This window comes from Nonomuraea turkmeniaca (assembly GCF_005889735.1).
Taxonomy (GTDB): Bacteria; Actinomycetota; Actinomycetes; order Streptosporangiales; family Streptosporangiaceae; genus Nonomuraea; species Nonomuraea turkmeniaca.
In genome coordinates, this window is the sequence record NZ_VCKY01000025.1 from 1 (window position 1) to 57237 (window position 57237).

Annotated in this window: 53 protein-coding genes, 2 tRNA genes and 1 riboswitch (1 of these 56 only partly in view); of the genes, 27 read left to right on the forward strand and 28 right to left on the reverse strand. The window is 69.2% G+C overall.

Annotated elements, in window-relative coordinates; translation table 11 throughout:
* Positions 1–482: 482 nt before the first annotated feature.
* From ETD86_RS10140 to ETD86_RS10165, 6 genes are all read right to left on the reverse strand, one after another.
* Complete coding sequence (locus ETD86_RS10140) at positions 483–3056, reverse strand: valine--tRNA ligase (protein ID WP_138665866.1); 2574 nt, start codon at positions 3054–3056, stop codon at positions 483–485.
* A gap of 456 nt (positions 3057–3512) precedes the next feature.
* Positions 3513–4796, reverse strand: coding sequence for an ATP-dependent Clp protease ATP-binding subunit ClpX (gene clpX / locus ETD86_RS10145; protein ID WP_043640058.1), 1284 nt, complete (start codon positions 4794–4796; stop codon positions 3513–3515).
* Between the two features lie 184 nt (positions 4797–4980).
* Complete coding sequence (locus ETD86_RS10150) at positions 4981–5604, reverse strand: ATP-dependent Clp protease proteolytic subunit (protein WP_127935479.1); 624 nt, start codon at positions 5602–5604, stop codon at positions 4981–4983.
* Between the two features lie 11 nt (positions 5605–5615).
* Positions 5616–6248 (reverse strand): ATP-dependent Clp protease proteolytic subunit, encoded by a 633-nt coding sequence (locus tag ETD86_RS10155; protein WP_138665867.1) that lies wholly within the window; start codon positions 6246–6248, stop codon positions 5616–5618.
* Between the two features lie 432 nt (positions 6249–6680).
* Positions 6681–8057 carry a trigger factor gene (gene tig, locus ETD86_RS10160; RefSeq protein WP_138665868.1) on the reverse strand — a complete coding sequence of 459 codons (1377 nt, stop codon included), beginning with the start codon at positions 8055–8057 and terminating at the stop codon, positions 6681–6683.
* 167 nt (positions 8058–8224) lie between these two features.
* Positions 8225–9091, reverse strand: a complete 867-nt coding sequence (locus ETD86_RS10165) for a helix-turn-helix domain-containing protein (RefSeq protein ID WP_138665869.1) — start codon at positions 9089–9091, stop codon at positions 8225–8227.
* 234 nt (positions 9092–9325) lie between these two features.
* Between ETD86_RS10165 and ETD86_RS10170 the strand changes: the two genes are divergently transcribed.
* The 3 genes from ETD86_RS10170 to ETD86_RS10180 all read left to right on the forward strand — a co-directional run bounded on the left by ETD86_RS10170 (position 9326) and on the right by ETD86_RS10180 (position 11572).
* The gene (locus tag ETD86_RS10170) at positions 9326–9805 is read left to right on the forward strand and encodes an ATP-binding protein (RefSeq protein ID WP_138665870.1); all 480 of its coding nucleotides are present in this window, start codon (positions 9326–9328) and stop codon (positions 9803–9805) included.
* A gap of 137 nt (positions 9806–9942) precedes the next feature.
* Positions 9943–10638, forward strand: a complete 696-nt coding sequence (locus ETD86_RS10175) for a TetR/AcrR family transcriptional regulator (RefSeq protein ID WP_246147826.1) — start codon at positions 9943–9945, stop codon at positions 10636–10638.
* Complete coding sequence (locus ETD86_RS10180; protein WP_138665871.1) at positions 10628–11572, forward strand: VOC family protein; 945 nt, start codon at positions 10628–10630, stop codon at positions 11570–11572. The genes ETD86_RS10175 and ETD86_RS10180 overlap by 11 nt, the downstream gene beginning before the upstream one ends.
* A gap of 19 nt (positions 11573–11591) precedes the next feature.
* Here the strand turns inward: ETD86_RS10180 and ETD86_RS10185 are convergent, their stop codons facing one another.
* From ETD86_RS10185 to ETD86_RS10205, 5 genes are all read right to left on the reverse strand, one after another.
* Positions 11592–12092: a DinB family protein gene (locus tag ETD86_RS10185; RefSeq protein WP_138665872.1), complete on the reverse strand. Its 501-nt coding sequence runs from the start codon at positions 12090–12092 to the stop codon at positions 11592–11594.
* 81 nt (positions 12093–12173) lie between these two features.
* Positions 12174–12821 carry a hypothetical protein gene (locus tag ETD86_RS10190; RefSeq protein WP_138665873.1) on the reverse strand — a complete coding sequence of 216 codons (648 nt, stop codon included), beginning with the start codon at positions 12819–12821 and terminating at the stop codon, positions 12174–12176.
* Positions 12822–12846: 25 nt separating this feature from the next.
* Entirely contained in the window at positions 12847–13803 is a 957-nt protein-coding gene (locus tag ETD86_RS10195) for a coiled-coil domain-containing protein (protein WP_138665874.1), read from the reverse strand.
* A gap of 6 nt (positions 13804–13809) precedes the next feature.
* Positions 13810–13945: riboswitch (cyclic di-AMP (ydaO/yuaA leader) on the reverse strand.
* Between the two features lie 69 nt (positions 13946–14014).
* Positions 14015–15088 carry a galactose-1-phosphate uridylyltransferase gene (gene galT, locus ETD86_RS10200; RefSeq protein WP_138665875.1) on the reverse strand — a complete coding sequence of 358 codons (1074 nt, stop codon included), beginning with the start codon at positions 15086–15088 and terminating at the stop codon, positions 14015–14017.
* Entirely contained in the window at positions 15085–15864 is a 780-nt protein-coding gene (locus tag ETD86_RS10205) for a DeoR/GlpR family DNA-binding transcription regulator (protein WP_138665876.1), read from the reverse strand. Before ETD86_RS10205 ends, galT begins: the two co-directional genes overlap by 4 nt.
* 146 nt (positions 15865–16010) lie before the next feature.
* Here ETD86_RS10205 and ETD86_RS59990 point away from each other — a divergent pair, with 146 nt between their 5' ends.
* Positions 16011–16088 carry a 50S ribosomal protein bL37 gene (locus ETD86_RS59990; protein ID WP_371252575.1) on the forward strand — a complete coding sequence of 26 codons (78 nt, stop codon included), beginning with the start codon at positions 16011–16013 and terminating at the stop codon, positions 16086–16088.
* 36 nt (positions 16089–16124) lie between these two features.
* On the opposite strand, the gene ETD86_RS10210 is transcribed toward ETD86_RS59990, so the two are convergent.
* Together ETD86_RS10210 and ETD86_RS10215 are read right to left on the reverse strand one after the other, a co-directional pair.
* Positions 16125–17435, reverse strand: a complete 1311-nt coding sequence (locus tag ETD86_RS10210; RefSeq protein WP_138665877.1) for a TrpB-like pyridoxal phosphate-dependent enzyme — start codon at positions 17433–17435, stop codon at positions 16125–16127.
* Between the two features lie 147 nt (positions 17436–17582).
* A complete protein-coding gene (locus ETD86_RS10215; protein WP_138665878.1) occupies positions 17583–18218 on the reverse strand; it encodes a nucleoside/nucleotide kinase family protein in 636 nt (211 codons plus the stop codon).
* Positions 18219–18291: 73 nt separating this feature from the next.
* On the opposite strand from ETD86_RS10215, the gene ETD86_RS10220 reads away from it, so the two are divergent.
* Positions 18292–18639, forward strand: a complete 348-nt coding sequence (locus ETD86_RS10220; protein ID WP_138665879.1) for a GRAM domain-containing protein — start codon at positions 18292–18294, stop codon at positions 18637–18639.
* A gap of 17 nt (positions 18640–18656) precedes the next feature.
* Here the strand turns inward: ETD86_RS10220 and ETD86_RS10225 are convergent, their stop codons facing one another.
* Both ETD86_RS10225 and ETD86_RS10230 read right to left on the reverse strand, forming a co-directional pair.
* The gene (locus ETD86_RS10225) at positions 18657–19235 is read right to left on the reverse strand and encodes a chloramphenicol phosphotransferase CPT family protein (protein WP_211369950.1); all 579 of its coding nucleotides are present in this window, start codon (positions 19233–19235) and stop codon (positions 18657–18659) included.
* Between the two features lie 120 nt (positions 19236–19355).
* Positions 19356–19426: transfer RNA gene (locus ETD86_RS10230), tRNA-Gly, on the reverse strand.
* Positions 19427–19515: 89 nt separating this feature from the next.
* Between ETD86_RS10230 and ETD86_RS10235 the strand changes: the two genes are divergently transcribed.
* Positions 19516–19592 (forward strand) — tRNA-Pro (locus tag ETD86_RS10235).
* A gap of 76 nt (positions 19593–19668) precedes the next feature.
* On the opposite strand, the gene ETD86_RS10240 is transcribed toward ETD86_RS10235, so the two are convergent.
* The 4 genes from ETD86_RS10240 to ETD86_RS10255 form a co-directional block, all read right to left on the reverse strand.
* Positions 19669–20340 carry a TRADD-N-associated membrane domain-containing protein gene (locus tag ETD86_RS10240; protein ID WP_138665880.1) on the reverse strand — a complete coding sequence of 224 codons (672 nt, stop codon included), beginning with the start codon at positions 20338–20340 and terminating at the stop codon, positions 19669–19671.
* Between the two features lie 449 nt (positions 20341–20789).
* Positions 20790–21149: an MmcQ/YjbR family DNA-binding protein gene (locus ETD86_RS10245; protein ID WP_211369951.1), complete on the reverse strand. Its 360-nt coding sequence runs from the start codon at positions 21147–21149 to the stop codon at positions 20790–20792.
* Between the two features lie 6 nt (positions 21150–21155).
* The gene (locus ETD86_RS10250) at positions 21156–22460 is read right to left on the reverse strand and encodes a M50 family metallopeptidase (protein WP_138665881.1); all 1305 of its coding nucleotides are present in this window, start codon (positions 22458–22460) and stop codon (positions 21156–21158) included.
* A gap of 94 nt (positions 22461–22554) precedes the next feature.
* On the reverse strand, positions 22555–23670 hold the full coding sequence (locus ETD86_RS10255) for a PP2C family protein-serine/threonine phosphatase (RefSeq protein WP_138665882.1): 1116 nt from the start codon (positions 23668–23670) through the stop codon (positions 22555–22557).
* Positions 23671–23788: 118 nt separating this feature from the next.
* On the opposite strand from ETD86_RS10255, the gene ETD86_RS10260 reads away from it, so the two are divergent.
* Entirely contained in the window at positions 23789–25015 is a 1227-nt protein-coding gene (locus ETD86_RS10260; protein ID WP_138665883.1) for a GNAT family N-acetyltransferase, read from the forward strand.
* Between the two features lie 100 nt (positions 25016–25115).
* A complete protein-coding gene (locus tag ETD86_RS54975) occupies positions 25116–25268 on the forward strand; it encodes a hypothetical protein (protein WP_170222982.1) in 153 nt (50 codons plus the stop codon).
* Here ETD86_RS54975 and ETD86_RS10265 read toward each other — a convergent pair whose 3' ends face one another.
* Positions 25269–25736, reverse strand: a complete 468-nt coding sequence (locus ETD86_RS10265) for a ribose-5-phosphate isomerase (RefSeq protein WP_138665884.1) — start codon at positions 25734–25736, stop codon at positions 25269–25271. It abuts the gene before it with no gap.
* Positions 25737–25826: 90 nt separating this feature from the next.
* On the opposite strand from ETD86_RS10265, the gene def reads away from it, so the two are divergent.
* Complete coding sequence (gene def, locus ETD86_RS10270; protein WP_138665885.1) at positions 25827–26312, forward strand: peptide deformylase; 486 nt, start codon at positions 25827–25829, stop codon at positions 26310–26312.
* 9 nt (positions 26313–26321) lie between these two features.
* On the forward strand, positions 26322–27053 hold the full coding sequence (locus ETD86_RS10275; protein ID WP_138665886.1) for an SDR family oxidoreductase: 732 nt from the start codon (positions 26322–26324) through the stop codon (positions 27051–27053).
* Here the strand turns inward: ETD86_RS10275 and ETD86_RS10280 are convergent.
* Together ETD86_RS10280 and ETD86_RS10285 are read right to left on the reverse strand one after the other, a co-directional pair.
* A complete protein-coding gene (locus tag ETD86_RS10280) occupies positions 27050–28453 on the reverse strand; it encodes an aldehyde dehydrogenase family protein (protein ID WP_138665887.1) in 1404 nt (467 codons plus the stop codon). The genes ETD86_RS10275 and ETD86_RS10280 overlap by 4 nt on opposite strands.
* Before the next feature lie 130 nt (positions 28454–28583).
* Complete coding sequence (locus tag ETD86_RS10285) at positions 28584–29204, reverse strand: mycothiol-dependent nitroreductase Rv2466c family protein (RefSeq protein ID WP_138665888.1); 621 nt, start codon at positions 29202–29204, stop codon at positions 28584–28586.
* Positions 29205–29294: 90 nt separating this feature from the next.
* On the opposite strand from ETD86_RS10285, the gene pepN reads away from it, so the two are divergent.
* The 11 genes from pepN to ETD86_RS10340 all read left to right on the forward strand — a co-directional run bounded on the left by pepN (position 29295) and on the right by ETD86_RS10340 (position 48125).
* Entirely contained in the window at positions 29295–31859 is a 2565-nt protein-coding gene (gene pepN / locus ETD86_RS10290) for an aminopeptidase N (RefSeq protein ID WP_138665889.1), read from the forward strand.
* A gap of 137 nt (positions 31860–31996) precedes the next feature.
* The gene (locus tag ETD86_RS10295; RefSeq protein ID WP_138665890.1) at positions 31997–33181 is read left to right on the forward strand and encodes an ROK family transcriptional regulator; all 1185 of its coding nucleotides are present in this window, start codon (positions 31997–31999) and stop codon (positions 33179–33181) included.
* Positions 33182–33218: 37 nt separating this feature from the next.
* Positions 33219–34160, forward strand: a complete 942-nt coding sequence (locus ETD86_RS10300; protein WP_138665891.1) for a carbohydrate ABC transporter permease — start codon at positions 33219–33221, stop codon at positions 34158–34160.
* A gap of 55 nt (positions 34161–34215) precedes the next feature.
* The gene (locus tag ETD86_RS10305; RefSeq protein ID WP_211369952.1) at positions 34216–35025 is read left to right on the forward strand and encodes a carbohydrate ABC transporter permease; all 810 of its coding nucleotides are present in this window, start codon (positions 34216–34218) and stop codon (positions 35023–35025) included.
* Positions 35026–35037: 12 nt separating this feature from the next.
* Positions 35038–36312: an ABC transporter substrate-binding protein gene (locus ETD86_RS10310; RefSeq protein ID WP_138665892.1), complete on the forward strand. Its 1275-nt coding sequence runs from the start codon at positions 35038–35040 to the stop codon at positions 36310–36312.
* A gap of 20 nt (positions 36313–36332) precedes the next feature.
* Positions 36333–37415, forward strand: a complete 1083-nt coding sequence (locus ETD86_RS10315; RefSeq protein WP_211369953.1) for a glycoside hydrolase family 15 protein — start codon at positions 36333–36335, stop codon at positions 37413–37415.
* A complete protein-coding gene (locus ETD86_RS10320; protein WP_138665893.1) occupies positions 37412–39685 on the forward strand; it encodes a glycoside hydrolase family 31 protein in 2274 nt (757 codons plus the stop codon). The genes ETD86_RS10315 and ETD86_RS10320 overlap by 4 nt, the downstream gene beginning before the upstream one ends.
* The gene (locus tag ETD86_RS10325) at positions 39682–42954 is read left to right on the forward strand and encodes a TIM-barrel domain-containing protein (protein WP_138665894.1); all 3273 of its coding nucleotides are present in this window, start codon (positions 39682–39684) and stop codon (positions 42952–42954) included. The genes ETD86_RS10320 and ETD86_RS10325 overlap by 4 nt, the downstream gene beginning before the upstream one ends.
* Entirely contained in the window at positions 42951–45794 is a 2844-nt protein-coding gene (locus ETD86_RS10330) for a TIM-barrel domain-containing protein (RefSeq protein WP_138665895.1), read from the forward strand. The genes ETD86_RS10325 and ETD86_RS10330 overlap by 4 nt, the downstream gene beginning before the upstream one ends.
* Before the next feature lie 76 nt (positions 45795–45870).
* The gene (locus ETD86_RS10335; RefSeq protein ID WP_138665896.1) at positions 45871–47145 is read left to right on the forward strand and encodes a serine/threonine-protein kinase; all 1275 of its coding nucleotides are present in this window, start codon (positions 45871–45873) and stop codon (positions 47143–47145) included.
* 29 nt (positions 47146–47174) lie between these two features.
* Positions 47175–48125, forward strand: coding sequence for a hypothetical protein (locus tag ETD86_RS10340; RefSeq protein WP_138665897.1), 951 nt, complete (start codon positions 47175–47177; stop codon positions 48123–48125).
* 129 nt (positions 48126–48254) lie between these two features.
* On the opposite strand, the gene ETD86_RS10345 is transcribed toward ETD86_RS10340, so the two are convergent.
* Positions 48255–48620, reverse strand: coding sequence for a TPM domain-containing protein (locus ETD86_RS10345; protein ID WP_138665898.1), 366 nt, complete (start codon positions 48618–48620; stop codon positions 48255–48257).
* Between the two features lie 9 nt (positions 48621–48629).
* Positions 48630–48920 (reverse strand): hypothetical protein, encoded by a 291-nt coding sequence (locus ETD86_RS10350; protein ID WP_138665899.1) that lies wholly within the window; start codon positions 48918–48920, stop codon positions 48630–48632.
* Positions 48921–49260: 340 nt separating this feature from the next.
* Here ETD86_RS10350 and ETD86_RS10355 point away from each other — a divergent pair, with 340 nt between their 5' ends.
* A complete protein-coding gene (locus tag ETD86_RS10355) occupies positions 49261–49950 on the forward strand; it encodes a nuclease-related domain-containing protein (RefSeq protein WP_246147827.1) in 690 nt (229 codons plus the stop codon).
* A 7-nt stretch (positions 49951–49957) separates the two neighbouring features.
* Here the strand turns inward: ETD86_RS10355 and ETD86_RS10360 are convergent, their stop codons facing one another.
* A complete protein-coding gene (locus ETD86_RS10360; protein WP_138665901.1) occupies positions 49958–50635 on the reverse strand; it encodes a TetR/AcrR family transcriptional regulator in 678 nt (225 codons plus the stop codon).
* A 47-nt stretch (positions 50636–50682) separates the two neighbouring features.
* Between ETD86_RS10360 and ETD86_RS10365 the strand changes: the two genes are divergently transcribed.
* The 4 genes from ETD86_RS10365 to ETD86_RS10380 all read left to right on the forward strand — a co-directional run bounded on the left by ETD86_RS10365 (position 50683) and on the right by ETD86_RS10380 (position 54961).
* A complete protein-coding gene (locus tag ETD86_RS10365; protein ID WP_138665902.1) occupies positions 50683–51492 on the forward strand; it encodes a thioesterase family protein in 810 nt (269 codons plus the stop codon).
* Positions 51493–51608: 116 nt separating this feature from the next.
* On the forward strand, positions 51609–53447 hold the full coding sequence (ilvD, locus tag ETD86_RS10370) for a dihydroxy-acid dehydratase (RefSeq protein WP_138665903.1): 1839 nt from the start codon (positions 51609–51611) through the stop codon (positions 53445–53447).
* Positions 53448–53528: 81 nt separating this feature from the next.
* Positions 53529–54023 carry a helix-turn-helix transcriptional regulator gene (locus tag ETD86_RS10375; protein ID WP_170222983.1) on the forward strand — a complete coding sequence of 165 codons (495 nt, stop codon included), beginning with the start codon at positions 53529–53531 and terminating at the stop codon, positions 54021–54023.
* A gap of 68 nt (positions 54024–54091) precedes the next feature.
* Positions 54092–54961 carry a serine hydrolase gene (locus ETD86_RS10380; protein ID WP_138665904.1) on the forward strand — a complete coding sequence of 290 codons (870 nt, stop codon included), beginning with the start codon at positions 54092–54094 and terminating at the stop codon, positions 54959–54961.
* Here the strand turns inward: ETD86_RS10380 and ETD86_RS56830 are convergent.
* Genes ETD86_RS56830 through ETD86_RS10390 form a run of 3 tightly spaced genes read right to left on the reverse strand, consistent with a single transcriptional unit; the run spans position 54958 to position 56529 of the window.
* Positions 54958–55161: an FmdB family zinc ribbon protein gene (locus ETD86_RS56830; RefSeq protein WP_211369954.1), complete on the reverse strand. Its 204-nt coding sequence runs from the start codon at positions 55159–55161 to the stop codon at positions 54958–54960. The two genes, ETD86_RS10380 and ETD86_RS56830, sit on opposite strands and share 4 nt — an antisense overlap.
* 3 nt (positions 55162–55164) lie before the next feature.
* Positions 55165–55962 (reverse strand): GNAT family N-acetyltransferase, encoded by a 798-nt coding sequence (locus tag ETD86_RS10385; RefSeq protein WP_211369955.1) that lies wholly within the window; start codon positions 55960–55962, stop codon positions 55165–55167.
* A 57-nt stretch (positions 55963–56019) separates the two neighbouring features.
* Entirely contained in the window at positions 56020–56529 is a 510-nt protein-coding gene (locus tag ETD86_RS10390) for an HNH endonuclease (protein ID WP_138665905.1), read from the reverse strand.
* Positions 56530–56809: 280 nt separating this feature from the next.
* Between ETD86_RS10390 and ETD86_RS10395 the strand changes: the two genes are divergently transcribed.
* A protein-coding gene (locus tag ETD86_RS10395; RefSeq protein ID WP_138665906.1) for a prolyl oligopeptidase family serine peptidase crosses the window boundary here: on the forward strand, positions 56810–57237 show its beginning. It continues 1630 nt past the right edge of the window; 428 of the gene's 2058 nt are visible here — the first part of the coding sequence; its start codon is at positions 56810–56812; its stop codon lies off the right edge, out of view.

Genomic DNA, 57237 nt, shown 5'->3' on the forward strand with positions numbered 1-57237 from the left:
CCGCCAGCGTTCGTCCTGAGCCAGGATCAAACTCTCCAAACAATGAACATGTCCGGACAGATCTGTCCAAGCAAAACCGTCAAAAATGACGGGGTCATACATGTGATGATGCACATGCACTGGCTTTTAACACACTGTTGAGTTCTCAAGAAACGGACGCGTACATCCCCACCAGAATCTCTTCCGAGATGCCGATGTGGAGGCTCCACATACTTCGTTTCTTCTACACTACCAGATCAGGACGATTCTTGTCAAACCGCTCGTTCCGGGAGCTTTAGGACCTGCCTCTCTTCGAGGCAACCCTGCTAACTTACCCTGACTTTGGGCTCTTGTCCAACCGCGTGGTGGACACGACCCGAAGCCTGGGCTTGATCAGAGGGATGTCAGGGCTAACCAGCCCCGCGTTGAAAACTGTAGCAGCCTCTGCGGGTGCGGATGGTCCATCTTCGGTAACGAATGGACCTTCCCATCGTACGTACGGTTCAAACCCCGAGCCCGGCGAGCTGTGCCTCCAGCCGCGCGATGTCGGCGGACGCCTGGTCGGCACGGGTCCGCACCTTGGCCACCACGTCGTCCGGCGCCTTGGCCATGAACTGCTCGTTGCCCAGCTTGGCCGCCGCCTGTGCGGCCTCCTTGCGCGCGGCGGCCAGGTCCTTCTCCAGCCGCTTGCGCTCGGCCACGACGTCGATGGCGCCCGCGGTGTCGATCTCCACGGTCACATCGCCCACCGAGAGTTGTGCTGTGGCGTTGAACGACTCCGCCGGCTCCGTCAGGCGCAGCAATGCCCGGACGGCCGTCTCCTGACCCGCCAGCGGCGTGCCGACGAGACCGAGGCGGGCGGCCACCTTCTGGCCGGGCTTGAGCCCTTGGTCCGAGCGGAACCTGCGGACCTCGGTCACCAGCTCCTGCAGTGCGCCGATCTCCGCCTCGGCGGCCGCGTCCGCGTAACGAGCATCCGCGACCGGCCACGGCGCCACGACGATCGACTCGCCGCCGGTGACGGCCCGCCACAACTCCTCGGTCACGAACGGCACCAGCGGATGCAGCAGGCGCAGCAGGGCGTCGAACACATGGCCCAGCACCAGCCGCGTGTGGTCCAGCCCCTCGCCGAGCTGGATCTTGGCCAGCTCCAGGTACCAGTCGCAGACCTCGTCCCACGCGAAGTGGTAGAGCATGTCGGCCGCCTTGGCGAACTCGAACTCCTCGAAGGCCTCGTTCGCGGCCGTCACCACGGTCTGCAGACGCGACAGGATCCACCGGTCGGCTGCTGTCAGATCGGCGCCGTCAAGTGACCCGACGGTGGCACCGTTCATGAGCGCGAATCTGGTGGCGTTCCAGATCTTGTTGCAGAAGTTGCGTGAGCCCGCCGCCCATTCCTCGCTCACCGCGACGTCGGCGCCGGGGTTGGCGCCGCGCAGCAGGGTGAAGCGGGTGGCGTCAGCGCCGAAGCGCTCGATCCAGTCGAGCGGGTCGACCACGTTGCCGAACGACTTGGACATCTTCTTGCCGTATTGGTCGCGCACCATGCCGTGCAGCGCCACGACGCGGAACGGCGGCTCGCCGTCCATGGCGTACAGCCCGAACATCATCATCCGGGCGACCCAGAAGAACAGGATGTCGTAGCCGGTGACGAGCACGGACGTCGGGTAGAAACGGGCCAGCTCCGGCGTGGTGTCCGGCCAGCCCATCGTCGAGAACGGCCACAGCGCGGACGAGAACCAGGTGTCGAGGACGTCGGAGTCCTGCGTGTAGCCGGCGGGCGGTTCCTCGTCGGGGCCCACGCACACGACCTCACCGTCCGGCCCGTACCAGACCGGGATGCGATGCCCCCACCACAGCTGGCGGGAGATGCACCAGTCGTGCATGTCGTCGACCCAGTCGAAGTAACGCTTGGCCAACTCCGGCGGGTGGATGCGGGTGCGCCCGTCGCGAACGGCGTCACCGGCCGTCTTCGCCAGCGGTCCGACGTTCACGAACCACTGCAGCGACAGCCGCGGCTCGACGACGGTCTTGCAGCGCGAGCAGTGACCGACCGAGTGCAGGTAGGGGCGCTTCTCGGCGACGATCATGCCTTCGGCGCGGAGCGCGGCGACGACGGCGGGCCGGGCCTCGAAGCGGTCGAGCCCCTGGAACGGCCCGTGCGCGGTGATCACGCCGCGCTCGTCCATGACCGTCAGCGACGGCAGGGAATGACGCCGCCCGATCTCGAAGTCGTTGGGGTCGTGGGCCGGCGTGACCTTGACCGCCCCCGTGCCGAAGGCGGGATCGACGTGCTCGTCGCCGACCACAGGGATCCGCCGGCCGGTGAGCGGCAGCTCGACCGTCGTGCCGATCAGGTGGGCGTAACGCTCGTCCGAGGGGTGGACGGCCACGGCCGTGTCGCCGAGCATGGTCTCGGCTCGCGTGGTGGCCACGACGATCTCGTCGGAGTAGCGGATCGAGACCAGCTCGCCCTCGTCCTCACTGTGCTCCACCTCGATGTCGGAGAGCGCGGTGAGGCAACGCGGGCACCAGTTGATGATGCGCTCGGCGCGGTAGATCAACCCGTCGTCGAACAGGCGCTTGAAGATCGTCTGCACGGCCCGCGACAGGCCTGTGTCCATGGTGAAGCGCTCGCGCGACCAGTCGACGCCGTCGCCCAGCTTGCGCATCTGGCCGAGGATGCGGCCGCCCGACTCCTCCTTCCACCGCCAGACCCGCTCGACGAACGCCTCACGTCCCAGGTCGTGCCGCGACAGACCCTCCTTGGCCAGCTCGCGCTCGACGACGTTCTGCGTCGCGATGCCGGCATGGTCCATGCCGGGCAGCCACAGCGTCTCGCGCCCCTGCATACGGGCCCGGCGCGTGAGCGCGTCCTGGATGGAGTGGTCGAGCGCGTGCCCGATGTGCAGGACGCCTGTCACGTTGGGCGGAGGAAGGACGATGCTGTACGGCTCGCGCGAGCTGCCCGGGTCGGCGCCGAAGTGGCCTTCGGATACCCAGCGGTCGTAATTGCGGGTCTCGACGTCGGCCGGTGTGTATTGCGTAGGCAGCTCTGGCGTTGTCACAGTGACCAATTCTAGGGAGGCGAGCGAGCGGATAATGCCCCGAGCCCCGAAGCCGCTCCATGCCCCGGTCCACGCCCCGGTCCACGTCAGGTCTCCCGGCCGTCACGCTCCCGCTCGCCACGGCCCCATACGGCCCAGTGGCAAGGGAGCGCGCTGTCCGTGGCTTCAGCACCACGCTGTCGAGCTCCATGCCGCGGCGAGTGCAGCCCCCACGGCAACAAGCCCTCGCGGCTCTGACCACGCCATCTATGGGCAGCACCACCGGCGGCGGCCCACGTTACGACACGACCAGCGTGATCGTGCGCGCGCCCAGGTCGCGTCGGAAGCCGGCGACCAGAGCGACGGCCGCCCAAGACCTTGAAGGCTCAGGACGCGGATGGCGCCCGCGTGGCGTGAAGGCTCAGGACGCCGAAAGCGCCCGCGTGGCGGGCTGCCACGGGGCGCTCGGTGTGCGGGAAAGGCGGGTCAGGCCGACTTCTCGCGAGGCGTGCGCTGCTGCTTGGCGGCCAGCTGGTCGCGAGGTACGAGCGTCGGGATCGCGTGCTCGATCACCGACTCGCGGGTGATGACCACCCGGGCGACGTCTTGCCTGGACGGCACCTCGTACATGACCGACTGGAGCACCTCCTCCAGGATCGCGCGCAGGCCGCGGGCGCCGGTGCCGCGCAGGATGGCCTGGTCCGCGATGGCCTCGAGCGCGCCGTCGGTGAACTCCAGCTCCACGCCGTCGAGCTCCAGCAGCTTGCGGTATTGCTTGACCAGCGCGTTGCGCGGCTCGGTGAGGATCTGGATGAGGGCCTCGCGGTCGAGGTTGTGCACAGAGGTGATGACCGGCAGGCGCCCGACGAACTCGGGGATCATGCCGAACTTCAGCAGGTCCTCAGGCATCACGTCGCCGAAGATGTCGGCCGTGTCGACCTCTTCCTTCGACCGGATGATGGCGTTGAAGCCGATGCCCTTCTTGCCGATGCGCGACTCGATGATCTTTTCCAGACCCGCGAACGCGCCGCCGCAGATGAACAGCACGTTGGTCGTGTCGATCTGGATGAACTCCTGGTGCGGGTGCTTGCGGCCGCCCTGCGGAGGCACCGAGGCCGTGGTGCCCTCCAGTATCTTCAGCAGCGCCTGCTGGACACCCTCGCCTGAGACGTCACGCGTGATCGACGGGTTTTCGCTCTTGCGGGCGATCTTGTCGACCTCGTCGATGTAGATGATGCCGGTCTCGGCCTTCTTGACGTCGTAGTCGGCGGCCTGGATGAGCTTGAGGAGGATGTTCTCCACGTCCTCGCCGACATAGCCCGCCTCTGTGAGCGCGGTGGCGTCGGCGATGGCGAAGGGCACGTTGAGCATCTTCGCCAGGGTCTGCGCCAGCAGTGTCTTGCCAGATCCTGTCGGCCCGAGCAACAGAATGTTGCTCTTGGCCAGCTCCAGGCCGTCGTCCCTGCCCCGGTCGCCGGACTGCACCCGCTTGTAGTGGTTGTAGACCGCCACCGAGAGGGCCTTCTTCGCCTTGTCCTGACCGATGACATAGGCGTCGAGGAACTCGTAGATCTCTCTCGGCTTGGGCAGGTTGTCCCACTTGAGCTCGGAGGACTCGGACAGCTCCTCCTCGATGATCTCGTTGCAGAGATCAATGCACTCATCGCAGATGTAGACGCCTGGACCGGCAATGAGCTTCTTGACTTGCTTCTGGCTCTTTCCACAGAAAGAGCACTTCAGCAGGTCTCCCCCGTCGCCGATGCGTGCCACCCCAGATACTCCTTTGCGTGGGACCGCCCTGCTCTCGCGAGCAGTGTCTCCGGACATCCTCCGGACTTGGCCGAACCGCTCAGGTTTCGACGTTACCGTCTTCTGGGCCCTCAGTGAGCCCCCTAGCGGCGAGTCGCACCGGAACGTGCCCTATTGGGCAGCGCCCCGGTGCGTCACATCCCGCCTAGGAAGCCACGGCCTGAGCTCGTTTCTTCCTGGACGGAATGATGTCGTCGATCAGACCATACGCCTTTGCCTCGTCCGCGTTGAGAATTTTGTCGCGTTCGATGTCCTTGCGGACCTCAGCGGAGGACTTGCCCGTGTGCCGGGCCACGATGTCCTCCAGCAGAGTCCGCATGCGCAGGATCTCTCTAGCCTGGATCTCGATGTCGCTGCCCTGGCCGCCGCCCTCGGTGGACGGCTGGTGGATCAGCACCCGGGCGTTGGGCAGCGCGAACCGCTTGCCCGGGGTGCCGCCGGACAGCAGCACGGCCGCGGCGGACGCGGCCTGGCCGAGGCAGACGGTCTGAATCTCCGGCCGGACGAACTGCATCGTGTCGTAGATCGCCGTCATGGCCGTGAAGGAGCCGCCGGGCGAGTTGATGTAGATGCTGATGTCACGGTCGGGATCGAGCGACTCCAGCGTCAGCAGCTGGGCCATCACGTCGTTGGCCGACGCGTCGTCGATCTGCACTCCGAGGAAGATGATGCGGTCCTCGAAGAGCTTGTTGTACGGGTTCATCTCCTTCACGCCGTAGGACGTGCGCTCGACGAAGGAGGGGAGAACGTAACGGCTCTGGATATTCATGTCAGCTCCCCCTAGGAGACCGGGCCCTGTGAGGGCACCTGACGCGCGCTCCGGACGACGTGGTCGATGAAGCCGTAGTCCTTGGCTTCCTCGGCCGTGAACCAGCGGTCGCGGTCGGAATCGGCCTCGATCTGGTCCAGCGGCTGCCCCGTGTGGAAGGCGATCCGCTCGGCCAGTGTCTTCTTCACGTAGAGCATCTGCTCGGCCTGGATGGCGATGTCGGCAGCGGTGCCGCCGATGCCGCCAGACGGCTGGTGCATCATGACGCGGGCGTGCGGCAGGCCGAAGCGCTTGCCCCTGGCCCCGGCGGTGAGCAGGAACTGCCCCATCGAGGCCGCCATGCCCATCACAACCGTCGATACGTCGTTCGGCACGTATTCCATCATGTCGTAAATCGCCATACCTGCACTCACCGAGCCCCCCGGCGAGTTGATGTAGAGCGAGATGTCGCGGTCGGGGTCGTCGGCCGCGAGGAGCAGCAGCTCGGCGCAGATGCGGTTGGCGATCTCGTCGTTGACCTCCTGCCCGAGCACGATGATGCGTTCCCTGAGCAGGCGCTGGTAAAGCTGGTCTTCAAGCCGGAAGGCGGAGCCGTTCTCACGGCCTCGAGACTCAGGCTGATAGAAGGTCGGCGGGCTGGTCACAGCGTCACCTTCCGATGCGTCGTAATCGATTGGCTTTGCTTGTGACCTTAACGCGCGCCGCCCACAGGTCATGCCCGGTCCCCGTACTGTTCGCTGACGGCGCATGTTCGGGCCTTGTACGCGTCCGCCGGGTTCGTACGGGAAGTCGACGACGCCCCTGGCGCGCCCTGAGACGGCGGTCTACGGCCGGCGGGCGGCGAGTCGGCGGTCGGGAGCGGCCTCGCCCCTTCAGCGCTCCTCCTGAGCCGCCTGAGCGCCCCAGCGCCATCCGGATGGCCCAGACGCCCCGCGGCACGATGGCAGTCGGCATGCCGGGCGACGGCTGCGCGCATCTCGGCACACCGGACGACAGGAGGGGCCGCTGCGCCACTGGCACGTCGAAGCCCCCGGACCGTTTCGGCGCGGGGGCTTCGCGTTGGAGGGCGGGAGGGCTTACGCCTCGGGCTTCTCCTCGGCCTCTGCCTCTTCCTGAACGGCCTCTTCACCGCTGATCTCGGTGTAGATCGCCTTGAGGTCGACCTCGTTGCCCTCGGAGTCCACGATCTTGGCGGAGTCGCCGATCACGGACTTGGCCTTGTCGCGGACGATCTCGACCATGGCCATCGTGAGCTGGTCGTTGTCGGCCAGGTGCTTGGCCAGCTCGTTGGGCTGGACGCCCATGTCCATGGCGCGGCGCACCACGAAGTTGGTCAGCTCCTGCTCGGAGACGCCCAGATCCTCGGCCTTGACGATCTTGTCGAGCACGAAGCCGACCTTGAGCGCGCGGGCGGAGTTCGTCTCGAACTCGGCGAAGCGCTCCTCCTCCGTCGTCTGGTAGAGGCGGAAGAAGGCGTCGCGGCTCAGGCCGCTCTCGGCCACCTGGTGGTTCAGGTTGTGCTTACGGGCGTCGATCTCGGCCTTGAGCGCGCTCTCCGGCAGCGGGATGTCGATCTGCTCGAGCAGCGCGTCGAGCGACTTCTCGCGGGCCTGCACGACCTGGTCGATGAGCTTGTTGCGGCGGGCCTGCTCGCGGATGCTGGCCTTGAGCTCGTCGAGCGTGTCGAACTCGCTGGCCAGCTGGGCGAACTCGTCGTCCAGCTCCGGCAGGACCTTCTCCTTGACCGACTTGACGGTGATGATCACGTCGGCTTCCTCGCCGGCGTTCTCGCCGCCGACCAGCTCGGTCTTGAAGCTCTTCTCCTCGCCCGCGGACATGCCCTCGAGCGCGGCGTCGAGGCCCTGCAGCACGGAGCCGGCGCCGACCTCGTAGGACACCTCGCTGGCCTGCTGCTCCTCGATGTTCTTGCCGTCGATCTCGGCGCGCAGGTCCATGACGACGAAGTCGCCGTTGGCGGCCGCCCGCTCGACACCGGTCAGCGTGGCGAAGCGCTGGCGCAGCGCGTCGAGCTGCGCGTTCACGTCTTCGTCGGAGACCTCGGCGGAGTCGACGGTGACCTCGATGCCCGCGTAGTCGGGCACCTCGAAGTTGGGCCGGATGTCGACCTCGGCGGTGAACTCGATCTGCTCGCCGTCGTCGATCTTCGTGACCTCGATGTCCGGCTGGCTGACCGGGAACACGTCGACCTCGTCGACGGCCTGGCCGTACAGCTTGGGCACCGCGTCGTTGAGGGTCTCCTCCAGCACTACCGCCCGGCCGAAGCGCTGCTCGATGATGCGGGCCGGAACCTTGCCAGGTCGGAACCCGGGGACGCGCACCTGCTGCGCGACCTTCTTGTACGCCGCATCCATGCTCGGGCGCAGCTCGTCGAACGGCACCTCGACAGTGAGCTTGACCCGCGTGGGGCTGAGCTCCTCGACAGCGGTCTTCACGGAATGGTCTCCTTGATCAAGCTACGAGTGATCGCGGGCGCGTCCAATCGGTACGGCTCACGCGCCGCGCCCACATGTGCGGTGTTGGGCATGCTCCGCCAGGCGGCGTCCAACGCCGATGGTCCAGTCTAGGGCAGATGCACACCCAACAACGACGTCCGCCGCCGTCAGAACTCCTCCGAGATCGTCCGCAGTAGCTCGATCGTCTCATCCGGGGTGGTGCTCACCGCGCACAGCCGTTCCATCACCTCGGTGTATCGGTCCACGTCCTCACGCTTGTCCAGGTAGAGCGCGCTGGCGAGCTGCTCGACGTACACGACGTCGGGCAGGTCGGGATCGGGGAAGCGCAAGATGCTGAAAGCCCCGCCCTCGGCACTGTGCCCGCCGAAGCTGAACGGCATGATCTGGATCGTGATGTTCGGCTGGCGCATGAGGTCGATGAGGTGCTCCAGCTGAGCCCTCATCACCTCGGCTCCGCCGATCGGCCGCCGGAGCGCGGCCTCGTCGATCACCGCCCAGAAGACCGGCCCGTCCGGCTTGTCCAAGATCCTCTGGCGCTCCAGCCGGAGATCGACCCGCCTGGCGATCTCCTCGGCTCCGATGCCCGCCGCTCCGGCGGTCACCACAGCCCTGGCGTACTCCTTGGTCTGCAACAGTCCCGGCACGAACTGGACTTCATAGGTCCTGATCCTGGCGGCCGCCTCTTCGAGGCCGACGTACGCCTGGAACCACGTGGGCAGGACATCGTTGAACCGGTGCCACCAGCCCGGCTCGTTGGCGGTGGCGACCAGGTCGAGCACGGCGGAGCGGGCCTGCTGATCCACGACCCCGTACAGGGTCAACAGGTCTGCCACGTCGCGTTCTTTGAACCCCACTCGGCCCAGCTCCATGCGGCTGATCTTGGATTCCGAGCCCCGGATGAGGTGGCCCGCCTCCTCACGAGTGACGTTCTTCGCTTCCCTGAGCTTGCGCAGCTGGGAGCCCAGGAGGATGCGCAGCGCCGTCGGCCCGGAACCCGGCTGGTTCTGCGTCACTTTGCCTCCTATCAAGGTCCGCACACACAGTGACACCTCTCCGCCTTGAATGACAAGGTCTCAACCTGGTGTCCGGTTCTGGAGATCTGTGCCCAGAAACGCCGCTTGCTATTGCACATTGCAGCTGCACGTGCATTTGGGTCTTGCAGCGGCGGCGGTCGTGACCCATGATGGCTTAGTGCATATTGGGCCAAACATGCACTAACCAAGGCTGAACGGGGAGGTATCGGCGGCATGGTGGAGGATCCTCTGGCCACTGCCGATTGCCTGCAGATCACCCGCGAAGTGGGCTTCGACCACCTGCTCATGGGCGGTGGGAAGCCGTACACGACCGCGTGTCCGTTGCCTTTCCAGGCCGACTCGGTGAAGACCGCCAGGGACGTGACCCGCTCCACGCTGCGAGGCTGGGGGCTCCACGACCTGAGCGACGACGCCGCGCTCGTGGTGTCTGAGCTGGTGACCAACGCGGTCAGGTACGCGATGTACGCGGCCGGGCGCCGGGAGATCGAGTTACTGCTCATGCGGGTCGCTCCGCACGTGCTGCTGGCGGTGGCCGACCCGAGCGACGAGGTGCCGCGCCGCAAGGAGCCCGATTTCATCTCCGAGAACGGGCGTGGCCTTTACATCGTCGAAACGTACAGCCAGTGCTGGGGCTGGGACCCCCTGGCTCGCGGCGGCAAGGCCGTCTGGGCGCTCTTCCGCACCGAATCCTGAGCCTTCCTTTAGATCTGTTGCACTTCGCCGAAGTGGGCCACCACCCGCCGCACGTCGGTTGGTGGGCCTTCTCCATGGGCTCGTTCGTGACCAGGATGCTAGATTGGTCATCGGTCAACAGTCACGAGGAGGGCTTTGTGGGTGCCGATCATCGCGGGCGGGCCGATCGGATCCTGGACGCGGCCAAGGAGTTGTTGCTGCGCTGGGGGTACCGGCGGGTGACGATCGATGAGATCGCCAAGCTCGCCGGGGTCGGGAAAGGCACGGTCTACCTGCACTGGCGTACCCGCGAGCAGCTGTTCTTCGCGGTCGGCGCCAGAGAGGCGGCGGCCATGCTGGACGCGGTCGTCGCGGGCATGCGGGCCAATCCAGATGAGATCGCGCTGCATCGGTACATGCGCCGGTTCTTCCTGGAGGCGATGCGGCGGCCGGTGCTGCGGGCGATCTTCACTCGGGACGCGGAGACGCTCGACAAGTTCCTCGCCAGTCCCGCCAGGCAGCCGCTCGTGGGTGCCAAGTTGCTCGCCTCGCGCGAATACCTCGGTGTGCTGGAAGGGCATGGGTTGCTGCGGGACGGCCTGCGGCCCGAGGACCTGGACTATCCGCTGCCGACGATCGTGTTCGGGTTCTTCGGGATCGAGCCGCTGCTGCCGGCCGAGGTCACGCTCGGCCTGGAGGAGAAGGCCGATGTCCTCGCCGACACGCTGCGGAGGACGTTCGAGCCGGAGCGGCTGCCCGACTGCGCGCCGGCGGCCGAGCGGGCGATCGAGATCTTCGAGGGGCTCTCCCGTGACTTCCGCGACGCGGCTTATGGAGGCGGAAATGGGACATGACGTCAGCGGGCTGCACCACGTGGGGCACATCGTCCACGACATGGGGCAGGCGCTCGAGCGGTACCGGCGGATGGGGTTCGCGCTGCCGGGGCCCGCGTATCCGGTGGTGGGCGAGCCTCCCGAGCCGGTCGGGGTGGGCAACACGCACGCCTACTTCGCGGGAAACTTCGTCGAGCTGGTCGCCGTCGCGGGCGCGGGGCGGGTTCCCGCGGACGCGCGGCTGATCCCGCTGCGGGCGCCCGCTGAGCGGCTGCCCGCGCTCAAGGAGGCCGTGCGGGGCACGGCGGCGAACCTCGAGGCCTGCTTGCGGCGCTTCGAGGGCGTGCACATTCTCATGTTCGACTCCCCCGGCATCGACGGCGCCGCCGCGCGGCTGGCGGCGAGCGGTGTCGGGCACGGCGGGGTGCAGGCGGCCCAGCGGCCGGTCGAGACGGCTGACGGCGTGCGGATGGAGCCCGTGCGATGGTTGGAGATCGACGGCGTCGGGCCGGGCCTCGTGCCGGAGGGGCGGGTCGGGCTGGCGGAGAACACCTCCGCCCATGACACCGCCGGCCATCCCAACGGCGCGGTGGAGCTGGTCGAATGCGTGTTGTGCGTGGCCGACGACGAGCTTGACGCCGCCGAACAGCGTTATCAGCGTTATGTGGGGCGTACGGCGTCGCGGGACGGGGCCGTGCGGACGTTCACACTGGGCGAAGGGCGCGGTCGGATCACGCTGGTCGGCGCTTCGGGGCTGGACGGGCTGCTGCCGGGCGAGGGTGCCACGGCGTTGCCCGGGTTCGCGGCCTACGCGGTGGCGGTGCGGGACGTCGCGGCGACCGGGCGGTTCCTGCGCGAGGCCGGGGTGCCGGTCGCCAAGACCGACGCGGGCGAGATCTTCGTGCCCGCCCGCGAGGCGCTCGGCACCGCGATCCTCTTCCGCCAGGTGGGGTGACGACAGGACGCCGGGACCGTTATTCGCCGGTAACGCCGTCGATACGTTCACGTAGAAGATCGGCGTGACCGTTGTGGCGGGCGTACTCCTCGATCATGTGGACGAGGATCCAGCGGTGTGTGCAGTCCTGGCCGTTGCGGTCGCCGACGGCGTCCAGCGGGTTGGCGGCCGAGATCGCGCGGGCGCGCTCGATCTCGGCCTGCCATGTGGCGAACGCCTCCTCGACCGAGGCGGTGTCGACGTCGTTGAAGTCGGCGTCGTTGTCGCGGTCCTTGTCCCACAGCCGGGGGATGTCCTCGCCGTTCAGCACGCGGCGGAACCAGACGCGCTCGACGTGCGCCATGTGCCTGACCAGGCCGAGGAGGGACATGGTCGAGGGCGCCGCGGAGCGCAGCCGCAGCTGCTCGTCCGACAGGTCCGCGCACTTGACGGCCAGGGTGGCGCGGTGCCATTCGAGCCAGTTGTTGAGCACCGTCAACTCGTCGCCGGTGAGCGGTGGTGGGGTACGGGGGTCGATCACGAGGCCTGACCTTACCTTTCTTGGGGGGCGGTGCCGGCTCTTCCGCCGCCTGTTCAGGCGTGCGCCGGGACCTGCCGTTCGTCACGCCACCTTGGACGCCGACGCTTTCCAGGTGTTGCAGGCGCTCGGGCCACCCGCCTTGTAGCCCTGGTCGAACCAGTAGAGCTGGTTGCCCTTCAGCTTCCAGCCCTTGGCGGGGCGGCCGAGCGCCTTGGCGGCGGCGCCAGCCAGGCAGTCCTGCTGGTAGGAGTACCGTCTTTCTTGCTGCTCGAGCAGCTTCTCGTCGCCGCCGTAGTCCAGGGTCTTGGCGGCTGTGGCGATGCCGGTCTGGACCTGCACGACCTCGCCGTAGACGGAGGCCATCGCGTGGAAGACGGGCAACTCGTTCTTGGTCTTGACCCAGTCGTCGGCGAGGCCGACGTAGATGCCCTCGCCGGTGACGAAGGGCCAGGACTTGTACTTCTTCTTGCCGTCCTTGTGGTAGGAGATCTCGACCTTGACCGCGTCCTTGCGCCATGCCTTGCCGAGGCAGCCGACCAGGGTCCGGATGTACTTCTCCGTGGCGGCCTTCGTGGTGCCCTTCTTCGCGGTGCACGACGTCTTGGCGAGCTTGCCCGCCTTGTAGAGGTCGTTGGCGATGAGCTCGGCCGCGGTGATGGGGTCTGCCGCGGCCGTGCCGGAGAAGACGATGAACCCGGCGGCTGCGCCGGCTACTACGCGCATGATCATGGACGGGGATCCTAGCGGCGCGCGATCAGTTCATCGAGATGTGTACGTGGTCGAAATGGTTCTCGGTAATGCTGCCGCGGTCCGACATCGCGCTCCAGCCCGAGCCGTGGTTGATGCGCTGCTTCCAGATCACGTACTTGACGCCGAGCTTGTTCATGTTCTTGATCGTCCATTCCGCGATCCGGTCGCCGAGCGCGAGGTTCGCGGCCGTGGGCATCGAGCCGCCGGTGCTCATCATGAAGTCGCAGGCGCGCCCGAGCGGGTGCTCGCCGCTGGAGCCTGAGCGGAAGCAGCCTACTTCGTACGGCAGCGTGAAGTTCTTGCGCACCTGCTCCCGCATGATCCGGGTACGGGAGGTGATGTTGTCGGTGCCTGAGGGAAGTTCGGGGGCCCAGCTGCCGTCGGAGTTGCGGCCGGTGCCGAACGGCACGAGATCCTCGAGCTTCTCCTTGATGTCGTCGATGACGTCCTCGGCGTCGTCGCGCTGCCTGTCCACCTCGGCCGCGCTCTGGCGGATCTCGGCCGCCAGCGCGGCGGCCTCCTCGGCGGCCTTCTGCCTGTCGTCGCGGGCCTTGGCCACATCCAGCACGAACGCCTGCTGCTCGGTGGTCAGCTGGTTGAGGACGGCCGCGCTGCCGCCGTCCTCGGGCAGGACGAATCCTGGGACCGGGGGATTGCCGTTCTGGTAGCGCAGCATGGCGATCTCGGAGACCCGCTGCTGGGCCGTGGCCAGCCTCCGCTCGGCGGTGAACAGGCGCTTGTTGGTCGTCTTGACGGCCTGCTGGGCCTTGGCCAGTTCGACGCGCTTGAGGTTGTACTGCTCGATGAGCTTGTCGACCTTGCTGTTGAGCGTCTTGAGCTGAGTGCGGAGCTGGGACTCCGTCGGTTTCGGCGCCGCCGACGCCGCGGTCGCCGGGAAGAAGGCGACGGCAGCGGCGGCGATGAGGCCGATGGCAAAGCTCGCGGGGGACGAAGCCGCCACGTAGATGTTTCCTCTCCCTCTGCCGACCGGGTTAGCTGACGGGTTCGGGATGGGAGGTCCCTACCACCGAAGTGGATTCACCCCAAGTGCATTGGGTCCCCGGCTCCTGGGCAACACGCCCAGGATTAGGCGAGCAACAGCCGTTTACGGCCGGTGCTTATCGGGATATTAGTGGTAGATCACAAGTCATGCGAGCTTAAGGCGACATAAATTAGTGATCTACTTGTGATCGAAGCATGCGGGCGGCCTCCTCCGGCAGCACGTCGTTGACGAAGGCCCCCATCGCCGACTCCGACCCCGCCAGGTACTTCAGCTTCTCCGGCGCCCGCCTGATGCTGAACAGCTCCAGGTGCAGGTACGCCAGCTCACGACCGTCCCGCACGGGCGCCTGGTGCCAGGCCGCGATGTACGGCATCACGACGCCGAACAGGCCGTCGAACGCCCGGAGCACCGACGTGTAGAGCGGCGCGAACGCGGCGCGCTCCGCCTCCGTCAGGGCCGCCAGGTCGGGCACCTGCCGGTGCGGGTAGATGTGCACCTCGAACGGCCAGCGCGCGGCGGCCGGCACGAACGCGGTCCACAGCTCGTTGGCGGCCACCACCCGCGTGCCGGCGGTGCGCTCGGCTGCCAGCACGTCGGCGAACAGGTTCCCCTTGTAGCGGGAGGCGGCGCCCAACTGCAGCTTGGTCCGCGGGGTGACGTACGGGTAGGCGTAGATCTGGCCGTGCGGGTGCGCGAGCGTGATGCCGATCTCCGAGCCCCGGTTCTCGAAGCAGAACACCTGCTCCACGCCCTCGACGGCGGACAACTCGGCCGTGCGGTCGGCCCACGCCTCCATGACCAGCTCGACCTGGGCGTCGGACAGCCTTGAGAAGGACGAGGAGTGTTCGGAGGTGAAGCAGACCACCTCGCAGCGGCCCGCCGCCGAACGGACCTCACTCAGGCCCCCCACATCCTCATAAGTCCCAAAATTTCCGGAAAAAGAGGGGAAGCGGTTCTCGAACACCACCACGTCGTACTCGTGCGCCGGGATCTCCGTCGACCGCGTGTCCGACGAGGGGCACAACGGGCACTCGGCCGCCGTGCCGGTCGGCTGGTGCGTCCGCGTCTGCCGGTGCCCCGCGATCGCGATCCACTCCTCCGTCAGCGGGTCGTAACGCAGCTCGGAGGCCACCGGCCGGGGGTCGAGGGTCCGCCGGTCGATCGCGCTCCTGTCGGCGTCGTCCCGCCGGTCGAAGTAGATCAGCTCCCGGCCGTCGGCCAGATGGGTGATGGTGCGCTTCAAAACGAGCCCTCCGCGATGATCAGTTCTCCGGCCGCTTCGGCCAGGTGCGTACGTGCTTCCTCAGGCAACCCCGCGTCGCTGATGACCACGTCGGCCTCGGTCAACTCGGCGATGGTGCTGATGCCCACCGTGTTCCACTTGGTGTGGTCTGCGGGGACCACCAGGCGGTGCGCGGCCGTCACCAGCTCCCTGTCGGTCTCGGACTCGAGCAGGTTGGGGGTGGTGAACCCGGCCCGCACGCTCATCCCGTGCACGCCGAGGAAGAGCGTGTCCACGTGCAGGCGCCGGATCGCGGCCACGGCCACGGGCCCTACTAAGGCGTCCGACGGCGTGCGTACGCCGCCGGTCAGCACCACCGTGCGGTCGGCGCGCGGGTTGCGGTGGAAGACGTCGGCGACGGGGATGGAGTTCGTGATCACGGTGAGCTCGGGCACGCCGATCAGGTGGTGCGCCAGCGCCCAGGTGGTGGTGCCCGCGGACAGCGCCACGGCGGTGCCGGGGCGCACCAGCTGCGCCGCGGCGCGGCCGATGGCCTGCTTCTCCTGCTGCTGGCGGGCGGACTTGGCGGCGAAGCCCGGCTCCTCGGTCGATCCCGGGCCGAGGGCGGTCGCCCCGCCGTGCACCTTTTCCAGCAGGCCGCGCTCGGCCAGCACCTCGAGGTCGCGGCGGATGGTCATGTCAGAGACGCCGAGTTCGCGGACGAGGTCGGCCACCCGGACGCCGCCGTGGCTGCGGACACGTTCGAGGATGGTCTGCTGACGTTGCTGTGCTAGCACGCCCGCTCCTTCCAACAGATTCCACCAAATTATGACACGAATATGTTTGGGGATTGTTAGGTCAGGTGGTGTTGCTTGCCTGGTCGGCGCAGGCGCGAGACGGTGAGGGATCAATGCCGTAGCACCCGATCACCGGAGGCGAGCGTATGGCCAGGCGCGCACGCAAGGGCAAGGCACGCAAGAAGAAGAAGGCGAACCACGGCAAGCGGCCCACCGCACGCTGACCAGGGTGGCCGCCGACCGCCGGCGGCCACCCGATTTCATCCCGGCAGCTCGGTGAGCGCCTGGTCGATGCGGTCCTGCGGGAGCGTGTAGTCCTCCATCCGACCGGCCAGGTGGCGGTCATAGGCGGCCAGGTCGAAGTGGCCGTGGCCGCAGAGTGCGGTGAGGATGACCTTCTCCTCGCCGCTCTCCTTGCAGCGCAACGCCTCAGCGATGGTCTCCGCGAGCGCGTGCGTGGGCTCGGGGGCGGGCACGATGCCCTCCGTCCTGGCGAAACGCACGCCGGCCTCGAAGCATTCGCTCTGGGAGCGGGTGACGGCCTCGAACAGGCCGAGCTCGTACATGTGCGACAGCAGCGGCGACATGCCGTGGTACCGCAGGCCGCCCGCGTGGATCGGGTCCGGCACGAACGAGTGCCCCAGCGTGTGCATCTTGAGCAGCGGCGTGAGCCCGGCAGTGTCGCCGAAGTCGTAGGCGTAGACGCCGCGGGTGAACGACGGGCAGGCGGCCGGCTCGACCGCGCGGAACACGGTCTGGAGCCGTCCCGCCAGCTTCTCCCGCAGGAACGGGAACGTCAGCCCGGCGAAGTTGGAGCCGCCTCCCGTGCAACCGATGACGAGGTCGGGCATCTCGGGCAGCTGTTCGAGCGCCTCCTCGCCGATCACCGTCTGGTGCATGAGCACGTGGTTGAGCACCGAGCCGAGCGCGTAGCGGGCGTCGGAGGTGGCGGCGGCCACCTCGACTGCCTCGCTGATCGCGATGCCCAGGCTGCCGGGCGAGTCGGGGTGGTCGGCCAGCACCTTGCTGCCCGCGCCCGTCATGGTGGACGGGCTGGCGTGCACGGTGGCCCCGTACACCTGCATGAGGGAGCGGCGGTAGGGCTTCTGGTCGTAGGAGGCGCGTACCATCCAGATCTGGCATTCGACGTCGAACTGCGAGCAGGCGAAGGCCAGCGCCGATCCCCATTGCCCCGCGCCCGTCTCGGTGGTCAGCAGCCGCACACCCTCCTTGGCGTTGTAGTACGCCTGCGGCACGGCCGTGTTCGGCTTGTGGGAGCCCGCGGGCGAGACGCCCTCGTACTTGTAGTAGATCCTGGCCGGCGTGCCGAGCGCTTTCTCCAGCCGCCGCGCCCGGATCAGCGGCGTGGGCCGCCAGAGCCGGTAGACGTCGAGCACCTCCTGCGGGATCGGGACGAACCGCTCCCCACTGACCTCCTGCGCGATCAGCTCCATGGGAAAGAGCGGGGCAAGGTCGTCCGGTCCTACGGGCTGCCGCGTGCCGGGATGCAGCGGCGGAGGCGGCGGAGCGGGCAGGTCGGGAACGATGTTGTACCAGTTGCTGGGGATCATCGCCCCAGTTTGCGCCTGGAACGGGACGCATTCCAGCATCCCACGGTGTGTTGGTTGAATGACTTCACAACACACGTCCGGGTCATCCGTGCAGTCATCTTCGACCGTGGGTGGAGGGGCGCTGGGGGCGATCGCGGAGGGCCGGGATCAACCCGCCGCTCGGCCGCTGACGGCGAGTCGATGCGGATGATCGGACCGGACGACGACGTCGGCCGCCTCCTGGGGGCGGACGTCCCGCTCATACCGCTCGTACGCGGGGAGCCGCCACCGCTCGCCCCCGGGCGTACCGCGCTCGAGTGCCTTGGCCGACAGCCACAGGTGCACGCTCACCTCGAACGTCAGCCCTCGCCCCAGCAACAACGTCCCGTCGACGAGCACCACCCCGCCCCGGGGCAGCTCCTGGTACGGCAGCCGATACGCCCGATCCACCCGGCTGTCCCAGAGCGCCGGCAACACCCGCCCCGGCCCGCCCGCGTCCAGCGGCTCGCGCACCTCCCTCCGCAGGCCCTTCACATCGAGCCAGTCCTCGTAGAAGGCGTCGGGATCGGTCCTGCCGTGCTCCAGCCGCAACGACGCGGGCCGCAGGAAGTCGCCGGCGGACACGCGCATCACGGGCCGCCCGCGCAGCCGGAGCGGCGCGACGAGCTCGTCAGCGAGCGCCTCGGGCCGCGCGGCAGGCGCCCCGTCCACGGCCACCCGCACCCACTGCTCCCGGGGCCGTCCGGAGATGAGCTCGGCCAGTTCCTCGACGAGGACGTCACGGGAGATCGGTCGCGCACGCATCGTCCCCAGCTTACGATCTCCGATTCTTCGGGGACCTTGTTGGCATGCCCTTGCTGGGCTGAGGATGTGCGGCATGGATGAGCAGGAATTGGCCAAGATCTTCCGTGACACGGACCTCGTTCCCGCCCCTGGGGAGTCGGTGCTGCACAAGGGGGTGGCGAATCTCTGGGCCGGGCCTGAGGCGGTGGGTGGCCGGCTGTGGCTGACCAGCCGGGTGCTCGTGTTCCGCTCGCATGCGGTGAACGTCCAGACGGGTGTCTGGGCGTGGCCTCTCGAGGAGATCGTGTCGACCGCACCGGTCAACACGCTCGGCATCGTCCCGAATGGGCTGGAGGTCGTACTGCGGAACGGGGAGCGGGTGCGATTCGTCGTACGCAAGCGGCGTGCCTGGATGCAGGCCATCCAGCACGCGAACGGCTGACCTCCGAGTCGGCCGGCTCAGGCGAGTGCGCTGATGGCGCGCCGCGTGCACCTCGAGCGCCAGGCGGTCACCACGGACTGCGCAAGCCCGGGAGAGACCCCGTCGCTGGTGTCCACCTCGTAGTCGTACGGACCGAACGTGTGGATGCCGTCCGTCTCGACGTGACCGCGGCCCTCCCCGATCCGCCGATCCCCGCGCTCACGTTCCCTCCGGTCGATCTCCGCGAGGTCGCAGTGCACGCCGACGAGGAACACGTCGAACCCCTCCAGCAGGCGGGCGAGATAACGCCGCCACTCGGGGAACTCGATGACATGCTCGACGATCAGATCGTTGCCGGCAGCCGCCAGAGCAGGCAGGCACCGATGAAAGCCGTCGAAGAACCGCGGCCGCATCTCCTGCCACCACGCGAACGGCCCGACATGGTCGCGCCGCTCGGGCAGCATCCCGCTCTCGACGAACTGGTCGGAGGAGACATACAGAAACGGCTCGTCCAGCGTGCGCTGCAGGATTTTGGCCAGGGTCGACTTCCCGGAACTCGACGCCCCGTTCAAGATGATGACCCGCCCCGGGCCGCGCTCCGGCGGAATGGGCTCCACGCCTCTCCCTCCACCAGGACAGCCACGCGAACCGCCGATCGGGCACGGAAGATCGGAAATAGTAGCGTAGATCACGAAGGCCAGGTCGCCTCAGGGGATGACCTGGCCTTTCGCCGTCAGAGCGGACGACGGGAATCGAACCCGCGTAGCTAGTTTGGAAGACTAGGGCTCTACCATTGAGCTACGTCCGCGCGAACCGGTCGAACTCTGGTCTAGACTTCATCCGGTCGTCAGGGCGTAAGCGTACCGGAGTCCCGGAGCGTATGCGCACTCGGCGAGACGGGGCGTGGCGCAGCTTGGCAGCGCGCTTGCTTTGGGAGCAAGAAGTCGCAGGTTCAAATCCTGTCGCCCCGACCAGCTCAAAGGCCCCTCCCGATTCGGGAGGGGCCTTCTGCTTGTCTATCTGCTTGACGACGCGTGCGTGGCGTGCGAATCAGCTGCTGTCACGGGACGGACGGTCTCGCTTCCGTCGAGCTCCGGACTCAGAGGGTGGTCGCTCGATCTCAGGAGAGCTCTGCTGCTGGGCCGCAAACAACTGGTCCGCCACCTGGCTGGGTTCGGGCTGAAGATTGAGGACACGCATGGCGGTGAAGGACTTGAGCCGATCACGTAGCACGGGGTCGTCCACCCGATCGATCAGTTCGAGAGCCTGAGCAAGGGCGCTATCGGCCTGGATGTTCTCGTGTATGCGCTCTGCTTGCACGGTCAGGTGCTTTCGGGCACGGTTCGCGTGCAGGGCGAATGCACCTCCACAGGTAGTGATGAGCAGACCGCTAAGGCTCGTGAGCAGGGGGAGATAGCTCCAATCGGGGTTTCCTGCGTTGATGAGAGCCAAAACGCCGCCGGTGAGCAGAATCACCGCGCCGGCGGACATGAAGATCACACTCAGCCGAAACGTGGCTTCAGCTTGCTTCAGAGCCTGTCGTAGGAAGTCGAAGAAAAAGGATTGACGCTGTTTGGCCAGCTCGGTCTCGGCCGAAGGCTGTGACTCCGGAGGGAGATAGATGTGTTGATCTCTACCGACCTGATACACCTGGCCAGTGGCTTCGAACCTCACGGGCGGGAGCTCTCCACCGTTGCCGCCGTCTGCTGTGCTGTCCGCCATCTGTGCCTCCTCCGATCGCAGCATGGCCACTGCGCTGCGGTGGCATCCAAGCGTAGACATCGCTGGAGGAGCTTGGGGTGGGTCAGCTGTCATCAGTTGGCCCGGGGTCTCTACGCACCTCCTGGGCAGTGCAAGCGTCCGCCTGGTCTTGGTGTCGCCACTGGCCCGCCCGGAGCGCCACACGGCGACGTACGGCGGTAGGGGCGGGATCGCCTTGGTGGCCCCCGCACAGGTCCACGCAATCCCACCTGAACGCTCTCAGCTCCTCCGTATGACGGCAGCCGTGTCGACGGATCCCGTGCGGATGAAGTGCCGGGCCGCTGGAGCTGCGCTCGTGTGCTGAACCCGATCGGCGCCCCCACCATGAGGCCGATGAGCCACGCCTGGATGCGCCTTCCGCCCGTCATGGGTTGATGACGAACGCTCGCCCCCTGGTCGGGTGGCCGCGGTCAGGGCATGCGGGCGATCAACGTCTTCGGGGCGATCTGGCGGTAGGCGTCGGCGACGATCTCGGCCACCTCCGCCCAGTCCACCTCAGGAACGTCCAGGTAGACGCCGAGCCAGCCACGATGACCCACGTACGGCGGCCGGAAGAACCGCTCGGGGGCCTCGGCCACCAGCTCCGCCTGCGCCCCGGGAGGGGCCGCGCACCAGAACGCCAGGCGGTCGTCGTGGTGGTGGTCGGCGAACATGACGAACGTCTTCTTGTCCCGGATGAACCAGGTCGGCTCTCCGTGGCTGAGCCGTTCGGTGACCTCCGGGAGCGCGAGGCAGAGGTCGCGCAGCCGGTCCAGGGCGGCGGTGTCCACGGAGGGTCAGCCCGTCAGTGTGAGGGGGTTGACGAGGTCCGCGTAGACCAGCAGGCCGGCCATGATCATCATGACGATGGCGATCGCGTACGTCAGCGGCAGCACCTTCGCGATGTCGACGGCCTTCGGCTCGGGACGGCGCATGATCTTGGCGTACGCCCGCTTGAGGCCCTCCCACAGCCCACCGGCGATGTGGCCGCCGTCGAGCGGCAGCAGCGGGATGAGGTTGAACATGCCGATCGCCAGGTTGAAGCCGGCCAGCAGGTTGACGAAGATGGCGATCTTCTTCTCGTTGGACAGGTCGGAGGCGAGGATCTCGCCGCCCATGCGGCCCGCGCCCACGACGCCGACCGGGCCCTCGGGGTCGCGTTCCTCGCCCGAGAAGGCCGCGTGCCAGACGCCGACCATCTTCTCCGGCAGGTTGAGCAGGGAGCCCGCCACGCGGGCCGTCAGCGCGCCCATGTAGCCGACGACCTCGCCCATGCTCTGCTGCTCCATGACCTCCGTCGGCAGGACGCCGAGGAAGCCGACGTTCTTGTCGATCTTCTGGGGGTCCTGGAGGTTGGGGCGGTCCTGGGCGATGAGGGTGACGTCGAGCGTCATCGGCTTGCCGTCGCGGACGATGCCGAGCTGGACCGGGCCGGGGCCGTGGCCGCGGATCAGGCGGGTGGCGTCCTCCCAGGTGGTGATCTTCTGGCCGTCGAAGGCGACCATGCGGTCGCCGGGCCTCAGGCCGGCCTGGGCGGCGGGGGTCTGCTGGTCGGTGGGCTTGCACGCGGTGCGCTGCTCAGAGATCGGGATCACGCACGTGTTGGTCTCGGGGGACACGACGGGGGCCCAGGTGGGCAGGCCGATGCCGACCAGCAGGATGCTGAAGAACACGAACGCGAGCACGAAGTTCATCAGCGGCCCGCCGGACATGATGATGACCTTCTGCCACCACTTCTTGCGGTAGAAGACGCGGTCCTCGTCGCCGGGCCGGACCTCCTCCTGCGCGGCGTCGCGGGCCGACTCGATGAGGGCCTGGAACGGGCCCGTCGAGGTGCTCCTGACCTTGGTCGGGTCGTCGCCGGGGCGCGGCGGCAACATGCCGATCATGCGGATGTAGCCGCCGAACGGGATCCACTTGATGCCGTACTCGGTCTCGCCCTTACGCCGGGACCACGCGGTCGAGCCGAAGCCGACCATGTATTGGGTCACCTTGACACCGAAGATCTTGGCGGGCACGAGATGGCCGATCTCGTGCAAGGCGATGGAGACCATCAACCCGAGCAGGAAGATGAGGATCCCCACCAGATAGAGCCAGTTCATCTATGTGCGCTCCAGGGCAAGGCGGACGGTCGCGACAGCCCCAGGGTAGTCGAACTCCCCCGACTCGACGCGGCGGTCGCGGAGGCGGGTATGGCTACGGCCGCCAGATCAGGACGAGGGCGCAGTCGTCGTTGTGGCCGGAGGCCATGGCGTTGACCAGGGCTCTCGCGCCGTCGCGGAACCCGGACGGCAGCAGCCGCTCCGCCTCGCCGAGCAGCCGGTCCAGCCCGGCGTCGATGTCGCGGCCCGGCTGCTCGATCAGCCCGTCGGTGAACAGCAGCAGCGCGTCGCCCTTGCGCAGCGTGCCGCTGTCGGGCTCGCAGTGCAGGTCGGGCACCACGCCGAGGACCACGCCCTTGGCTGAGGCGACCTGCCAGTTGCCCGTGCCCGCGTCGAACTTCACCACCGGCGGATGCCCGGCCGACGTGATCGTGTAGTCGCCCGTGGCCAGGTCGAGGCGCACGTGCACGGCCGTGACGAATCCCTCGTCGCCCCGCTGACGGTGCAGGTACGTGTTGCAGGCAGGCAGGAAGTCGTCGACCGAGCCGAGCAGCCCGCCGAACGTCCCCGACAGCAGCAGCGCCCTGGTGCCCGCGTCCACACCCTTGCCGGACACGTCCACGAGGGCGATCTCCACAGTGTCCCCGTCGCGCATGGAGACCAGGAAGTCGCCGCCGAACGAGGACCCGCCGGCCTGCTTGAGCACCACCTTGCCGCCCCAGTCCTTGGGCAGCGGGGGCAGCTCGCCCTGGCTCTTGAGCCGGTCACGCAGCTCCAGCAGCATCGCGTCGCCACGCAGCCCCTGCACGCCGAGCTTGCCCCTGGTGCGCGCCATGAGCACGGCGAGCACGGTGGTGAACCCGATGGTCACGGTCAGCCCCAGCCCGATCCTGCCCACGCCGAGCATGATCGCGATGAAGCCGAGCGCGGCGCCGACCGCCAGGAGCAGCTTGACCAGGCTGCGCAGCCGCAACTGGAGCCCGCCGACCAGGGTGACGAGGATGAGCAGCGAGGGTGAGAAATACTCGGTCGAGACCCTCGCGGCCAGCAAGCCGATGACGATCGCGAGCGTGGACAGGGCGATGAGCAGGTTGCGGTCGCGGGCCAGCGGACCCCTGCGGATAAAGCGGACAATGGACACGAGGAAGGGCACCCGCACCAGGACCGCACGGACCCGTGGCGGGATCAGCGGCGCCGGATGGGAACTCATGATGCGCCTGACTGTATCGGTCTGGCCCGTGTTTTGGCAGCCCACTTGACCAAGGCCTTGATCATTAAGGACCGATATTCAGTGGCCCTCCCCCTATGCCCACTCCTACCGTGGACGGATGACGTACCCGATCCGTCCGATTGGTGAGGCCGAATGGCCGGCGTTCACCCGGGTTCTCGAAGAGGGGTTCAATTGGACCCCGCATCCCCAGCAGGCTGAGCGCTGGAAGGCCGAGACGGAGTTCGACCGCACCCTCGCCGTCTTCGACGGCGATCTCATGGTGGGGGTCACCGCCGTGTTCAGTTTCCGGATGACGGTCCCCGGCGGGCAGCTGCCCGTCGGCGGCGTGACCGCCGTCAGCGTGCTGCCCTCGCACCGCCGCCGCGGGGTGCTGACCTCGATGATGCGCAGGCAACTGGCCGACATCCGCGAGCGCGGCGAGCCCGTCGCCGCGCTGTACGCCTCCGAGTCGGTGATCTACGGCAGATACGGCTACGGAAGGGCCGCGAGCCTGCTGTGGTTCCGCGTCCACAAGCACGCCTCGGCGTTCGTCAAGAACGCGCCGGTCGACCCGTCGCTGCGGATCAGGGTCGCCAAGCCCGCCGACGCGCGTGCCGACCTGGAGAAGGTGTACGCGTCCGTGGTGACCGCACGCCCGGGGCGCTACGAGCGCAGTGCGGCGTTCTGGGACAGCTCGCTGGGCGACGAGGAATTCGACCAGCGGGGGTCGGGGCCGCTGCGCGCGGTGCTGGCCGAGGACGACCGGGGTGTGCGCGGGTACGCGCTGTTCCGGGTCAAGGGCTCCTGGGACGAGCACGACCTGCCCACTGGAGAGGTGCAGCTGCAGGAGCTGGAGGCGGCCGACCCGGCGGCCTACGCCCTGCTGTGGCGCAGCGTCCTCGACCGCGACCTCACCATGTCGGTGCGGGCGCCCAGGCCGGTGGACGACCCGCTGATCTCGTTGCTGGCCGACCAGCGGCAGCTACGCGCCGGCTGGAGCGACGAGCTGTGGGTACGCCTGGTCGAGGTAGACCGCGCGCTGGCCGGCCGCGCCTACTCCGCGCCGGTGGACGTCGTGATCGAGGTGGAGGACGAGGTGTGCCCGTGGAACGCCGGCCGCTGGCGGCTCACCGCGGACACGACGGGCGCCGAGTGCAAGCAGGTCGACGAGGAGCCCGACCTGACGGTGCCGGTGGCCGCGCTCGGGTCGGCGTACATGGGCGACGGGCAGCTCACCCAGCTGCTCGACGCGGGGCTGCTGCGCGAGCACCGGCAGGGCGCGGTGCGCGCGCTGGCCACCGCCATGTCGTGGAGCCCCAAGCCATTCGCCGGACGGGTCTTCTGACCTCGTGGGAAATCTGCTGAGCAGCCGTCGCTACGGTCTTGGCCGCCCAGTGGGGGCGGCGGTCCGCTCATGCGGGTTTCCTACGAGCTAGGCTCCAAGCATGGCGCTGCAAAGCTTGCAGATCACCGCGACGATCGCCATGCGTGCCCGCGACGTGTCGAGATCGTCGAAGGAGCAGCAGGAGGCCGCCGACCGGCGGCCCCTGCGCGACGAGATGCCCAGGCGGGAGTCCAAAGGCAAGAGTCGAAGCTAGTCACGGCAGCGAGGGCAGCTGGCCGATCGTCTCGTAGGTGGCCAGCTGCGCGATCCGCCTGCTGTGCCGCTCGCTGCCGGAGAACGTCGTGGTCAGGAAGACCTCGACGAACCTGGTGGCCTCCTCGAGGGAGTGCATGCGCGCCCCGACGCTGACCACGTTGGCGTTGTTGTGCTCGCGGGCCAGGCCGGCCGTCTCCTCACTCCAGGCCAGGGCCGCGCGGATGCCGCGCACCTTGTTGGCGGCGATCTGCTCGCCGTTGCCCGAGCCGCCGATCACGATCCCGAGGCTGGCGGGGTCGCCCGCGACGCCCTCGGCGGCACGCAGCACGAACGCGGGATAGTCGTCCTCGGCGTCATAGACGAAGGGACCGCAGTCGGTCACTTCGTGCCCGTGGTCCTTCAGCCAGGACACGAGGTGGTTCTTGAGCTCATAGCCGGCATGGTCGGCACCGATGTAGACACGCACCCGACCAGTCTTCCACAGCCCTGAGGATCGAGCTCGCGGGCTAGAGTAAGGGCCTCACCCGTTGCCCAGTCCTTACGAAGGCAGAAACCCATGCGAGAGATCCGCGTCGTCGGCGATCCGGTCCTGCGCACGCCCGCCGAACCGGTCACGGACTTCGACCGCGAGCTGCGCCGCCTGATCGAGGAGATGTTCCAGGCGATGTACACGGTCAACGGCGTCGGCCTGGCCGGTCCGCAGATCGGCGTGTCGCGGCGATTGTTCGTGTACGACATCAACAAGCGCAAGGGCCACGTGATCAACCCGATCCTGACGGTCGACGACCCCGAGGAGATCGTCGACGAGGAAGGGTGCCTGTCGGTGCCCGACCGCCAGACGCGCCTGCCCATCTACGCCCCGGTCGCGCGGGCCTCGGGCGTGACCGTCGAAGGGTTCGACCGGCTGCAGCGGCCGGTGCGGATCAAGGCCCGCGGCTCGCTGGCCCGCTGTTTCCAGCACGAGACCGAGCACCTCGACGGCAAGCTGTACGTCGACCGCCTCCCCAAGAACGAAGCGCGCAAGATCGTACTCAAGGCATAGGTTGGGCGCATGAGCGTACTTTCTGGGAAGGGCGCATTGGTCACAGGCGGCTCCAGAGGCATCGGCAAGGCCATCGTGGAGCGGTTGAGGCAGGACGGCGCCGAGGTCGTCTTCTGTTACGAGCACTCGGAGGAAGCGGCGCAGCAGGTCGCGAAGGAGACCGGCGCGCACGCCGTCCACGCGGATCTGGGCGCCAAGACCGACCTGGAGCGGCTGTTCGCCGCGGCGGAAGCGCGGCTGCCGGGGCTGGACATCCTGGTCAACAACGCCGCGACCACCGCCGCGCAGAAGCCCATGGCGGAGGTCACGGACGAGGACTACGAGCGGGCGTTCGCGGTGAACACGCGGGCGGTGTTCCTGGCCATGCAGTGGGCGGCGCGGGTGATGCGCGACGGCGGGCGCATCGTCAACATCTCCACGCTCAACACCCAGGTGCCCGCGCCCGCGCTGGCGCTCTACTGCGGCAGCAAGGGCGCGATCGAGCAGTTCGCCAAGGTGGCGGCGCGAGAGCTGGGCGGGCGCGAGATCACGGTCAACGTCGTCTCATCGGGCGCCACGGACACCGACATGCTGCGCAACGCCAATCCGCCGGAGGCGCTGGAGCAGACCTCGGCGTTCACGGCGCTGCAACGGCTCGGCCGGCCCGACGACATCGCGGCCGTGGTGGCGTTCCTGGCCGGTCCTGACGGCCGGTGGGTGACCGGCCACAACCTGCTCGCCAGCGGCGGGCTGATCGTCTAGAGCTGGAGAGACTTGATCTCCAGGTACTCCTCCAGGCCGTGCTCGCCGAGCTCCCTCCCCACGCCGGACTGCTTGTAGCCGCCGAAGGGGGCCAGCGGGTTGAACTTGCCGCCGTTGATGGCGACCTGGCCGGTGCGCAGCCGGCGGGCGACCGCGACCGCATGCTCCTCGGCGCCCGACCAGACGGCGCCGGCCAGGCCGTATTTGGTGTCGTTGGCGATCTCGACGGCCTGGTCCTCGCTCGTGTACGGGATCAGCGACAACACCGGGCCGAAGATCTCCTCCTGCTCGATCGTCATGCCCGGCTCCACACTCGCGAACACCGTGGGCTCGACGTAGTAGCCGCGCTCGTGCGGCCGCTCGGTCCCGCCCGCCACCAGCCGGGCGCCTTCCTCCTGGCCCCGGTTGATGTAGCGGACGACGCGGTCGCGCTGGACCTGCGAGACCAGCGGGCCGATCCTGGTGGACTCGTCGAACGGATCGCCGACGGTGTACTTGCCCGCGGCCGCGACGGCCAGGCGGACGGCGGTGTCGTACTGGTCGCGGTGGACGAGCATGCGGGTCCACGCCGAGCAGGTCTGGCCCGCGTTGACGAAGCAGTTGGCCACGCCGACCTTGACGGCCGTCTCCAGGTCGGCGTCGGGCAGGATGATGTTGGCGGACTTGCCGCCGAGCTCCAGCGCGACCCGCTTGACCGACTCGGCCGCCAGCGAGGCGACCCGGCGCCCGGCCGTCGTCGAACCGGTGAAGGAGACCATGTCCACTTCGGGGTGGGCGGCCATGGCCTCGCCCACGACCGGGCCGCGCCCGCTCAGCAGGTTGAACACGCCCGGGGGCAGGCCCACCTCGTCGAAGATCTCCGCCAGCGCGTACGCCGCCAGCGGCGCGACCTCGCTCGGCTTGAGCACGACGGTGCACCCGGCGGCCAGCGCGGGACCGACCTTGCAGATGATCTGGTGCAGCGGGTAGTTCCACGGCGTGATCGCCGCGACCACCCCGATCGGCTCCTTGACGACGAGCGAGTTGCCGACCCGCGACTCGCGCGGGTGGCTCTCCGCCAGCCGGGCATAGGACGCCAGCACGCCGGCCGGCATCAGCGTCTGGACCTTGAGCGCGAAGCCCAGCGGCGACCCCATGTCCGTCGCGATGGTCTTGGCGATCTCGTCGGACCGCTGTCTGAGCAGCTCGGCCGCGTCGCCGAGGAGCTTGCCCCGCTCCGCGGCGGCCGTCTGCGACCAGGAGAGGAAGGCCCGTCTCGCGGCGTTGGCGGCCGACTCCACATCGTCGGCGCAGCCCGCGGGCACGCGGTCGATGATCTCTTCCGTGGCCGGGTTCACGACCTCGATGGGCTCGTCGGACAACGACGCGACCCAGGAGCCGCCGATGTACAGCTGACGCATGGCCACCATCTTGACAGTCCCCAGGACCGGCCGCGAGTGCCGGACCGAGGGCGGGATAAGGTCTGCTACACCGCTACCAGCTTCTTTTCCCCCGCCAGGGTATGGCTATTGCGCTGACAATACGCATTTGTCAATCGAAAGCCGGGCGGCGCGTCCGGGTGCGCTTCAACTCGAAGAAGTCATCGAACTCCGTGACCGCCAGCACGCCGTCCCACAGCCGGCCCGCGTCCTCGCCCCTGATGATCTTGGTGATCACCGGCCCGAAGAAGGCGTTGGCCCCCACCCGGATGATCGGCGTGCCGACCTCCTGCCCGACGAGCGTGATGCCCTCGTCGTGCGAGGCACGGATGATCTCGTCCCACTCCTCGGACTCCATCGCGTCGGCGAGGTTCCCGTCGAGGCCGACGGCCTCGAGCGCGGCCTCGTTGATCTCCCGCAGGCGTTCGGGCTGCTTGCCGAGGCCCTGGTTGTGCAGGCGCGTGCCGAGCTCGGTGTAGAGGCGCCCGACGTACTCCTCCCCGTGCTTGGCCGCGGCCGCGGCCACCACCCTGACAGACCCCATGGCCTTGGCGGCCCGTGCCTTGTAGTCCTCCGGGACGTCCTTGTCCTCGTTGAGGAAGTGCAGTGACATGAACCGGAAGCGGGGGTCGATGGGGCGGACCTGCTCGACTTCGAGCAGCCACCGCGATGTGACCCAGGCGAACGGACACGAGGGATCGAACCAGAGGTCCACGGGAATCTTCTCAGCCATGTCTGGCCATAACCTGAAGGGGTTCGGGTCCTATTCCCACCGTGACAGGATGACGGACAACCCCGACGAAGTGGTGAAAAGGAGCGCAACTTGGCAGGCAACCTGACCCGGGACGAGGCGCGAGAGCGCGCCCGGCTGTTGAGGGTCGAGTCGTACGAGGTCGCACTGGACCTGACGGAAGGGGACGAGCGCTTCGAGAGCGTCACGTCGGTCCGCTTCAGCAGCGCCACCTCGGGTGCGTCCACCTTCATCGACCTGCACGGCGCGCAGGTGCGCAAGGCGACGCTGAACGGCCAGGACCTCGACGTGGCGGCCTACGACGCGGAGAAGGGCCGGTTCCCGCTCCCGTCGCTCGCCGAGTCCAACGAGCTGCGGATCGACGCCGACTGCGCCTACATGCGCACCGGCGAGGGTCTGCACCGTTTCGTCGACCCGGTCGACCAGCGTGTCTACCTGCACAGCCAGTTCGAGACGGCCGACGCCCACCGCATGTACGCGTGCTTCGACCAGCCCGACCTCAAGGCCACGTTCCAGCTGACCGTGCTGGCCCCGGCGGACTGGGAGGTGATCTCCAACGCCGCCGCCGTCAACGTGGAGGGCCTGCCGGAGCAGGCCGGCAAGCACGGGACCGTGCACGCGGCCAAACGGTGGGAGTTCGCGGTCACGCCGGTCATGTCCACCTACATCACGGCGCTGGTGGCCGGGCCGTATCACAAGGTCACCTCGGAGCACGACGGCATCCCGCTCGGCCTCTACTGCCGGGCCTCGCTGGCCGAGCACCTCGACTCCGACAACCTCTTCGAGGTCACCCGGCAGGGCTTCGACTTCTTCCACCGGGTGTTCGGCGTGCGCTACCCGTTCGGCAAGTACGACCAGGCCTTCGTGCCCGAGTTCAACGCCGGCGCGATGGAGAACGCCGGCTGCGTGACGTACCTGGAGGACTACGTCTTCCGCTCCCGGGTCACCGACGCGGTCGTCGAGCGGCGCGCGGAGACGATCCTGCACGAGATGGCGCACATGTGGTTCGGCGACCTCGTCACCATGCGCTGGTGGGACGACCTGTGGCTGAACGAGTCGTTCGCCACCTACATGTCCGTGCTCGCCCAGGCCGAGGCCACCCGGTGGGGCAAGGGCGCGTGGACGACGTTCGCGAACGTGGAGAAGGCCTGGGCCTACCGCCAGGACCAGCTGCCGTCCACGCACCCGATCGCCGCGGACATCCCGGACATGCAGGCGGTCGAGGTCAACTTCGACGGCATCACGTACGCCAAGGGCGCCTCGGTGCTCAAGCAACTGGTCGCGTACGTGGGGCTGGACAACTTCCTGGCCGGCGTGCGCGACTACTTCGCCGAGCACGCCTGGGGCAACACCGAGCTGAAGGACCTGCTCGACGCCCTGGAGCGGACCTCCGGACGGGACCTGTCCGCCTGGTCGAAGGAGTGGCTGGAGACCTCCTGGGTCAACACGCTGCGGCCCTCGTTCGAGGTGTCGGAGGGCCGGTTCACCGCGTTCGACGTGCTGCAGGAGGCGCCGGCCGACTATCCGACGCTGCGCTCGCACCGCATCGCGATCGGCCTGTACTCCCTGGTGGACGGCAAGCTGACGCGGACCAAGCGGGTCGAGCTGGACGTGGTGGGCGCGCGTACGAGCGTGGCCGAGCTGGTCGGCGAGGAGCAGCCCGACCTGGTGCTGCTCAACGACGACGACCTGACCTACGCCAAGGTCCGGCTCGACGAGGACTCGCTGCGCACGCTGGTGGACGGCGGCATCGTCACGTTCACCGAGTCGCTGCCGCGCGCGCTGTGCTGGTCGGCGGCCTGGGACATGACCCGCGACGGCGAGATGTCCACGCGCGACTACGTCAAGCTGGTCGTCTCGGGCGCGGGCACGGTCACGGACATCACGGTGCTGCAGACGATCCTGCGGCAGGCGCGTATGGCCGCCCAGCAGTACGCGGCCCCGTCGTGGCGGGCGGAGGGCCTGGCGCTGCTGGCGCGGGAGCTGCGCTCGCTGCTCGGCTCGGCCGAGCCCGGGTCGGACCACCAGCTGGCGTTCCTGCAGGCGTTCGCGCCGGTGGCCATCTCGGCGGAGGACCTGGACCTGCTGCAGCGCATCCTGGACGGCACGGAGGTGCCCGACGGGCTGAGCGTGGACGCCGACCTGCGCTGGACTCTGGTGCACGCGCTCGTCACCGGCGGCCGGATGGGCGAGGCCGACATCGAGGCCGAGCTGAAGCGCGACCCTACGGCGACGGGTGAGCGGTCGGCCGCGCAGTGCCGGGCCGCGGTGCCCACCGCCGAGGCCAAGAACGCGGCGTGGGACCGGATCCTGGGCGGCGAGCTGGCCAATCACATTGCCAGGGCGACGATCGGCGGCTTCCAGGACCCGCACCACCCCGAGCTCCTGGAGCCGTTCCGCGCGAAGTACTTCGCCGAGGTCGGGCGCGTCTACAAGGAGTGGACGTACGACCAGGCGTCGTCGTTCGCGGTGGGGTGCTTCCCCTCGCTGCTCATCGAGCCGGTGACCGTGCAGGCCGCCGAGGACTACCTGGCGGCCGAGCAGCCGCCGCAGGCGCTGCGCAGGATGATCCTGGAGGGCGCCGACGGCGTCCGCCGCGCGCTGCGTAACCGCGAGAAGGACGCCGCGTCCGCCTGATCCTCGTCCCTGAAGGCCCCCGCCACGCCTGGCGGGGGCCTTCCGCGTTTCCGGGACGTTTCCGGCTCTTGACAGGAAGTGGCCCGCCAGCCATATTTCAGGACTAACTTTACTTCTAAAGAAAGTCCTGAACCTTCATGGCAGCCACTGACCGCGGCGACCTCACCAGGACGGCGATCCTGGCCCTGCTGGGCACCGGCGGGCCGCTCAGCCGGACCGAGATAGCACGCGAGCTGGACCTCAGCCCGGCCACCGTCACGCAGCTCACGCGCGAGCTCATGGGGCACGGAATGCTGGAGGAGCTCGACCTCAAGCCGTCGCGCGGCGGGCGGCCCGCCGTTCGGCTCGGGCTGGTGGGCGGGGCCGGGCACGCACTGGGCGTCAAGGTGACGGCCGATCATCTGGTGCTGGTAGATGTGCGGCTGGACGGCGAGGTGCTCGGGTCGTGGGAGCGGCCGTTCGACCCGTCATCGGCCGACGCGCTCGACGAGCTGGCGGCGGCCGTGGAGTCGGCGGTGCCGGGCGACGGGCCGCCGCTGCTGGGCGTGGGGGTCGGGGTGCCGGGCAGCGTGGAGGACCAGGCGGCCGGCACGGTGAACGCGCCGACGCTGGGGTGGCAGGCGATGCCGGTCGGCGAGCGGCTGCGGCGCAGGTTGCGGCTCCCGGTGCTGGTGGAGAACGACGTGAACGCGCTGGCGGTCGCCGAGCGGCTGTACGGCCGGGGGCGTACGCACCGGGACTTCCTCGTGGTGACGATCGGCCGCGGCGTCGGCGCGGCGATCGTCGCCGACGGCCGGGTGTACCGGGGGGCGCGGGGCGGCGCCGGCGAGTTCGGCCACCTGCCGGTGGACCCGGACGGACCGATGTGCGGCTGCGGGGCCCGCGGCTGCCTGGAGGCGTTCGTGGGCTCGGCAGGTCTCCTCGCGGCGGCCCGCGCGAAGTCCGCCGGCCGAGTGGAGGCCCCGCTCGGGCAGGCCGCCGCGGCCGGCGACCCGGCGGCGCGTGCCGTGTTCGCCGAGGCCGGGGCGATCCTCGGGCGGGCCACCGCCGGGCTGATCAACGTCGTGGACCCGGAGGTCGTGGTCGTGCTCGGCGAGGGCACGGCGGACTGGCCGCTCTGGCGGGACGGCTTCGAACAGGCGCTCAGGGCGCAGCTCTACCCGGGACGGCGCGACATCTCCGTCGAGGTGGAGAGCTGGGACGACACGAGCTGGGCGCAAGGGGCGGCGGCGCTGGTGCTGGCGACCCCGTTCGACGCGGCTGGCGCGGCCGGAGAGCAGGGCCGCCTGGTGCGTGCCCGGCTGATCGGAGCCACGCCATGAGCGCCCGGTCCGCCCGCACGAACGAGGAGACGATCTCATGACCCTCACCGCGGCCCCGCCGGAGGAGCGGGTCACGCATCAGCGGGCCAGGCCACGCAAGGGCTGGCGGTACGCCGGCACCGTCGCGGTGTTCCTGCTGCCGAGCCTCGTCCCCCTGACGCTCTACACGATCATCCCCATGCTCGGCTCGCTCTGGACAAGCCTGCACGAATGGGACCTCATCACCGAGATGCGCTGGGTCGGCCTGGGCAACTACATCGAGCTGATCGGCGATCCGGGGACCCGGGCGGCGTTCCTGCACACGCTCTCCTTCATCGCCGGCTACCTGCCGCTCGTCTACGCGGGCGGCCTCGGCCTGGCGTTGCTGCTCAACCGGGCGCCCCGATCGACTGGGTCCGGCCGGAGCCTGCTGCGCGGCATCTACTTCCTGCCGGTGATCACCAGCTGGGTGGTCGTGGCGCTGATGTGGAAGTGGCTGCTCAATCCGGCCAGCGGCATCGTCAACTGGGCCCTCGGCCTGTTCGGGATCAGCGGGCCCGGCTGGTGGACCGACCCGGCCTGGGCGATGCCGTCGGTCATCCTGGCCTCGGCCTGGAAGGACCTGGGCTTCGTGATGATCATCCTGCTGGCCGGGCTGCAGGCGATCCCCCGCGAGTACCAGGAGGCGGCCATGGTGGACGGCGCCACGGCGTGGCGCAGGTTCCGGCACATCACGCTCCCACTGCTGTCCCCCTCGACGTTCTTCGTGGTCGTGATCTCGCTGATCAACGGCTTCCAGGTCTTCGACCAGGTCAAGATCATGACGAACGGCGGTCCCGGCGGGGCCACGCAGGTCGTGGTGTCGCAGATCTACGACCTCACGTTCAGGTACGGCCGGGCCGGCGCGGCCTCCGCGTTGTCCTGGTTGTTGTTCGCAGTCGTGCTGATCGTGACGATCATCCAGATCCGGGGCCAGAAGCGGTGGGTGACGTATGGGTAAGGCGCGAGGACGGATCCGCGGCGAAACGAGGACATCCATCGGAGCACGCCGGGCGGTGCTCGGCCAAATAGCCCGCTATCTGCTGGTCGGGCTGGGCGCGCTGGCAATGTTGTTCCCGTTCGGGTGGGCGGTGATCACCTCCATCACGCCGAGCGACGCCGTGCTCGCCGTGCCGCCGGACTTCACGCCGGAGGGCGCGAGCCTGGACGCGTACGGCAAACTGCTGGAGACCCTGCCGTTCTGGCGGATCGTGCTCAACAGCGCCTGGATCGGTGCGGCCTCCACCATGCTGCAGCTGATCACCAGCGCGATGGCCGCCTACGCGTTCGCCCGGCTGCCGTTCCCCGGCCGGGGCGCGTTGTTCGCGGTGTACCTGACGACGTTGATGATGCCGCTGCCGGTGCTGGTCGTGCCGCTGTTCATCGAGATGCGCACGTTCGGGCTCGTGGACACGTACTTCGCGTTGCTGGCGCCGACGATCGCCTCGGCGTTCGGGGTGTTCCTGCTGCGGCAGGCGATCAACCAGGTGCCGCGGGAGTTCGACGAGGCGGCCGTCCTGGACGGCGCCGGGCATTTCCGGATCTTTCTGTACGTGGTGCTGCCGCTGATCCGGCCGGCGCTGGCCACGTTCGCCATCTTCGGCTTCATGGCCAGCTGGAACAGCTATCTCTGGCCGCTGATCATCATCAAGTCGCCCGAGTTCATGACCCTCCCGCTGGGCCTGGCCACGCTGCACGGCCAGTTCACCACGCAGTGGGACGTGGTCATGGCGGGCTCGGTGATCAGCGTCGTACCGATCCTCATCCTCTACGTCTTCGCGCAGAAGCACGTCATCGCCAGCGTCGCGCAGAGCGGGCTCAAGTAAAGGAATCCCCCCATGTCTCATTTTCCAGGGTCGAGAAACGCCGCCATCGCCACTGTGGCAGCCGTAGCGCTGCTCGCCTCCGCCTGCTCCCAGGGGTCGGCCACCAGGGCCCCCTCCGGCGCCGACGGCAAGGCCACCGTGCGGTACTTCACCTTCTCCGCGGCCCCCGACCACCTCAAGGACCTCGACACGATCGAGAAGGCCTTCGAGAAGGAGAACCCGAAGGTGGACGTGGTCGTCGAGACCGCGCCCTTCGAGGAGTACTTCACCAAGCTCCAGACCAGCATCGCGGGCGGCACCGCGCCGGACGCGTTCGAGCTCAACTACGAGAACTTCGTCACCTACGCCAGCGCGGGCTCCCTGCTGGACCTCGGCACGGTGGCCGGTGACGGCGACACCTCGGTCTACGCGCAGGAGTCGCTCAACGCGTTCCAACAGGACGGCAAGCAGTACGCGCTGCCGGCCTCCTTCTCCACGGTCGTGCTCTTCTACAACAAGGACCTCTTCAAGAAGGCCGGGGTGGCCGAGCCCACGGCGGACTGGACGTGGGCCGACGAGCAGGCCGCCGCGGCCGAGCTGACCGACAGGAAGAAGGGCGTGTACGGCGACTTCCAGCCGGTGCAGTTCTTCGAGTTCTACAAGACGCTCAAGCAGGCGGGCGGCGAGTTCCTGTCGGCCGACGGCAAGAAGGCCACGTTCAACAGCCCCGAGGGCGTCAAGGCCGCCAAGTGGCTGGTCGGCAAGGTCGGCAAGTCGATGCCGACCGAGGCCGAGATCGGCGGCGCCGCCGACTACGACACGAACCTGTTCAAGTCCGGCAAGCTCGCCATGTGGCACAACGGCATCTGGCAGTTCGCGGGGCTCAAGGACGTGCCGTTCGAGTGGGACGTGGTCGTCGAGCCCGGTGACGCGAACAAGGCCAGCGCGGTCTTCCACAACGCCGTCGCCATCTCCTCCGGCACCAAGGCCGGCAAGGACGCGTACGCGTGGGCCCGCTTCCTGTCGTCCTCGAACGTCGCCGCCACCACCCGCATCCAGTCGTCCTGGGAGCTGCCGCCGGTCGCCGACCAGCAGGTGCTCTCCGGCTACCTCAAGGACCCGAAGCCGGCCAACCGGCAGGCGGTGTTCGACTCGCTGAAGTCGATCGCGTTGCCGCCGGTCATCAAGCGCCAGCAGGAGATGCAGGACGCGGTGACCAAGCAGCTGACCGAGGCCGCCGCCGGCCGCACCTCCGTGGAGGACGCGCTCAAGGCCGCCGCCGCCGACGTCGACGCCCTGCTCGGCTGAGTTGTCTAGGAGAGATTTCGTTGTCCCTCGTCGCGCACAGCCTCGACGTGATCAAGAGATTGCAGTCGCCCACCGGGGCCTATCCGGCCTCGCCCACCTTCTCCGCCTACCGCGGCTACTCGTGGCTGCGGGACGGTGCGTTCATCGCCGAGGGGGTGAGCAGGCACGGCGACGTGGCCGGCGCTGACGCCTTCCACACCTGGTGCGCCCGCGTGGTCGGCGACCGCGCGGGCCAGGTGGACTCGCTGGTCTCCCGGGCCGCGCGCGGCGATGCCGTGCCCGTCTCCGAGATGTTGCCCACCCGCTTCACGCTGGACGGGGTGGACGGCGCGGACGAGTGGTGGGACTTCCAGCTCGACGGGTACGGCACGTGGCTCTGGTCGCTGCGCGCGCACGCCGGCCGCCACGGCCGTGTGGTGCCCGGCGTCGAGAAGGGGATCAGGGCGGCCGCCAGGTACCTGACGGCGTTCTGGCACCTGCCCTGTTACGACTGGTGGGAGGAGCACGTCGAGCAGCGGCACGTGGCCACGCTCAGCTCGGTCCACGCGGGCCTGCGGGCCGCGGTAGCGCTCGGCGTGCTGAGCGCGACCGAGGAGGCGGCCGCGGTGGAGGCGGTCGAGGGCGTCACCGAGCTGGTCGAGCGGGAGGGCGTCACCGGCGGGCGGTTGCGGAAGTGGCTCGGCAGTGACGCCGTGGACGCCAGCCTGCTGGCGTGCGTGGAGCCGTTCGGGCTGTATCCGGCCGGGCATCCGGTGGGGGCGGCGACGGTTGCCGAGGTCGAGCGGCAACTCGCCCGCGATGGCGGCGTGTACCGGTACCTCGCGGACACCTTCTACGGCGGCGGGCGGTGGGTGCTGCTGGCCGGGTTCCTCGGCTGGAATCACGCCGCGGCAGGACGGACCGCCGAGGCCCGCCGTTACCTGGGCTGGATGGCGGCTCAGGCGACGCGGGAAGGCGATCTGCCCGAGCAGGTGTCGGATCTGCTGCTGGCGCCCGGGCGGCTCCAGGAGTGGCTCGACCGGTGGGGCCCCGTGGCGACGCCGCTGTTGTGGTCGCACGGGATGTATCTGATCCTCGCGGACGAGTTGGAGGTGCGGGCATGATCCGGCATCGGCCGTTCGGGTCCGGGCACCCGTACGCGGCGACCGAGGACCAGCGGGTGCCCGCCAGGCCGCTGGACGGTGAGGCGGTGGAGCTGCGGGTCCGGGCGTCGGCGAGCGTCGTCGCGATGGTGTGCGAGTGGGCCGAGGACGGTGGCGCGCCGGCAGAGCTGCCGCTGGCCCGGCGCGACTCGGGGGTGAATGGCGCGGCGCAGCCCGGGACCGGGGCGGCGGCCGAGCCCGGGGCGGCCACGGAGGCGCAGCCCGGGGCGGTCGATGGCGGGCATCTCGCCGCCGCGCAGGCCAGGGCCGCGCGGGCCGCCGCCGGGTCGTGGGCCGTCCGGACGCCCGTTCTGCGGTCCGGGCATCGGTACGCCTACCGCTTCCGCGCCGACCTGGACGGGGGCGGGAGGCGTACCAGCAGGTGGTTCCACGTGTCGGCGGCGAGCTGGTCGGCCGACGGCGGGAAGCTGGACGTCACGGGTGCCGACCAAATCGTGCCAGGGAGCGTGCGATGGCTGGCGGACGCGGACGGCGTGCTGCGGGTGCGGTTCGAGGTGGCGCTCCGGCCGGAGGAGCACGTGGTGGGGTTCGGCGAGCGGTTCGACGCCGTCGACCAGCGCGGGCGGGACGGAGCTCGGCTCGACGCGGTCGTGTTCGAGCAGTACAAGGCGCAGGGGCGGCACGGGCGCACCTACCTGCCCATGCCGTTCGCGCTGGTCGTAGGGGGCGCGGCGAGCTGGGGTCTGCACGTGGCGACCTCGCGGCGGACCTGGTACGAGGCCGGCGAGCGGCTGTGCGTGGAGGCCGAGGTGGGCCAGGACGGCGTGCTCGGGGTGCGTTTCCACGACGGGCCCGAGCCTGCCGGCGTGCTGCGTGCGTTCCTGGACGAGGTCGGGCGGCCCACGGAGTTGCCGTCGTGGGTGTTCCGGCTGTGGGCCAGCGGCAACGAGTGGAACACGCAGGAACGGGTGATGGACCGGATGGACCGGCACCGCGAGCACGGCATCCCCGTCGGCGCGCTGGTCATCGAGGCGTGGAGCGACGAGACGACGTTCACGGCCTTCCGCGGGGCCGCCTATGAGGCGTCGGAGGAGCCGCATCGCCTGGCCGACTACACCTTCCCCGCCGACGGCCCGTGGCCCGACCCCAAGGGCATGGTCGACGAGTTGCACGGCCGCGGCGTCAAGGTGCTGCTCTGGCAGATCCCGCTGCAGAAGATGCGGCCGCACCCCCGGCACCAGGCGGCCGTGGACGCCCGGCAGCTCGTCGAGCACGGCTACGGGGTGCGGGAGGCGGACGGCCGTCCCTACCGGAACCGGGGATGGTGGTTCCCGCTCGCGCTCATGCCCGACCTGTCGTCGCAGGAGGTCCGCGACTGGTGGACGGCCAAGCGACGCTACCTGGTCGAGGAGGTCGGGATCGACGGGTTCAAGACCGATGGCGGCGAGCACGCCTGGGGGCACGACCTGCGGTACGCCGACGGGCGGGACGGCGCTGAGGGGAACAATCTGTTCCCCGTCCACTACGCGCGTGCCTTCGGCGACCTGCTGCGGGCGTGCGGGAAGGCGCCGGTGACGTTCAGCCGGGCCGGGTTCGCCGGGTCGCAGCCGCACGGGGCGTTCTGGGCCGGGGACGAGGACTCCACGTGGGAGGCGTTCCAGTCCTCGATCCGAGCCGGGATCACGGCCTCGGCCTGCGGGATCGTGTACTGGGGCTGGGACCTGGCCGGGTTCTCCGGCGAGGTGCCGGACGCCGAGCTGTACCTGCGGGCGGCCGGGGCGTCGGCGTTCATGCCGATCATGCAATACCACTCGGAGTTCAACCACCACCGCACGCCCCTCAGGGACCGCACGCCGTGGAACGTCGCCGAGCGGACCGGGGACGAGCGGGTGATCCGGGTGTTCAGGCGGCTGGTGGAGGTGCGTGAGCGGCTGGTGCCGTACCTGGCGGAGCAGGCGCGCAAGGCGGTGGACGGCGGGGCGCCGCTGATGCGCGGGCTGTTCTTCGACCACCCGCACGACCCGGACGTGTGGCGGTTTCCGCTGCAGTACAAGCTCGGTGACGCGCTGCTCGTCGCACCCGTGACAGAGCGCAGCGTCTCGGAGATCTCCGTGTACCTGCCTGAGGGCGAGTGGATCGACGTCTGGACCGCACACGCCCTGGCCGGCGGGCAGGAAGTCACGCTGCCGGCCCCGCTCGACCGCCCGCCCGTGCTCTGCGCCGCCGAGCACTGGTCTCGCCTCTTCCCCGTCTTTGAAGCGCCCTCGTGAGCCGATTAAGGTCGGCCGTCATCGTGGTGGTGATCGCCTTGTCAACATCCTTCGTCTCTGTTCCCGCTCTCGCGCTCGCCGGTGTGCACCACAACCCGGCCGGAATCGACGACCTGTACTCGGCCGAACCGACCGAGCGGGTGCCGCGTGACCCGATGGCCGGCGAGGCGGTCCAGATCAAGGCGACGACCTGGCCGATCGAGCCAGGTCAGACCGTCTGGGTCACCTGGACCAGGAACGGGGCGAACCAGACCCCGATCGGCGCGGCCTGGGACTACAACAGCGGCGACAACAGCTACTGGAAGATCGACTTAGGGACGTTCGCCCGCGGCGACAAGATCACCTACACCGTGAACGCGGACGTGAACGGGGGCGGGCAGAAGAGCGTCGGCCCGTTCTCGTTCGCGGTCACCTCCTGGAGCACGGTGACGAACGTGACCGGCTTCACGGACAACGGCACGTCGGTGGATGTCACGACCGGCGACAGCGCCGGGAGCTTCACGCCGAAGATCCGCTACGCGTTTCCGGCGCTCGACCGGTTCAGGACCCAGATCGCCCCCAGCGGGCAAGGCCTGAACATCTCCGGAGTCTCCGGCTACACGGTGACCGACTCGGCGAGCACGCTCACGATCTCCACGAGCTCGCTCGTGCTGAAGATCCAGAAGTCGCCGTACCGGCTGTCGGTCTACAAGGGCGACGGCACAACGCTGATCACCCGCCAGTACGACCCCGCCACGTTCAGGAACATCGGCTGGGCCAGCGACGGGTCCACCACGATCACCAAGATCGAGGACCACTTCATGTCGCCGGCCGGCGAGCGCTTCGAGGGCTTCGGCGAGCGCTATGACCGGCTGGACCAGCGCGGCACAGATGTGCACAACTACGTCTACAACCAGTACAGGGACCAGGGCGCCACCCGGCGCACCTACCTGAGCGTGCCGTTCTTCCTGAACTCGGCCGGCTACGGCGTCTACATCCCGACCAGCCGGTACGCGATCTTCAACCTCAACACGCACCTGCCCGACCTGGCCGGATTCACCGTGGACACCGGCGGCGGCCTCGACTCGACGCTGGACTACCACTTCTACGCGGGCACGCCGGCCGAGATCCTGGACGACTACACGGCGGCCTCCGGCCGGCCGCTGCTGCCGCCGAAGTGGGCCTTCGGCGTGTGGATGTCGGCCAACGAGTGGAACACGCAGGCCGAGGTCAACGCCGAGCTGGCCAACGTGGCGGCGTACAAGGTCCCGCACACCGCGATGGTGCTGGAGCAGTGGAGCGACGAGGCCACGTTCTACGTGTGGCACGGCGCGACGTACACGCCCAAGCCGGGCAGCGGCCGGCTCGCCTACAGCGACCTGACCTTCCCGGCGGGCACGGCGTGGCAGGACCCGAAGGCGATGGTGGACAACGCCCACAGCAAGGGGATCAAGGTGATCCTCTGGCAGATCCCGGTGTTCAAGGAGAACTTCGACGCCAACCCGCCGACCGCGCCGCAGCAGCACCTCAACGACAAGGCGTATGCGGAAGCCCAGGGCTATGTCGCGAAAAATCCGACTAACGCTCCCTACCGCATCCCGACCGGCCAGTGGTTCGGCGACAGCATGGTCCCCGACTTCACCAGCACGGCCGCGACCGCCTGGTGGATGAGCAAGCGCGACTACCTGATCGACGACATCGGCATCGACGGCTTCAAGACCGACGGCAGCGAGGCGATCTTCGGGCGGGGCGTGCGGTTCGCGGACGGCCGCACGGGCGACGAGATGCACAACGCCTACCCGAACAGCTACACGGGTGCATACAACGCCTATGTGAAGGGCAAGCGGCCCGACGGCACGGTCTTCAGCCGGGCCGGCACGGCAGGCGCCCAGACCAGGTCGATCTTCTGGGCCGGCGACCAGAACTCCAGCTTCGCCGCCTTCCAGGAAGCGGTCAGAGCGCAGCTCAGCGCGGGCCAGTCGGGGGTGCCGTACACGGCCTGGGACCTGGCGGGCTTCACCGGGACCTTCCCCAGCGCCGAGCTCTACCTGCGCTCCGCGGCCCAGGCGACGTTCTCGCCGATCATGCAGTACCACTCGGAGAAGGCCGCCCCGGGCACGTCGGAGGCCCGCACCCCGTGGAACGTGCAGGCCCGCACCGGTGACACGAGCGTCGTGCCGGCGTTCCGCAGGTTCGCCAACGTGCGCATGAACCTGATCCCCTACCTCTACACCGAGGCCAAGGCGAGCGCGACCACGGGCGTGCCGATGATGCGGGCGATGAGCTTCGCCTTCCCCGGCGACGCGACGGCCGCCGCCCTGGACCAGCAGTACCTGTTCGGCTCGCAGCTGCTCGTCGCGCCGATCACGACGCAGGGTGCGATCTCGAAGAACGTGTACGTGCCCGCCGGCGAGTGGCACGACCTGTGGAACGGCGGCCGCTTCACCGGCCCCGGCACCAAGACCTACCACGCCGGCCTGGACACGATCCCGGTCTACGCCAAGCCCGGGGCGATCATCCCGCTCAATCTCGACGCCGACTACCAGCTCGGCGGCGAGATCGGTAACAGCGTCGACAACTACACCAACTTGACCTTCCGGATTTATCCGTCAGGCACCACCTCATACGCCTATTTCGAGGACGCCGCGAACGCCACCCGCACCGTCACCTCGGCCGAGAACTGGGCCGGGCACGCGGTGACGGTCACCGTGCCGCCGCTGACCACGACCAGCACGCTCCAGGTGGCGAGCACGAAGCCGGCCTCGGTGACCGGCGCGACCGCCCGGGCCGCGCCGGCCGACCTCAAGGCCGCCGCCGAGGGCTGGTGGTGGGACCCGGTCCAGCAGCTCACCCACGTCAAGCTCGCGAGCAGCGGCTCCACCAGGACGGTCACGCTCAACGGGGTGGACAAGGCCGCCTACGAGGCCGAGTTCGCGACGGGCACCGGCACCTCGACGAACACCGACCACGCCGGCTACACCGGGACCGGCTTCACCGACGGCTTCGCGACACCGGGCGACGCGGTGACGTTCCAGGTCAAGGCCGACGCGACGGGCGGCCACCAGCTCACGTTCCGCTACTCGGCCACCGTGAACGCCACCAGGACCGTTTACGTGGACGGCGTGTCCGCCGGCACGCTCTCGCTCCCCGCGCTGGCGAACTGGGACACGTGGGGCACGGCCACGCTCGCGACGTCCCTCACGGCGGGCGCCCACGCCGTCAAGATCGCCTATGACGCGGTGAACACCGGCGGGATCAATCTCGACAACCTGGTGGTGAGCCGGCCATGACCCGCGCGCTCGTCTTCTTGGCGGCTCTGCTCATGCCCTCGCTGGTGGCGTCGTCCGCGCAGGCGGCGGTCCAGCGGGTGGAGTTCACCAGCGGCTCGGCGTATCTGATCGTGGAGTTCCTCGACGACGACCTCGTGCACTTCGAGCTCGCCAACGGGACGAGCCCCGGCGTGAACACGTCGATCTTCAGCACCCCGCAGGTGGCGAAGAAGGACTACATGGGCCCGTCCAGCTTCACCCAGTCGGGTGACACGCTCACCACGCCCGCCATGAAGGTCGAGGTGACGGCCGGAACGTTGTGCGTCAAGGTCTCCGACCCGGCTCGGCTGCTCTACGAGGCGTGCCCGCGCAACCTCGCTCAGCCGTGGAAGGGCCTGGCCATCACCAAGGGCTCGATGCAGAACGCCTACGGCCTGGGCGAGCAGTTCTTCATGGGCGGCAGTGCCGACGGCGACTGGGTGGGCCGCACCCGCTCCCCCGGCGGACCGTACGGCAACGCCATGGTCTTCGACACCGACAACGGCCCGGTCGGCAACACGCAGATCCCGGTGCTGTTCGCGGTGGGCCCAGCCAATACGAACACAGCGAACCTCAACTACGGCCTGCTGCTCGACCAGGTCCACAAGCAGCAATGGAACCTGACCGGCGACCCCTGGACGGTGGACACCTGGGGCGACCAGCTCAGGTGGTACACGATGACCGGCCCCGACCTGCCGGACCTGCGCAAGGACTACATGGAGCTGACGGGCCGGCCGCCGGTGCCGCCGAAGAAGGCGTTCGGCATGTGGGTGTCGGAGTTCGGCTACGACAACTGGGCCGAGATCGACAACCGTCTCAACGGGCTGCGGGCGGACGCGTTCCCGGTGGATGGGTTCGTGCTGGACCTGCCGTGGTTCGGCGGGGTGACGGCCGGGTCGGACAACACCCGCATGGGCACGCTCTCCTGGGACACGAACGCCTTCCCCAACACCTCCGCCACGATCAACGACTACGCGACGAACAAGGGCATCGGCCTGATGACCATCGAGGAGTCGTACGTCGGCAAGAACCTGCCCGAACACACCGACCTCGCTTCGCGCGGCTACCTCGTGAGGTCCGGCTGCCCGGGCTGCGCCCCGGCCTACCTGACGACCAACGACTGGTGGGGCCGGGGCGGCATGATCGACTGGACCCAGGACGCGGCCGCCGACTACTGGCACACGCTCAAGCGGCAGCCCCTCGCCGAGCAGGGCGTCCAGGGCCACTGGCTGGACCTGGGCGAGCCGGAGATGTACGACGCCGGGGACTGGACCTCCGGCGTGCTGCCCGGCAAACATGCCCACGCCGACTACCACAACGTCTACAACCTCAAGTGGGCCGAGAGCGTGGCCCGCGGCTACGCCTCCGGCACCAGGCGGCCCTTCATGCTCGCCCGCTCCGGCGCGGCCGGCATCCAGCGGCACGGCGTGGCCATGTGGTCGGCCGACATCGGCTCCAAGCTGACCGCGCTGGCCCAGCAGCAGAACGTGCAGATGCACATGTCGATGTCCGGCATCGACTACTTCGGCTCCGACATCGGCGGGTTCCGCAGGGAGATGCTCAATTCGGATCTGAACGAGCTCTACACGCAGTGGTTCGCCAATGGCTCCTGGTTCGAGGTGCCGGTGCGCCCGCACACCGAGAACCTGTGCAACTGCGCGCAGACCTCACCCGACAAGATCGGCCACAAGCCGAGCAACCTGGCCAACCTGCGTCAGCGATACGAGCTCGCGCCCTACTACTACTCGCTCGCCCACCGCGCCCACCTCTTCGGTGAGCCCGTGATCCCTCCGCTGGTGCACGCCTACCAGAACGACCCGAACGTGCGCGAGGCGGGCCACGAGAAGCTCATCGGCCGCGACCTCCTGGTCGGCGTGGCGGCCGGCGCCGGCGAGCGCGACCGCGACATCTACCTGCCCGCAGGGACCTGGTACGACTACGCCACCGGCGAGAAGCTCACCAGCTCCGGCCAGTGGTTCACCGACCGCCCGCTGTGGGTCGACGGGGTGTTCCGGTTGCCGGCCTTCGCCAGGGCTGGGGCGATCATCCCGAAGGCGCACGTGGACGACAAGACCATGAACGTCGTGGGCAAACGCACCGACGGCACGGCCAGGAACGAGCTGATCGCCCGCGTGTATCCGCACACCACGTCCACTGATTTCACCCTTTACGAGGACGACGGGGCCACGACGGCGTACCAGAGCGGCTCCGTACGCACGACCCGGATCAGCCAGCAGCTCAGCGGCAGCACGGCCACCGTCACCGTGGCCGCCTCCACCGGCGCCTACAGCGCCGCGCCCGCAAGCAGGTCGACCGTGGTGGAGCTGGTCGCCGACACCCAGGCGTCGGCCGTCACGCTGAACGGATCCCCGCTCACCCAGCACGCCACCAAGAGCGCCTTCGACGCCGCCGCCGGCGGCTGGTACAACGCGGGCGGCAACCTCATCGTCGCCAAGGCGGCGAGCGCGAGCGTCACCGCGGCCAAGACGTTCGCGTTCACGCTCGGCCAGGCGCCGGCGTCGATGACGTTCAGGTGCGACAACGGCACCACGGACCCCGGACAGTCGATCTACGCCGTCGGCAGCGTCCCGCAGCTCGGGGCCTGGTCGGTGGCGAGCGCGGTCAAGCTGGCACCCACGGCATATCCGACCTGGACCGGCACGATCGGCAAACTGCCACCGAACACCGCCATCGACTGGAAGTGCGTCAAACGTCAGGAGTCCGGCTACCCCGACACCGCGGACCAGTGGCAACCGGGCGCCAACACCTCCCTCACCACCCCCGCCACCGGCGACGGCGGCACGAGTACAGGAACCTTTTGATACCGGCGGCGACATCGCCGTTTTGTCCTCCCGACTTTGGCCATGTCATCGAACCCCCGGTGTTAGCCTCGATGACGTGCTAGGCGCGGGGACCACCCTCAATGACCGCTACGTGCTGGCCCACCGCCTCGGCGGTGGGGGCATGGGCGAGGTCTGGCGTGCCGACGACACGGTCCTCGGACGCACCGTCGCCGTCAAGGTGCTCATCCCGGCCCTGACCGAAAACCCGACGTTCGCCCAGCGGTTCCAGAACGAGGCCAGGGCCATGGCCACGCTGACCCATCCCGGCGTGGTCGATGTCTACGACTACGGCATCGCCGACGTCAACGGCCGCCAGGTGAGCTTCCTGGTCATGGAGCACGTGCCGGGCGAATCACTCGACCGCGTGCTGCGCCGCGGCCCGCTCGGCACGGACGCCACCATGCGGCTGGTCGCGGAGGTCGGCGACGCGCTGGCCGCCGCGCACGCGCAGGGCATCGTGCACCGCGACGTCAAGCCCGCCAACCTCATGATCAGGCCCGACGGCGGCGTGGCGCTCACCGACTTCGGCATCGCCCACTCGGTCTCGGCCGGACACCTGACGGCCACGGGCACGATGTTGTGCTCGGCCGGCTACTGCGCTCCGGAAATGGCCACCGCCAGCGAGGTGACGCCGGCGGTCGACGTGTACGCGCTGGGCGTGGTGGCGTACGAGTGCCTGACCGGGCGCCTGCCGTTCCAGGGCGACACGCCCGTGCAGATCATCTTCAAGCACCTCAACTCTCCGGTCCCGCCGCTGCCCGGCGAGGTGCCGCCGGGGCCGCGGCAGGTGGTCGAGCGTGCGCTGGAGAAGGCCCCCGACCGGCGCTGGCCGTCGGCGGCGCTGATGGCCGAGGCCGCGCGCAGGGCGCTGGCCGCGCCCGGCACGGCTCCCGCGCCACATCGCGGACGCGCCCTGCGCGCGGCGCTCACCGCGGCCGCCGCCGTGGCCGTGTCCGCCGCCGTGGCAGGCGCCGTCTGGCTGCGTCCGGCCACGCCCACGGTCATCGACGAGGTGCCGCCGACCGTCCACGGCACCTCGGTCACGGCGTCGCCCATCATGCCGACCGGCACCAGGCCGCAGTCCGGACCCCCGACCAGGCGGTCCCCGAGCGCCAAGCCGACCCGCGCGACGACCCCGGCGCCGACCCCGTCGGCGCCGGTCCCGACCACCACGCCGACCAGCACGCCCACCTCCAGGCCGACCACGTCCGAGCCCACGCAGGAGCCGTCTCAGGAGCCGACCACGCCGGGCGCCGAGGAGCCGTCGTCGGAGCCCACGGAGCCCAAGCCGACGACCGACATCCAGTGCATACGAGAGCCGTGTCCGTGACCGCTCTCCGCTCGTGAGAAAGTCGTCGCGTGGACACCACTCGTGATCTCCTCATCGCCCTGGCCCGCCGCTATGCCTTCGCCGACCTCGGCGCGCTCGCGCCGGCGGCGGAGATCGCCGAGGTGTGCGAGTTCGGGCACCGGCTGCTCTCGCTCGACGCGGAGGACTTCGCGGCCGAGGCCAAGGTGGTGCCCGCCGAGCTGAGGCGGCGGGCACGGGCCTGCCACATGCCGCAGACGCCGCGCGAGCAGCCGCGCGGGGCGCTGGAGTCGCTGCGGCCGGCCTACGGGCTGCTCCTCGAGGTGATCGCCGTACGCTGGCACCGCCGCGAGCTGAGCCCGATGATCGCGGCCGTGCACATCGCCAGCGAATACCTGCCGCTCCTGGCCTTCGAGCCGCACCTCGGCCACGCCGGCGACCCCGCCCGCTGGCCCGCCGGCCTGAGCGCGACCGGCAGCAGGTTCGGCGTCATCGGCGACCGCGAGTGCGACCACACCAAGTCGGAGCAGTCCGCCACCAACCGCACGCTGCGGGTGTCCACCGAGCCGAACGAAGGCTGGCGCGCCTACTTCGACCGCCAGCACAGCCAGGTGGCCGGCGCGCTGGCCGTGTGCGTCGCCACCTGCCGCAACCCGTGCGCGGCCATGGACTGGGTCCCTCCGGAGCCCCGCGCCGACCTCCAGCTACGCGCCCGCACCGCCCTCGCCTTCGCCGACACGCCCCTGGTGAGACTGCGCCACGCCGCCCCAGTGGGCCACGGCTTCGGCGTCCCCTCCCCGGAGGAGGTCCTCGACGCCTGGCAGCGCAGCCGCACGGCCCTGGACAAGAACCCGGTAGGCGCCGCAGCCGTCAAGGACGACGACTTCCCCCTCCCGGGCCTGCCGTCCCTCTTCTCGGCGATCGCCGCCGCGCCCATCGAGCCCAGCACACTACTGAACGGCGTGAGCAGCCACATCGTCACGTTGCTGGAACGCCTCTGAACCACGGAGCCGGTCAAGCATGCGTTCGTCACGGCGAGCAACCCGTGAGCCTTCACGACCGGCCATGACAGACGGCAAGGGTTTACGGCGCGTGCGGTGACGCTGGGCGACCGTAAAGAATGCTGGGTTCTAGGATCGGCGCGACGTGGCTGCCTCGCCGAGCGAGGCGATGCCGTACAGCAGGCCGCCGATGAAGTCGCCGACGGAGAACGAGGTGGCCATGGACATCGCGGTCAGCCGGCAGGCGTTGTCGCTGAGGCGACGTCTGGCCTGCTCCCCCGTGACGATCTCCAGCCCCCGCCCCTTGACGTCGACGAGGATCACGACTGCGTTGCCGGCCTCCTCGCCGAGGGCGGCGTGCAGGCGTTCGGCGAAGTGGCGGCGGCCGCCGACCGGCTCCCCGAGAAACAACCCGAACCGGAGCCCGCTGCGCTGCTCGGCAGTGCGCAGGGCCTTCCTGATGTCGTCCGCCTGAGCGGTGGTCAGTCCTCGCATCGTGCAGCCTCACCATCCGGCCGACGCGCCGCCGGCGTGCCGGCCAGGCTCCGCCGTCTCGGCCGCGGCCACCCAGTCGGTCTCGGGGACGGTGGTCCAGTGCGCCACCCGGTCGGCCAGCACCAGACCCGACGTGCTCACGCCGCGCTCGCTGCCCGACGGACCGCCTAGCCACACCGGGCCGGACTCCATCCGCCGCTGCGCACCGCGCCCCGGCACCATGACAAGCAGGCTGATCAGTACGAACAGCCCCATGGACACCCCGATGAGAAAGAGCAGGATCTCTGCCGCGCTGTTCACACCATGAACGTAAACCTCGTGGGCGGGTCCGGCCAGACCCCATCCGGACGACGGGTTAGGATCTTGGATGACCGTAAGCTTCTCTAGAGAAGAACGTTAGTAATACCCCGAAACCGGGCGTAGAACACGATGAGCTGGGCCATAAAACTATGGACAGGGCAACACTAGGAATCCGTCAGATTCGCGGGCTACGGTGAGTGACGTGGACTCCGACAAGCAGCGAGAAGACGGTCACCACGCGTCACCGATATGGGTGAGTGACCGGCCGGAGAGCGAGCAGACCCCCGCAGCGAAGCCATCGGCGCCCACCTCCACGTACGCGCCGATTGAGCGCGCGTCCGTGCGTAGCCTGCTGCAACAACCGCGTTTCCGCCGCCTGCGCAACCGTGTGCTGATGGCGATCGGCGTGGCCTTGGTGGTGGGCTTCCTCGTGAGCGAATGGCGGGTCGGCGTGACCGCGGGCGTGGTCGCGGCGATTGTGGAGGCGGTTTACCGCGCGCGTTCCAACTCGTCCGTGCCCGCGTGGCGGCGCGCGTCCGTGGCGGAGCGGCGCACCGAGGCGCAGTTGCGCAAGCTGGAGCGCCTGGGTTACCGCACGCTGCACGCCAGGGCGATCCCGAACAGCGAGGCCCAGATCGACCACCTCGTGGTGGGCCCGACCGGCGTGTACGCGGTCGACTCCGAGAAGTGGGACAAACGCCTTCCGGTACGCGTCCAGATGGGCAAGAAGCTCTACCACGGCCCCTTCGACCAGAAGGTCAGGCTCAACGAGGCCAAGTGGGAGGCGTCGCAGGCCAGTGAGCTGATCAGCAAGGGCTTCGGCCGCGAGGTGTCCGTGGTGCCCTCGCTCGCCATCTACGGCCCGGCCGTGCCCTGGAAGATCATGACGATCCGCGGCGTGGACGTCTACCAGGGCGACCGTGCCCGCAAGTGGATCACCAAGCGGGAGCGGGCGCTGACCCCCCACGAGATCGACCGGATCTACGACATCGCCGCCAGGGAGCTTCCCGCCCGGTACGGCGAGGGCTGACCACTCGCTACGACAGGTTCAGTCGTGCGCCGAAGTCGTCGAGCGCGGTGACCAGATCCGCGCTCGGCGGGAGGTCTCGCGGCAGGCGGGAGTACACCGCGGTGCCGAAGCCGGCGATCCGCACGATGTGGTCGATGAGCGCCTCCCTGTCGCGCGGCCACGGGAACGACGGCTGGGCGATCAGCAGCGAGACGCACCCGTGCACGGCCGACCAGAGGCCGAGCGCGAGCTCCTCCGGGTCGCCCTCCAGCACCCGCGTCTCCACGCAGGCGGCGACCGCGTCCACCATGTGGCGGAAACACTCGGCGGCGGCCGGCGGGACGCCGGGCCCGGGTGAGGGCCGCAGCATCAGCACCCGGTACTGCACGGGATGGTCGAGGGCGAAGCGGGCGTAGGCACGCCCGCACCGGCCCAGCGCGAGGAACGGGTCGCCGCCCAGGTTCGCGCCGAAGAGCCGGCCGAGCTCGTCCCACACCCGCAGGCACACGGCCTCGACCAGCTCCTCCTTGTCGGCGAAGTGCAGGTAGACCGATGGTGTCGACACGCCGGCCCGCTCGGCGACCGCGCGGAGCGTGAGCGCGTCCTCGGTGCCCGCCTCCGCCAAGAGGTCCTCGGCGGCGCGCAGGATCTCCTCGCGGAGCAGCGCGCCTTCTCCGCGCCTGGCGCGTACCCGTCTGGTGGTCATGGATCTCACGTTGACGCCGTTAGGTTAACGCTGTCAATCTGACATCCATGGGGACTTTTCGGGAAGCGACGGCGTTGACCGCACGGGGTGGCGGTGAGTTCGGCACCACCCTGGACGCCGAGTGGAGCGTCGGGACGCGGCTGCACGGCGGCTATTTGCTGGCCGTGCTCGGGCGGGCCGCCGGCGAGAGCGCCGGCGGCGACGGCCACCCGCACGTGACCGCCGTCAGTGGCACCTTCGTCGAGCCGCCTGAGCCGGGCGACGCGCTCGCGCGCGTGGAGACGCTCCGCGTGGGCAGGAGCGTGGCGCAGGTCAGGGCCGCGCTGGTGCAGGAGGGCCGGACGCGGGTGGAGGCGCACATCACGCTGGGCCTGCTGGACGACGCCGATCCCTGGTGGTCGTCCCAGGAGGCGGTCGAGCTGCCGCGCGAGGAGGACTGCTTCCTGGTCCCCGTCGAGGCGCCGGGCGCCGGGTTCTCCGTCCCGCTGATGGCGGTGGTCGAGGAGCGCATGGACCCGGCGAAGCTGGGCTTCGCGTTCGGCGCGCCGTCGCGGCACGGCGTCATCAGCTCGTGGCAGCGGCTGGCCGACGGCTCGGACTGGGATCCGCTGAGCCTGTTGGTGGCGCTCGACCCGGTGCCGCCGGTCTCGTACGATCTGGGGCTGCCCGGCTGGGTGCCCACCATCCAGCTGTCGGCGTACATCCGCAGGCTGCCCGCGCCGGGCCCGGTCAGGGTGCGGCTGGCCGCCACGGACGTCGGCGGCGAGCGCATGGACGAGGTCGCCCACGTCTGGGACGACAAGGGCCGGCTGGTGGGCCAGGCGACCCAGCTCGCCGCCGTGCGGGTGCCTGCCTAGCCTGGCTTCTATTGCGCCACGATCCGGTAACCAACCGTCCGATGCGTGGACGGTTGTCTCAGTTGCCGGGCGGTGGTCGTAACATGTGAAGACTCGCTAGCGATGGGAGATGCCCAATGCCCGCCCTCAGGTCACGTACAGTCACCCACGGCAGGAATATGGCCGGTGCCCGGGCCCTGCTCCGGGCGACCGGCGTAGCCGGGAGTGACTTCGGCAAGCCCATCATCGCGGTGGCCAACAGCTTCACCCAGTTCGTGCCGGGGCACGTTCATCTCCGCGAGGTCGGGGACGTCGTCTCGGCCGCGATCAGGGAGGCGGGGGCGATCCCCCGCGAGTTCAACACGATCGCGGTGGACGACGGCATCGCGATGGGCCACGGCGGCATGCTCTACTCGCTGCCGTCGCGTGAGCTCATCGCCGACGCCGTGGAGTACATGGTCGAAGCGCACTGCGCGGACGCGCTGATCTGCGTCTCCAACTGCGACAAGATCACGCCGGGCATGCTGCTGGCGGCGTTCAGGCTGAACATCCCGACGATCTTCGTGTCCGGCGGGCCCATGGAGGCCGGCAAGACGCCCGGCAAGAAGCTCGACCTGATCGACCCGATGATCGCCTCCGCCGACGACTCCGTCTCCGACGCCGAGTTGCTGGAGATGGAGGAGAACGCCTGCCCGACGTGCGGGTCCTGCTCCGGCATGTTCACCGCCAACTCCATGAACTGCCTGGCCGAGGCCATCGGGCTGGCGCTGCCCGGCAACGGCACGATCCTGGCCACGCACAAGGCGCGCAAGACGTTGTTCGAGGACGCCGGGCGGCAGCTCGTCGAGATCACCCGCCGCTACTACGAGGACGGCGACGAGTCGGTGCTGCCGCGCTCGATCGCCACCCGCGAGGCGTTCGAGAACGCCATGACGCTCGACGTCGCCATGGGCGGCTCCACCAACACGATCCTGCACATCCTGGCCGCCGCCCGCGAGGCGCAGGTGGACTTCGGGCTCAAGGAGATCAACGAGATCTCGCTGCGGGTGCCGTGCCTGTGCAAGGTCGCCCCGGCCACGGACAAGTACCACGTCGAGGACGTCCACCGCGCCGGCGGCATCCCGGCCATCCTGGGCGAGCTCGACCGGGCCGGGCTGCTGCACCGCGACGTGCCCACCGTGAACGGTGGCTCCCTCGCCGACATGCTGGCCGCCTGGGACGTGAAGTCACCGTCGGCGAAGCCCGAGGCCGTGGAGTTGTGGCACGCGGCGCCCGGCAACGTGCGCACGGTCAAGGCGTACTCGCAGGACAACCGCTGGGACGACCTCGACCTCGACCGCGCGGCCGGATGCATCCGCGACCTCGAACACGCCTACACCGTGGACGGCGGGCTGGCCGTGCTCTACGGCAACATCTCGCGGGACGGCGCGGTCGTGAAGACGGCCGGGGTCGACGAGTCGATCTGGACGTTCAGCGGGCCCGCGGTGGTGTTCGAGTCGCAGGAGCAGGCCGTCGAGGGCATCCTCGGCGGGAAGGTCAAGGCCGGCGACGTGGTGGTCATCCGCTACGAGGGCCCCAAGGGCGGCCCCGGCATGCAGGAGATGCTCTACCCGACCTCGTTCCTCAAGGGCAGGGGCCTGGGCAAGGTGTGCGCGCTGATCACCGACGGCCGCTTCTCCGGCGGCACCTCGGGGCTGTCGATCGGCCACGCCTCGCCTGAGGCGGCCGAGGGCGGCGCGATCGCGCTGGTCGAGGACGGCGACATCATCGACATCGACATCCCGAACCGGTCGATGGAGCTGCGCGTGCCCGAGGACGAGCTGGCCGCCCGACGCGAGCGGCTGCTGAAGGAGCTGGGCGGATACCGGCCGCGGGACCGCAACCGGCCGGTGAGCGTGGCGCTGCAGGCGTACGCGGCGATGACGACGTCCGCCTCCACGGGCGCCTCCCGCGACCTGTCGCAACTCGGTCACTAGGAGCTGTACGGCAGGCGACAGGATTGTCGCCTGCCGTACAGACTTTCGAAAAATGTCGGTGGTCATCCCTATTCTTGGGGTATGACGACAGTCGTGAAGCACGATACTCGCCCGCTGACGACCGCCGAGATCGCCGCCCTCGCACTCTCCCTCGCCCACCTCGGAGCAGGCCCCCAAGCTGTCACCGCCCGGCGCGGCCTCCAGCACGCGCTCGAGCACCTGGAGCTCGACGACGACGTCATCACCACCACGCTCACGACACTGACCGAGCCGTTGCCCTTGGAGGTCGCCTCCCGGGCCAGGCTCATGGCCGACGCCATCACCAGCCGGCTCATGATCCGGCTGCACTACCGAGACGCCTCGGGCACCGTCACCTCGCGCGACGTCGAGCCGGTGACATGCCTGGTCCACCGCGAATACTGGTATCTGGTCGGGGTGTGCAGGATGCGCCGGGCGATCAGGGCGTTCAGGTTCGACCGGATCATCGCGGTCGAGCCCACGCTCACGCCCTCCCGTCCGCATCTCGCCGACCGGTTCCTGCCGTTCCAGCGCCGCCGGCGCAGCAGGGCGGCGTGAGGAAACTGGCCCGCTCTTGACCATCCGCACCCCCGGCCTTTGGGGTTGCGGGTGGCAGGCTCCCGCACATGCGTGTACGGGGGATCTGGCCCTTTGCCCTACTGATCATGGTGCCCGGGTGCGCCGCACCGTCGTCGGGGACGCCGCGCGCGGCCGCCGCGGTGGTCCATGAGCAGGCCCCCATCGTCGTCGAGAGCGCGCTGCCTTCGGAGGAACGGCGCGCGCTCGACCGGGCGCTGGAGCGTTACCTGGCCGACCGGCCAGGGCGGGCTTCGGTGGCCGTGTACGACAGGACGACCGGCGTCAGGTACGCCTTTCGCGAGCGCACGCCGTACATGCTGGCCAGCGTGGCCAAGGTGGACATCCTGCTGGCGTTCCTGCTGGGCAAGCAGCGCGAGGGCCGGCAGCTGACCGCGTACGAGCGCCGGCTGGCCGATCGGATGATCCGCAACAGCGACAACGACTGCGCGCACGAGCTGTACATGACGATCGGCGGGCAGAAAGGACTGGCCCGGGTCCTGCGGGAGATGGGCATCGAACACACCCGGCCCGGCCCGGGTCTCTCCTGGGGATCGACGAGCAGTCGCCCGTCCGACCAGGTCGAGGTGCTGGAGCGGCTCACCGACCCGGACGGCCCGCTGTCGGCCCCCCATCGGCAGTACGCGCTGGGGCTCATGTCGTCGGTCGTGCCCGAGCAGGTTTGGGGCGTCAGCGCGGCCGGCGGCGAGGTGGCGCTGAAGAACGGGTGGCTGCCCGCTCAGGTGCACGGCGGCCTGTGGACGATCAACAGCGTGGGACGGCTCCGCGTGCGCGGGCACCAGCTGCTGATCGCCGTTCTGTCGGAGCGCAGCCCGGACATGGAGACCGGGGTCGCCACCGTGGAGCACCTGGCCAGGGAGACGGTCAACGCCCTGACCCGCACCGGGAAGACGGCCTAGGAGCAGCAGCCCCCGCCGCAGCAACCGCCGCCGGCCGCCCGAGGTGCGGCCGCGCCGCCCGTCATGGCCACCGTGGACAGCAGCTTCACCGTGTCGTCGTGGCCTTCCGGGCAGGCCGCTGGGTCATCGGAGGCTGACATGGGACGGGACACCTCGAAGGTGGAACCGCAGGCGCGGCAGCGGAAGTCGTAACGCGGCATGACCTAAGAGTAAGTGATGTGCGCGTAGTCGGACACGGGCTCGTAGCCGACGGCCTGGTAGATGGCGTTGCTCGTCGGGTTGTCCAGGTCGGTGAAGAGCACCACCTGGTCGCAGCGTTCGGCCAGCCCGCTCTGGCTGGCATAGGCCGTGACGGCGGCGCCGTACCCGCGCCTGCGACACGACGGCGGCGTGTAGACGGGCCCGATGCGGCAGACCCCGCCGGCGGCGGGCGAGAGCCCGGCGAGCGAGACGGGCACGCCGTCCGCCTCCCACAGGAACAACTCCCGAGCCGCGAGCCGCTGGGCGACCCGCTCTGCGGCGTCGCCCTCGGGCAACGCCACCTCGTCGCTGAAGGACTGGTACCAGCTCACCAGCAGCGGATAGTCGGCCGGCACGGCGAGCCGTCCCCGCCCCGGCACGTCGGGAACGGCGAGCGTGCCGAGCTGGTAGAGCCGTTCGGAGATCACCCGGCTGGGCGGGCCCAGCAGGCGCACGACCTCGTCGGTGAGCTCCACCCGGCCTACCACCGCGGGGATGTCCCGGCCGAGCGCCTCCACCAGCGGCGCGACGGCCTCGACCGGCATGACGGCGAGCCCGATCGGGTACGGCGGGGTCCGGAAGGCCGCCCCGCGCACCTCTCCGTCCACCGTCCACCAGCCGAACCGAGGATCCTTGGCGGGCATGCCGGCGCGCAGATTGGCCAGGACGGTCAGCGGGACGGTGTTGCCCACCGGGTCGCCGAGCAGGAAGGGCTCGGCGACCGTGGCGTACTCCTCGGTGTCCGAGGTGAAGGTCCACATGCCTGGCATGGTGTCAGGCCGGGACCGCCTCGTCCAAAGCGGTTTTCCGGGCCCCTTTTATGCTGCGGCCTCGAGGTAAGGCGCCCACTGGGGGTCTCCGACGAGCGACGCGCCGATCAGCCTCCAGTGGGCGCCCCGTGGCACCGCAGGGCTGACGCGTAGCGTCCACCCGATCTCCTCCAGGTATTTGTCGGCCTTCCTGTGGTTGCACGTCGTGCAGGACGCAACGCAGTTCTCCCACGTGTGGGCGCCACCCCGGGACCGCGGGATGACGTGGTCGATGGTCTCGGCCCGCTGGCCGCAGTAAGCGCAGCGGAAGTTGTCGCGGCGCATGAGCGCGGCCCTGGTCAGGGGGATGCGCGACCGGTAGGGGATGCGGACGTATCTGCGGAGCCTGATCACCGAAGGCACGTCGAGCGTGCAGCTCGCGGAGCGCAGCACCGCGCCCCGACCGTCGCGATGCACGACGTCGGCCTTCTCCCGCAGCACGAGCACGATGGCACGGTGCAGCGAGAGGGTGGTCAGTGGCTCGTAAGTGGCATTGAGCAGCAGGACTTGGCGCGTCATCGTGCCTCTCCCTGCTGCGCGCGTATCAAAGGGGACATGCCGCGGCATGTCCCGCCTGTCGGCCCCTCCTGGGGCACTCGTGCTTCCGTCACGTGGACCTCCGCCGGACGGCCCAGCGGATGGTCACCACGGCACCGTCCTGTCACCAAGTTTGGCGTTTGCACCGTCGTCCCCGCCACCCCAAAAAGTTCCGGCCGGAATGACTAGAGGGACGCACGATACGTTTTATGCCCGCTTCACCAGCGCTTTACCCCTCCACGTTGGCAGTAGGGTTCCCTGCATGACGCGAGAGCCGTACCCGACAGCACGCCGCGAAGACATCGTCGACATCCTGCACGGAACACCCGTTCCAGACCCATATAGGTGGCTCGAGGATCCCGACGGTCCGGAGACGAAGGGGTGGCTGCTCGCGCAGGCCGAGCTGTTCGCCCGGAAGAGGGGGCCGCAGCGGTTCAAGAGCCGCATCGCCGAGCTCCTCAGGTCCGGCTCGGTCGGCACCCCGGCCTGGCGCGGTGGGCGGCACTTCTTCAGCCGCCGCACGCCCGACCAGGAGCACGCCGTCTACTACGTCGTCGAGCCGGACGGGACCGAGCGGGCGCTGGTCGACCCCATGGGGATCGACCCGTCCGGGCTGACCACGCTCGACGCCGTGCAGCCCGACAAGGAGGGGCGCCTGCTGGCGTACCAGATCTCGGTCGGCGGCGACGA

What these genes read in the sequence shown, in the direction of transcription:
- ilvD (WP_138665903.1), top strand. Translation starts at nt 51,609, where the DNA reads ATGCCCGCCCTCAGGTCACGTACAGTCACCCACGGCAGGAATATGGCC.
- ETD86_RS10180 (WP_138665871.1), top strand. Translation starts at nt 10,628, where the DNA reads ATGGGACATGACGTCAGCGGGCTGCACCACGTGGGGCACATCGTCCAC.
- ETD86_RS10320 (WP_138665893.1), top strand. Translation starts at nt 37,412, where the DNA reads ATGATCCGGCATCGGCCGTTCGGGTCCGGGCACCCGTACGCGGCGACC.
- ETD86_RS10280 (WP_138665887.1), bottom strand. Translation starts at nt 28,453, where the DNA reads ATGCGTCAGCTGTACATCGGCGGCTCCTGGGTCGCGTCGTTGTCCGAC.
- ETD86_RS10360 (WP_138665901.1), bottom strand. Translation starts at nt 50,635, where the DNA reads ATGACCACCAGACGGGTACGCGCCAGGCGCGGAGAAGGCGCGCTGCTC.
- ETD86_RS10390 (WP_138665905.1), bottom strand. Translation starts at nt 56,529, where the DNA reads ATGACGCGCCAAGTCCTGCTGCTCAATGCCACTTACGAGCCACTGACC.
- ETD86_RS10310 (WP_138665892.1), top strand. Translation starts at nt 35,038, where the DNA reads ATGTCTCATTTTCCAGGGTCGAGAAACGCCGCCATCGCCACTGTGGCA.
- ETD86_RS10240 (WP_138665880.1), bottom strand. Translation starts at nt 20,340, where the DNA reads ATGGCGGACAGCACAGCAGACGGCGGCAACGGTGGAGAGCTCCCGCCC.
- ETD86_RS10295 (WP_138665890.1), top strand. Translation starts at nt 31,997, where the DNA reads ATGGCAGCCACTGACCGCGGCGACCTCACCAGGACGGCGATCCTGGCC.
- ETD86_RS10375 (WP_170222983.1), top strand. Translation starts at nt 53,529, where the DNA reads ATGACGACAGTCGTGAAGCACGATACTCGCCCGCTGACGACCGCCGAG.
- ETD86_RS10150 (WP_127935479.1), bottom strand. Translation starts at nt 5,604, where the DNA reads ATGAATATCCAGAGCCGTTACGTTCTCCCCTCCTTCGTCGAGCGCACG.
- ETD86_RS10300 (WP_138665891.1), top strand. Translation starts at nt 33,219, where the DNA reads ATGACCCTCACCGCGGCCCCGCCGGAGGAGCGGGTCACGCATCAGCGG.
- ETD86_RS10260 (WP_138665883.1), top strand. Translation starts at nt 23,789, where the DNA reads ATGACGTACCCGATCCGTCCGATTGGTGAGGCCGAATGGCCGGCGTTC.
- ETD86_RS10275 (WP_138665886.1), top strand. Translation starts at nt 26,322, where the DNA reads ATGAGCGTACTTTCTGGGAAGGGCGCATTGGTCACAGGCGGCTCCAGA.
- ETD86_RS10250 (WP_138665881.1), bottom strand. Translation starts at nt 22,460, where the DNA reads ATGAACTGGCTCTATCTGGTGGGGATCCTCATCTTCCTGCTCGGGTTG.
- ETD86_RS54975 (WP_170222982.1), top strand. Translation starts at nt 25,116, where the DNA reads ATGGCGCTGCAAAGCTTGCAGATCACCGCGACGATCGCCATGCGTGCC.
- ETD86_RS59990 (WP_371252575.1), top strand. Translation starts at nt 16,011, where the DNA reads ATGGCCAGGCGCGCACGCAAGGGCAAGGCACGCAAGAAGAAGAAGGCG.
- ETD86_RS10285 (WP_138665888.1), bottom strand. Translation starts at nt 29,204, where the DNA reads ATGGCTGAGAAGATTCCCGTGGACCTCTGGTTCGATCCCTCGTGTCCG.
- ETD86_RS10215 (WP_138665878.1), bottom strand. Translation starts at nt 18,218, where the DNA reads ATGCGTGCGCGACCGATCTCCCGTGACGTCCTCGTCGAGGAACTGGCC.
- ETD86_RS10255 (WP_138665882.1), bottom strand. Translation starts at nt 23,670, where the DNA reads ATGAGTTCCCATCCGGCGCCGCTGATCCCGCCACGGGTCCGTGCGGTC.
- def (WP_138665885.1), top strand. Translation starts at nt 25,827, where the DNA reads ATGCGAGAGATCCGCGTCGTCGGCGATCCGGTCCTGCGCACGCCCGCC.
- ETD86_RS10385 (WP_211369955.1), bottom strand. Translation starts at nt 55,962, where the DNA reads ATGTGGACCTTCACCTCGGACACCGAGGAGTACGCCACGGTCGCCGAG.
- ETD86_RS10190 (WP_138665873.1), bottom strand. Translation starts at nt 12,821, where the DNA reads ATGATCATGCGCGTAGTAGCCGGCGCAGCCGCCGGGTTCATCGTCTTC.
- ETD86_RS10365 (WP_138665902.1), top strand. Translation starts at nt 50,683, where the DNA reads ATGGGGACTTTTCGGGAAGCGACGGCGTTGACCGCACGGGGTGGCGGT.
- ETD86_RS10330 (WP_138665895.1), top strand. Translation starts at nt 42,951, where the DNA reads ATGACCCGCGCGCTCGTCTTCTTGGCGGCTCTGCTCATGCCCTCGCTG.
- ETD86_RS10345 (WP_138665898.1), bottom strand. Translation starts at nt 48,620, where the DNA reads ATGCGAGGACTGACCACCGCTCAGGCGGACGACATCAGGAAGGCCCTG.
- ETD86_RS10220 (WP_138665879.1), top strand. Translation starts at nt 18,292, where the DNA reads ATGGATGAGCAGGAATTGGCCAAGATCTTCCGTGACACGGACCTCGTT.
- ETD86_RS10170 (WP_138665870.1), top strand. Translation starts at nt 9,326, where the DNA reads ATGGTGGAGGATCCTCTGGCCACTGCCGATTGCCTGCAGATCACCCGC.
- ETD86_RS10380 (WP_138665904.1), top strand. Translation starts at nt 54,092, where the DNA reads ATGCGTGTACGGGGGATCTGGCCCTTTGCCCTACTGATCATGGTGCCC.
- ETD86_RS10210 (WP_138665877.1), bottom strand. Translation starts at nt 17,435, where the DNA reads ATGATCCCCAGCAACTGGTACAACATCGTTCCCGACCTGCCCGCTCCG.
- ETD86_RS56830 (WP_211369954.1), bottom strand. Translation starts at nt 55,161, where the DNA reads ATGCCGCGTTACGACTTCCGCTGCCGCGCCTGCGGTTCCACCTTCGAG.